Source organism: Rhizobium sp. 1399 (assembly GCF_031455475.1).
Classification (GTDB): Bacteria; Pseudomonadota; Alphaproteobacteria; order Rhizobiales; family Rhizobiaceae; genus Rhizobium.
The window spans coordinates 561588-602303 of the sequence record NZ_JAVDSU010000004.1 but is presented as its reverse complement, the minus strand read 5'-3'; the positions used below and the strand labels follow the sequence as shown (position 1 = coordinate 602303).

General features: G+C 58.1%; 45 protein-coding genes and 5 tRNA genes (1 of these 50 cut by a window edge). 18 read left to right on the top strand and 32 right to left on the bottom strand.

All coding sequences use genetic code 11. The annotated features are described in order from the left end of the window. Window positions 1-168: 168 nt before the first annotated feature. From J2X71_RS17415 to J2X71_RS17395, 5 genes are all read right to left on the bottom strand, one after another. Window positions 169-245, bottom strand: a tRNA-Arg gene (locus J2X71_RS17415). A 50-nt stretch (window positions 246-295) separates the two neighbouring features. After that, window positions 296-601 carry an ETC complex I subunit gene (locus J2X71_RS17410; RefSeq protein ID WP_310383286.1) on the bottom strand — a complete coding sequence of 102 codons (306 nt, stop codon included), beginning with the start codon at window positions 599-601 and terminating at the stop codon, window positions 296-298. Between the two features lie 614 nt (window positions 602-1215). Then, window positions 1216-1292 (bottom strand) — tRNA-Pro (locus J2X71_RS17405). Between the two features lie 83 nt (window positions 1293-1375). Then, window positions 1376-1864 (bottom strand): DUF192 domain-containing protein, encoded by a 489-nt coding sequence (locus J2X71_RS17400; RefSeq protein ID WP_310383284.1) that lies wholly within the window; start codon window positions 1862-1864, stop codon window positions 1376-1378. Then, entirely contained in the window at window positions 1864-2442 is a 579-nt protein-coding gene (locus tag J2X71_RS17395) for a cold-shock protein (protein ID WP_007827433.1), read from the bottom strand. Before J2X71_RS17395 ends, J2X71_RS17400 begins: the two co-directional genes overlap by 1 nt. 194 nt (window positions 2443-2636) lie before the next feature. On the opposite strand from J2X71_RS17395, the gene gloA reads away from it, so the two are divergent. From gloA to J2X71_RS17370, 5 genes are all read left to right on the top strand, one after another. Then, complete coding sequence (gene gloA / locus J2X71_RS17390) at window positions 2637-3077, top strand: lactoylglutathione lyase (protein ID WP_112545722.1); 441 nt, start codon at window positions 2637-2639, stop codon at window positions 3075-3077. 96 nt (window positions 3078-3173) lie between these two features. After that, window positions 3174-4271 (top strand): D-Ala-D-Ala carboxypeptidase family metallohydrolase, encoded by a 1098-nt coding sequence (locus J2X71_RS17385; protein WP_310383281.1) that lies wholly within the window; start codon window positions 3174-3176, stop codon window positions 4269-4271. A gap of 195 nt (window positions 4272-4466) precedes the next feature. Continuing rightward, window positions 4467-4541 (top strand) — tRNA-Glu (locus tag J2X71_RS17380). A gap of 74 nt (window positions 4542-4615) precedes the next feature. Next, a tRNA-Glu gene (locus J2X71_RS17375) sits at window positions 4616-4690 on the top strand. A 232-nt stretch (window positions 4691-4922) separates the two neighbouring features. Continuing rightward, a tRNA-Glu gene (locus J2X71_RS17370) sits at window positions 4923-4997 on the top strand. A 138-nt stretch (window positions 4998-5135) separates the two neighbouring features. Here the strand turns inward: J2X71_RS17370 and J2X71_RS17365 are convergent. From J2X71_RS17365 to J2X71_RS17320, 10 genes are all read right to left on the bottom strand, one after another. Further along, entirely contained in the window at window positions 5136-6194 is a 1059-nt protein-coding gene (locus tag J2X71_RS17365) for a hypothetical protein (protein WP_310383279.1), read from the bottom strand. Window positions 6195-6196: 2 nt separating this feature from the next. Continuing rightward, window positions 6197-7621, bottom strand: coding sequence for a DUF3696 domain-containing protein (locus J2X71_RS17360; RefSeq protein WP_310383277.1), 1425 nt, complete (start codon window positions 7619-7621; stop codon window positions 6197-6199). 359 nt (window positions 7622-7980) lie between these two features. Then, window positions 7981-8868: a Mu-like prophage major head subunit gpT family protein gene (locus J2X71_RS17355; protein ID WP_310383275.1), complete on the bottom strand. Its 888-nt coding sequence runs from the start codon at window positions 8866-8868 to the stop codon at window positions 7981-7983. Window positions 8869-8893: 25 nt separating this feature from the next. Further along, window positions 8894-9895 (bottom strand): phage protease, encoded by a 1002-nt coding sequence (locus J2X71_RS17350; protein WP_310383274.1) that lies wholly within the window; start codon window positions 9893-9895, stop codon window positions 8894-8896. Between the two features lie 85 nt (window positions 9896-9980). Further along, a complete protein-coding gene (locus tag J2X71_RS17345) occupies window positions 9981-10436 on the bottom strand; it encodes a hypothetical protein (protein WP_310383272.1) in 456 nt (151 codons plus the stop codon). Further along, window positions 10433-10891, bottom strand: coding sequence for a hypothetical protein (locus tag J2X71_RS17340; RefSeq protein ID WP_310383270.1), 459 nt, complete (start codon window positions 10889-10891; stop codon window positions 10433-10435). The genes J2X71_RS17345 and J2X71_RS17340 overlap by 4 nt, the downstream gene beginning before the upstream one ends. A gap of 341 nt (window positions 10892-11232) precedes the next feature. Continuing rightward, window positions 11233-11400 carry a hypothetical protein gene (locus J2X71_RS17335; RefSeq protein WP_310383268.1) on the bottom strand — a complete coding sequence of 56 codons (168 nt, stop codon included), beginning with the start codon at window positions 11398-11400 and terminating at the stop codon, window positions 11233-11235. Window positions 11401-11654: 254 nt separating this feature from the next. Beyond that, window positions 11655-12092 (bottom strand): hypothetical protein, encoded by a 438-nt coding sequence (locus tag J2X71_RS17330; protein WP_310383266.1) that lies wholly within the window; start codon window positions 12090-12092, stop codon window positions 11655-11657. A 5-nt stretch (window positions 12093-12097) separates the two neighbouring features. Continuing rightward, window positions 12098-12322 carry a hypothetical protein gene (locus tag J2X71_RS17325; RefSeq protein WP_310383265.1) on the bottom strand — a complete coding sequence of 75 codons (225 nt, stop codon included), beginning with the start codon at window positions 12320-12322 and terminating at the stop codon, window positions 12098-12100. Further along, window positions 12319-12471, bottom strand: coding sequence for a ribbon-helix-helix protein, CopG family (locus J2X71_RS17320; RefSeq protein ID WP_310383263.1), 153 nt, complete (start codon window positions 12469-12471; stop codon window positions 12319-12321). Before J2X71_RS17320 ends, J2X71_RS17325 begins: the two co-directional genes overlap by 4 nt. Before the next feature lie 132 nt (window positions 12472-12603). Here J2X71_RS17320 and J2X71_RS17315 point away from each other — a divergent pair, with 132 nt between their 5' ends. The 3 genes from J2X71_RS17315 (at window position 12604) to J2X71_RS17305 (ending at window position 16086) form a co-directional block, all read left to right on the top strand. Next, entirely contained in the window at window positions 12604-13173 is a 570-nt protein-coding gene (locus tag J2X71_RS17315; protein WP_310383261.1) for a hypothetical protein, read from the top strand. Window positions 13174-13712: 539 nt separating this feature from the next. Continuing rightward, window positions 13713-14093, top strand: a complete 381-nt coding sequence (locus J2X71_RS17310) for a hypothetical protein (RefSeq protein WP_310383259.1) — start codon at window positions 13713-13715, stop codon at window positions 14091-14093. Between the two features lie 823 nt (window positions 14094-14916). Further along, window positions 14917-16086 carry a TMEM43 family protein gene (locus tag J2X71_RS17305; RefSeq protein WP_310383257.1) on the top strand — a complete coding sequence of 390 codons (1170 nt, stop codon included), beginning with the start codon at window positions 14917-14919 and terminating at the stop codon, window positions 16084-16086. A 29-nt stretch (window positions 16087-16115) separates the two neighbouring features. Here J2X71_RS17305 and recJ read toward each other — a convergent pair whose 3' ends face one another. The 4 genes from recJ to J2X71_RS17285 all read right to left on the bottom strand — a co-directional run bounded on the left by recJ (window position 16116) and on the right by J2X71_RS17285 (window position 21608). Beyond that, window positions 16116-17918, bottom strand: coding sequence for a single-stranded-DNA-specific exonuclease RecJ (gene recJ, locus J2X71_RS17300; RefSeq protein WP_310383255.1), 1803 nt, complete (start codon window positions 17916-17918; stop codon window positions 16116-16118). 435 nt (window positions 17919-18353) lie between these two features. After that, entirely contained in the window at window positions 18354-19679 is a 1326-nt protein-coding gene (locus J2X71_RS17295; RefSeq protein ID WP_310383253.1) for a homoserine dehydrogenase, read from the bottom strand. A gap of 64 nt (window positions 19680-19743) precedes the next feature. Then, complete coding sequence (locus J2X71_RS17290; protein WP_007825161.1) at window positions 19744-20961, bottom strand: LL-diaminopimelate aminotransferase; 1218 nt, start codon at window positions 20959-20961, stop codon at window positions 19744-19746. A 224-nt stretch (window positions 20962-21185) separates the two neighbouring features. Beyond that, window positions 21186-21608: a hypothetical protein gene (locus J2X71_RS17285; protein ID WP_113322389.1), complete on the bottom strand. Its 423-nt coding sequence runs from the start codon at window positions 21606-21608 to the stop codon at window positions 21186-21188. A 148-nt stretch (window positions 21609-21756) separates the two neighbouring features. Here J2X71_RS17285 and phaC point away from each other — a divergent pair, with 148 nt between their 5' ends. Further along, window positions 21757-23589, top strand: coding sequence for a class I poly(R)-hydroxyalkanoic acid synthase (gene phaC / locus J2X71_RS17280; protein ID WP_310383250.1), 1833 nt, complete (start codon window positions 21757-21759; stop codon window positions 23587-23589). 292 nt (window positions 23590-23881) lie between these two features. After that, window positions 23882-25225, top strand: coding sequence for a DUF2778 domain-containing protein (locus J2X71_RS17275; RefSeq protein ID WP_310383248.1), 1344 nt, complete (start codon window positions 23882-23884; stop codon window positions 25223-25225). Here J2X71_RS17275 and J2X71_RS17270 read toward each other — a convergent pair. Further along, window positions 25222-26073, bottom strand: a complete 852-nt coding sequence (locus J2X71_RS17270; protein WP_310383246.1) for a LysR substrate-binding domain-containing protein — start codon at window positions 26071-26073, stop codon at window positions 25222-25224. The two genes, J2X71_RS17275 and J2X71_RS17270, sit on opposite strands and share 4 nt — an antisense overlap. 87 nt (window positions 26074-26160) lie before the next feature. Here J2X71_RS17270 and J2X71_RS17265 point away from each other — a divergent pair, with 87 nt between their 5' ends. Both J2X71_RS17265 and J2X71_RS17260 read left to right on the top strand, forming a co-directional pair. Further along, entirely contained in the window at window positions 26161-26862 is a 702-nt protein-coding gene (locus J2X71_RS17265) for a haloacid dehalogenase type II (protein WP_310383244.1), read from the top strand. A gap of 22 nt (window positions 26863-26884) precedes the next feature. Next, complete coding sequence (locus J2X71_RS17260) at window positions 26885-27676, top strand: aldolase (protein ID WP_310383242.1); 792 nt, start codon at window positions 26885-26887, stop codon at window positions 27674-27676. 7 nt (window positions 27677-27683) lie between these two features. On the opposite strand, the gene J2X71_RS17255 is transcribed toward J2X71_RS17260, so the two are convergent. Then, on the bottom strand, window positions 27684-28841 hold the full coding sequence (locus tag J2X71_RS17255) for an aminotransferase class I/II-fold pyridoxal phosphate-dependent enzyme (RefSeq protein ID WP_310383240.1): 1158 nt from the start codon (window positions 28839-28841) through the stop codon (window positions 27684-27686). Between the two features lie 206 nt (window positions 28842-29047). On the opposite strand from J2X71_RS17255, the gene J2X71_RS17250 reads away from it, so the two are divergent. The 5 genes from J2X71_RS17250 (at window position 29048) to aat (ending at window position 32968) form a co-directional block, all read left to right on the top strand. Next, window positions 29048-29806: a DsbA family protein gene (locus J2X71_RS17250; protein ID WP_310383238.1), complete on the top strand. Its 759-nt coding sequence runs from the start codon at window positions 29048-29050 to the stop codon at window positions 29804-29806. A 244-nt stretch (window positions 29807-30050) separates the two neighbouring features. Further along, window positions 30051-30488, top strand: coding sequence for a type II 3-dehydroquinate dehydratase (aroQ, locus tag J2X71_RS17245; RefSeq protein WP_310383236.1), 438 nt, complete (start codon window positions 30051-30053; stop codon window positions 30486-30488). 21 nt (window positions 30489-30509) lie between these two features. After that, window positions 30510-30980, top strand: coding sequence for an acetyl-CoA carboxylase biotin carboxyl carrier protein (gene accB / locus J2X71_RS17240; RefSeq protein ID WP_113322399.1), 471 nt, complete (start codon window positions 30510-30512; stop codon window positions 30978-30980). A 10-nt stretch (window positions 30981-30990) separates the two neighbouring features. After that, window positions 30991-32343, top strand: a complete 1353-nt coding sequence (gene accC, locus J2X71_RS17235; protein WP_310383234.1) for an acetyl-CoA carboxylase biotin carboxylase subunit — start codon at window positions 30991-30993, stop codon at window positions 32341-32343. A 7-nt stretch (window positions 32344-32350) separates the two neighbouring features. After that, window positions 32351-32968, top strand: coding sequence for a leucyl/phenylalanyl-tRNA--protein transferase (aat, locus tag J2X71_RS17230; protein WP_310383232.1), 618 nt, complete (start codon window positions 32351-32353; stop codon window positions 32966-32968). Between the two features lie 26 nt (window positions 32969-32994). On the opposite strand, the gene J2X71_RS17225 is transcribed toward aat, so the two are convergent. From J2X71_RS17225 to J2X71_RS17200, 6 genes are all read right to left on the bottom strand, one after another. Beyond that, window positions 32995-33435 (bottom strand): DUF2155 domain-containing protein, encoded by a 441-nt coding sequence (locus J2X71_RS17225; RefSeq protein WP_037106339.1) that lies wholly within the window; start codon window positions 33433-33435, stop codon window positions 32995-32997. Window positions 33436-33552: 117 nt separating this feature from the next. After that, window positions 33553-33948 carry an NADH:ubiquinone oxidoreductase subunit NDUFA12 gene (locus tag J2X71_RS17220; RefSeq protein ID WP_113322402.1) on the bottom strand — a complete coding sequence of 132 codons (396 nt, stop codon included), beginning with the start codon at window positions 33946-33948 and terminating at the stop codon, window positions 33553-33555. A 102-nt stretch (window positions 33949-34050) separates the two neighbouring features. Next, the gene (locus tag J2X71_RS17215; RefSeq protein ID WP_310383229.1) at window positions 34051-34518 is read right to left on the bottom strand and encodes a GNAT family N-acetyltransferase; all 468 of its coding nucleotides are present in this window, start codon (window positions 34516-34518) and stop codon (window positions 34051-34053) included. Between the two features lies 1 nt (window position 34519). Then, on the bottom strand, window positions 34520-35026 hold the full coding sequence (locus tag J2X71_RS17210; protein ID WP_310383227.1) for a GNAT family N-acetyltransferase: 507 nt from the start codon (window positions 35024-35026) through the stop codon (window positions 34520-34522). A 65-nt stretch (window positions 35027-35091) separates the two neighbouring features. After that, window positions 35092-36597 (bottom strand): Asp-tRNA(Asn)/Glu-tRNA(Gln) amidotransferase subunit GatB, encoded by a 1506-nt coding sequence (gene gatB, locus J2X71_RS17205; RefSeq protein ID WP_310383225.1) that lies wholly within the window; start codon window positions 36595-36597, stop codon window positions 35092-35094. A 77-nt stretch (window positions 36598-36674) separates the two neighbouring features. After that, complete coding sequence (locus J2X71_RS17200) at window positions 36675-37184, bottom strand: GNAT family N-acetyltransferase (RefSeq protein WP_310383223.1); 510 nt, start codon at window positions 37182-37184, stop codon at window positions 36675-36677. 322 nt (window positions 37185-37506) lie between these two features. Between J2X71_RS17200 and J2X71_RS17195 the strand changes: the two genes are divergently transcribed. Continuing rightward, window positions 37507-37764 (top strand): YjhX family toxin, encoded by a 258-nt coding sequence (locus tag J2X71_RS17195; protein ID WP_310383221.1) that lies wholly within the window; start codon window positions 37507-37509, stop codon window positions 37762-37764. A gap of 51 nt (window positions 37765-37815) precedes the next feature. On the opposite strand, the gene J2X71_RS17190 is transcribed toward J2X71_RS17195, so the two are convergent. The 5 genes from J2X71_RS17190 to J2X71_RS17170 all read right to left on the bottom strand — a co-directional run. Then, window positions 37816-38091 carry a hypothetical protein gene (locus J2X71_RS17190; protein WP_310383219.1) on the bottom strand — a complete coding sequence of 92 codons (276 nt, stop codon included), beginning with the start codon at window positions 38089-38091 and terminating at the stop codon, window positions 37816-37818. A gap of 86 nt (window positions 38092-38177) precedes the next feature. Continuing rightward, window positions 38178-38678: a GNAT family N-acetyltransferase gene (locus J2X71_RS17185; protein ID WP_405049721.1), complete on the bottom strand. Its 501-nt coding sequence runs from the start codon at window positions 38676-38678 to the stop codon at window positions 38178-38180. Continuing rightward, window positions 38669-40150, bottom strand: coding sequence for an Asp-tRNA(Asn)/Glu-tRNA(Gln) amidotransferase subunit GatA (gatA, locus tag J2X71_RS17180; RefSeq protein ID WP_310383216.1), 1482 nt, complete (start codon window positions 40148-40150; stop codon window positions 38669-38671). The genes J2X71_RS17185 and gatA overlap by 10 nt, the downstream gene beginning before the upstream one ends. 58 nt (window positions 40151-40208) lie before the next feature. Further along, window positions 40209-40496, bottom strand: coding sequence for an Asp-tRNA(Asn)/Glu-tRNA(Gln) amidotransferase subunit GatC (gene gatC, locus J2X71_RS17175; RefSeq protein WP_310383213.1), 288 nt, complete (start codon window positions 40494-40496; stop codon window positions 40209-40211). Window positions 40497-40621: 125 nt separating this feature from the next. Beyond that, window positions 40622-40716, bottom strand: partial view of a metal-dependent hydrolase gene (locus J2X71_RS17170; protein ID WP_310383211.1) — the end only. The gene runs 610 nt beyond the window's last position; 95 of the gene's 705 nt are visible here — the last part of the coding sequence; its start codon lies off the right edge, out of view; its stop codon occupies window positions 40622-40624.

Genomic DNA, 40716 nt, shown 5'->3' with positions numbered 1-40716 from the left:
AAGTTGATGACGGCATTTGGCTCGTCAGCTTCATGCACTATGATCTGGGATATATCGACCTGGAACAGAGGACTTTGCAAACCATCGACAACCCGCTCGGCACGAGGTTGTCACCCATGTGTTAGGTACGTTCTGTTACCTATGTCTTCGGTATGGACAGATAAAAAGTGGCGACCCCTGCAGGACTCGAACCTGCGACCTGCTGCTTAGAAGGCAGCTGCTCTATCCAGTTGAGCTAAGGGGCCGTCTCGCATGTCGCGATCCCGCGACATATCTGTCTTGAACCGCGTACGGATCAATGCGTCCAGGGCTGGGTGCGGGTATAGCGGAAATTATCCGGATAAGCGACGACCTGACGGATGGGATCCTTCGGAGCAATCACGCGGTATTCGATGCCGCTGCGCTTGGCATAGGCTTCTGCGAGTTCCTGCGTTTCGAAGGTGAGCTTTACCTGCTGGCGCATGTCGCCTGACGAGGTATAGCCCATGATCGGATCGATCTTGCGCGGCTGCTCCTGATCAAATTCCAGCACCCAGAGATGGGTCTTGGCCTTGCCGGACTGCATTGCGGTCTTGGCCGGACGATAGATCTTAGCAGACATGCTGCAGTGCCTCCGATATGCGGGCGGCGCCCGCCTTTCATAAATCAACCCTGATCAGGCTTCGCTTGCATATCCCAATATGGCAGCAAGAAGTGAATTTTGATTATCCGCGAATCCTCGCCTTTTCAAGGGAAAAGCGCCGTTATCACAGCATGCAGGTGAGTGAAACCGATTGCCGCATCGTGCGTTTCTTATACGGAGCGCCTAAGGCGCAGCCCTCTTCGCAGCCGGGTGTGGATAAGCGGGCAATCCTGTTACACAATCCGAAATGTTTCGGATTGTTGCATGTTTTGATCGCTTTCTAATTGTTATAGCCGGCATAGGCGACTAGGGTGCCTACCAACCGTTGTGACACGGGTGAGAGCTATGAGAACCTCTGCAGAATTCCATGCCATCATGATTGGAGCCAGCATCACTGCGTTTTTTTACGCGGCGATCAGCTATGCCCAATATGTCGGCCTGCTTGCTCAGGGCTGAATCACGGCACGCTTAGGCATGCGCTTTGCGACGTGAATGATATTGTCGCATGTTCCCAATGCCAAAATCTGCCGTGCCAAGGCAAGGCAACAACCCCTGGCGCCGATCTCAAATCACTAGGGATATAGGGAAAAACATGGTCGGAGTGGAGAGATTCGAACTCCCGACCCTCTGGTCCCAAACCAGATGCGCTACCAGACTGCGCTACACTCCGAGCCGTTGTTGGCAGCGGGAATACACGCTTCCCCCTGCCCTAGCAACCCCATAAATCCACCTGGGCAGGCAGATTTCACAGACTTACTTCGCCTTTTTCGTTGTCGTGGCGCTGACGATACGATCGCCGGGGCGGATATTAAGCTTGCGGGCGGTGCCGGCGTTTATCTCGACCACATATCGGACCTCACCCATCGAATCGATGATGTCGCGGGAATAGGGCGTGGCATCTTCCTTGATATGGGTGATCACGCCCCTGTCGTCTGCAAAGAGCATGTCGAGAGGCAAGACGGTATTTTCCATCCACATGGTGACACGCCGCGGTACGCCGAAATCGAAGATCATGCCGGCGTCGTCAGCCATCGTCTTGCGGAACATCAGGCCGTAGGCGCGTTGGTCGCCGGTGGCAGCGATCTCTACGGTGAAGTGCAGCATTTTGCCCGCAGCCGTCTGGATGATCAGCGGTTCTCTATCGAAGTGCATGTCCTGCTGTGCAAATGCCGGCAGGGCAATCATGAAAAAAAGCGCCATTAAGGCGCTTCTCATCATCTCAACGGTAAACAGGCTGCGCATCAGTGAGACCGGCCAACCGGGCTCGGAACGTCAGGATGGATCTCGGCAGCCATCAGGCCCTTCTCGCCGTCGCCGAAGCGCACCAGCACCACCTGGCCAGGGCGCAGCTCGGTGAGGCCGAAGCGGCGGAGCGTTTCCATATGCACGAAGATGTCTTCCGTGCCCTCACCGCGCGTCAGGAAGCCGAAGCCCTTGGTGCGGTTGAACCACTTCACCAGGGCGCGCTCGAGGCCACTGGTTGCCGTGACCTGCACATGGGTGCGAACCGGAGGCATCTGCGAGGGATGGATCGCAGTCGATTGATCCATGGAGAGGATCTTGAAGGCTTGGAAGCCGCGTTCGCGGCGCTGGATAAGCGCGACGATGCGGGTGCCCTCAAGAATGGTCTGGTAGCCGTCACGTCTCAGGCAGGTTACGTGCAGCAGCACATCCTGCATGCCATTGTCGGGAACGATGAAGCCAAAGCCCTTGGCCACGTCGAACCATTTCACCACGCCGGTGATTTCAACGAGGTCAACCGGTTCCCCCGACAACTCCTCAAGGTCGGTAAAGCCATTCGATGAAATCCTGTCAGCCATGTCGCCAGCCCCTCAATACGCGTCACACTGTTACGGTTAACTGATTCTTGAAATCAAGATTAACATCTTGGTAACGGATAAGCGCAAGTCCTAGTTTTCGGTTATTCCCAACTGTACATTTTATAGCGATGACTTGCCCGAAACTGGCGTCTGTTACTCCAGATGGGCTAGCCTAAATAGAGAGAGGAAACACAATGCGTTATCTCCACACCATGGTTCGCGTCAAAGACCTCGACGCTTCCCTCCATTTTTACACCACACTCTTCGGACTCGAGGAAATCCGCCGCCATGAGAACGAGAAGGGCCGCTTCACGCTCGTTTTCCTGGCCGCTCGCGATGATCTCGACCGTGCCCGCAGCGAAAAAGCTCCTTGCCTGGAGCTCACTTATAACTGGGACACGGAAGATTATACCGGAGGACGCAATTTCGGTCACCTCGCCTATGAGGTGGATGACATCTACGCGATCTGCCAGAAATTGATGGACAATGGTATTACGATTAACCGCCCCCCGCGTGATGGTAACATGGCCTTCGTACGCTCGCCCGACGGCATCTCGATAGAGATCCTGCAGAAGGGCGAAAAACTGGCCCCGGCCGAACCCTGGCTGTCCATGGGCAATACCGGCGCCTGGTAAGCCAAGCTGCAGGCAAGCTTCACGAGGCATTCTCCGGTTCCATCGTAACGGAAGCGCGCTTTCGGGCGCCTTCCGCATTCACCGGAGATTTCTCGGTTGCCCAGAAACAACAAGCGGATTGCCCCTCCGAGCCGGCAGGCTGTCGGTGCTTTGCTGATCGCCAGCTCTATCCTGGCGCTTTCCGGCTGCGTCTCCGACAAGAAGGCGCTTGATTCGGCCGCCGTCGCCACACCGGCGGTGGAGGGACAGCCGGCGCCGAGGCTTGCAGCAGCAATGCCCGCCGCATCGTCCCCCGCGTCGAAACAGCTCTATCGCGATCCGATGCTGACCAATGTCTCCGGTGTCAATCCGCAGGCAGCAGTGCAGGATCCGAATGCGGCAACGGCCGCGCCGCCCGTCGATCCGTCCATGCAACAGCAGCAGCCGGCCAATATCGGTGGTCTCGTCATGCAGTCGACGCGAATCAATGCGCAGGCGATGAGCATCTTTTCCGATCATCAGCCGCTACCGCAGAACAATTCGACCTCGACGGTCATTCAGCCGCAGGGCGTGAACGCCTACGCACCGCAGAACGCTGGCCCAAGATCGAGCGTGTTCAGCGCGCCGCCCGAGCCACAACAAGGCGAGATGCTGCCGCAGCAATCATCACAGAATACCAGCACGAAGCTTGCACCTGATCAGACCGCCTCGCTTGCCGACGGAAGCATTCCGGGATCGACGATGAATGCGCTCTACAGCGCGCCGAAGCAGAACCTGCTCAGCAGCCTTTCCGGGCTTCTGCAGAAAGCATCGCTGCCCGGCATGACGCGCATCGCGCCAAACGGCCTGCATGTGCAGAACGACAGCGTCCAGGTCGGCTGCTTCAAGCCCGATCTCATGCGGGTCATCAAGACAGTCGAGACTCACTTCGGCAAGCCAGTTGTCGTCACGTCAGGCTACCGCGATCCGCAGCACAACCGTGAAGTCGGGGGCGCTGAGGAATCGATGCATAAGAGCTGCGAAGCCGCCGATATCCAGATCGACGGCATCAGCAAATGGGATATCGCCCAATATATCCGGTCGCTCCCGAACCGCGGCGGCGTCGGCACCTATTGCCACACGGATTCGGTCCATCTGGACACGGGCAATGCCCGCGACTGGAACTGGGGCTGCGGCCGTAAGAGCGCGCCGATTGCTTCGGCAAGGGCGATCTGACCTTCACTCCTCTGAAAGAGTAACGTTGGGGAAGCGGCCGGCACGAGATTTCCGGCGGCCGCTGCAGCTCTTTGATTCGCCTGCAATAATCTTCATTTTCCACAAGCGGAAACGGCTTGTCATTTTTTTGAAAAATTTCGAATTTGCCGCTTGCGGGATCGGAAGTGCCTGACTATAAGGGCGCCACCACAGCACGCGCCCTTCGTCTATCGGTTAGGACGACAGATTTTCATTCTGTAAAGAGGGGTTCGACTCCCCTAGGGCGTGCCACTTCCTCTTCCAATTCGACATTATTCTTATCGCTTGCGGAACGCGTTGTGCTTTCCTATTTGAACTAGAAGCCTGCGCCCTTCGTCTATCGGTTAGGACGACAGATTCTCATTCTGTAAAGAGGGGTTCGACTCCCCTAGGGCGTACCAAAAGCCACCGACCGAAATTTCACGAAGAACTAAATTTGTCCTGTCATATGGTGACCCACCGCTGCAGGCTAACAATTCACGCAGCGACAAGGTCTGGCGAAGACAATCATTCCCGTCCGCTTTCCACTTTTCCACAAGCCCAGAAAAAATCTGCATAATCCGGCGAAAAATTCTCATTTTGCCGCTTGCGGCGCAGAAAGGTGCTGACTATAAGGGCGCCACCACAGAGCACGCGCCCTTCGTCTATCGGTTAGGACGACAGATTTTCATTCTGTAAAGAGGGGTTCGACTCCCCTAGGGCGTGCCACTCTCCTTCATCATTTCCCTGTCTTTTCATAGATGTAGCCGGACGCGAAAAATCGGAATTTTGACACCAGGTTCCGGAATTCCGCTTTTCCTACGCGCGGACCCATCGGCTGCCTGACCGATTATTTTCTGATTGGGCTCAAGTCGCGTTCCGGCGGGGAGCGAAGCCGACCCAAAGCACGAGGGCGAACAGTTCTCCAAAGATATTCCACCACGATTCGCTTTTCACGTATCGGAGGAACCCCTGAAGGCAAGGTGTGTGCTCTAGAAGGTGTCTTATGATATGGCCACCAAAGCCCGTGTAACACGGTCTATTGCCGCCATGAGCAATTTTGCCTTCCCACCACAAGACGACATTTTCTGGAAGCCTCTCGTCAAGAGGTCTGTCACCCAAACCGTTTTTCATGTCGTAGTAATGACTGAATCTCTGCTCCACCGGTACACCTCCGGCAATCTCAGTTTCCTCGATACGTCGCAACGCGTGAAGCTGCGCGGCCTTGTCTAAGGCAAAAGGGAGTTGTTCAAGAATCGAAAATGGCACGAGATTCTCGATTTCACGACACGGCAGGCAAAGCGCCCACGCGAAAGGCCATTGCGCGCGCTCTGCATCCACGCGTGCCCTTTTGACTTCGCTCTTCTCGTCTTGATCGTAGTGGTCGCGGTCGGAATCTACGAGTAGACAAGTGAGGCGCTTCGCATCGATCTGCTGCTTCCAGACCTGATAGGCACTTTGACCTCCGCCGTTTCGAATTTCGAAACCCACAGCTGGCGCCTGCACGTTGTTCTTAACTGCATCAAGGATGGCTTGATAAAGCTTTCCATCATATTGAGAGTCTTCGACAATCAACTGTGCACGTTCAGTAAGATCGAAGGTTGCCGCATCAAGTAGTCCGACAACGATTCGGTTTCCGTCAGAGACCGGACCACTTTTATGTGCAATTTCAATCGAGACTCTGACCAGCGCCTTATTTCTGAGGCCGCCCGCTTGAGTGAAGTCATGACGGATTCGCGAGAGCGTCGCGCGTTCCTTGCTGTTTAAGTCCAAATTGTCGGCTAGCCAGTCACACTCCGCCCGTGGGATGATTAGAAGATGATGTCCTCGCCGATGGGCTCTCAGTAGTTCGCAAACTAGATCAGTGAGTTTGCTTTGATCTGCCGAGGCGAAGTCATGCGCAGTAGCTAGAAGATCGAAAATCATTGTTAAACGCTGGGCTCAAAGAAGCCGTAAGGCCAGTTAGTCAACGTGCCCTCGTCGTCGAAATGAGCAAGTCGCACATTGGTGAGGCGTTCGGCTGGATCATCCCCACCTTCAAAAATTAGAATCTGGACATCTTCAGGCTCTATCTGCCCTAGGGCGACCAACTCCCCCAACCTGTTAACGAGAGCCTCGCTGTGGGTTTCGATAATGAACTGCACTGGGCTGGGGGCATTCGCACCCTTGTTACCTCGCTCAGCCACGATGGCGTCGGCGATGAGCGCCTGGTGTGCAGGGTGCAGATGCAGTTCCGGTTGCTCAATCACAAGAATCGACCCCTGGCCTCTCCGCGTCTGTGACGTTCTCCCACCTACGCCCGTTGATGCCCACCAGATTTGCCCCAGGACCGGCAGTATCTGGGAGATGCCATACCCATTGTCCACAATGTTCGTCGTGTAGTTTCCGACTTTGAGATTGATGCTGATGTGCCCGGAGCGCTGTTCGACTTCGACGCCGTATCCGAAGCGGTCTGCAACCCACGTCGAAAAATCTTCGCGTAACTCATCGTTGAGTGAGTTCAAGAACATTGGAAAGTTTTTGCCATCAGGGTCGATCTCAGAGACCGCAAGATCCTGATATCTGTAGTAGCGCTCGCTTCTCGCGCGCATTGGGCCGATATAAAGTGTCGTTGAGAGGATTGATCTCAATTCAGTGAATACTGCTGGAACAATCCTGATGAACCTATACACCTGGTGAAGCTCAAACAGCCGCTGCCTTAGTCGAAAGGTGTCCTTACCGCGTATGTCTTCAATGATACGCTTCAGGCCCTTTGCGTTCATCCTAGACGCTAGATTCTGCAAAGAAGCATCGGATAGGTCACTCAACTCCAAGAAGATGTAAGCGAACATTTCCAGTTGTTGTTCACCCATACGCTTGTTGACATGCGGGATTACGAGGTTCCTAAAATTCGATCGAAACAGGATCGTTTCGTCGAAAAAGTAGCCGTCTTTATCATTGCCTGCGAGACGTATCGACATCTCCGGCAGGAAAGAGCCGGGCTTGAAGTTCACGACTGCCTCAGAGAGTACGGAACTCACATCCGTTTCGTTGAACTGTAACTTAGTTAGATCGCCTTCGGCGTCGAGATGCACATCGAACCGGCTTTCGCCCTTATCATAAGTGAAAGACAGGTGGTTGAGCGAAACCTTTCCCTCTTCCTCAGCTATGGTGAGTTTCACATCTACCGGATGTCGTACCCGCCGTCGCGGCTGGAAGCGCTCTTGCGGCGAAAACCCTCGGCCAGAAATGTAGCCGTCCACACCAAACGATAGGGATATTGTCTTGGCGCGCCCGTCAGAAATAACTGAGTGAAAATCGCCGAAATCAACTAAGTCTCCGTACCAGAGGATTGGAGAGCTAGTTCGCGTCATCAATGACTGCCTAAGTAGCGGAAACGTTCGAAGGAACGTGCTTTTGCCACTACTGTTTTTACCTACAAGTAAAGTGATTGGTCTAATTTCGATCGGCGGCACGTGCCGCAAACGCCGCATATTCTCTAAGCCGAAACGAAACATCAGTCGCGAGATCCCACAAAACAACGCGACCATAGGTCGAAGTGATAATTGTTTCTAGCGCCATGTTATTCGTTCCCTGTGGATGCGTTAAATTTTTCGTCACCACAGTTAATGGGATGGGCCTCTTTTCCCACTATTTGTTGCGCTAAATAGCCGACCGTTTCTAGGCTGGAAGTAAGGTGGGCGGTCTATTCACCCACCCCCCCCCGTAGGAATCACTGAACCCACTGCGTCACAAGCACTTCAACCGAATCGAACCACGGGTTGGACTGGCCGTTTTCGAGAAGCGGCGTTTTGATCAGTCGGATTGCGGTGCCTTCCAGCGCTGGAGAGACGACCAAAAGCGTCGGCTTCACGCCGAGCGGTCGCCCGCTGTCTCCCTTTTGGGTCTGAAGCGCGGTGCGCGCGGCTTCGTAGTGCGCCGCATCGAGTGTCTGACGTGAGCCCCAAGCAAGCTGCCAAAGACCGAAACCCGCCGCGCCGCGACTGTCGACGCCGTAGATGTATTCCTTGCGGAAGAACACGTTGTCGTCGCGCGCATCATCCTTGGAGACGAAATCCGGCTTGCGGCGCTCCTGATAAATGAGCGGCTTGAACGCGCGGCTCGTGTCCAGCAGAAACCAGCCTGGTCCGGTGCCGCCATCGGTATTCGCGACGGAAACTTGGTTTTCAGTACCGACCGGATGATCGGTATCGAAGAAATACTGGCCGTCATAGCACTTTTCGGAAAAACCCTTCATCAGAAGCGAGAATGTCAGTTCGTCCGGCAGCTCCGCCGACGACTTGCCCATTTCTTCCATCAAAGGCGAGAAGATGCCGTAAGTGTCATCTTCGATATCGTTGCGACTGACGGAAACGGTGCTTTCGAAGTCCTTGTTGGCAATCGTCATCCCATTGGCAGCAAGCCCCTGAATGGCGCGATCTCCGATCCATTCGCGCATCTTGGGGAACTGCCCGAGCCACGCATAGGTTTCCTGTCTCGTGGTCGAAGGGACCTTCATTGCCACTTTGTCCCACGCGGTCGGCGCGGACTGGAAACCTTTGGCGAAAGCAGCCTTGTAGCCGGTGAAAAGATTATCGAGATTGCCGCGATTGATAAGCATTGTGAAGCTCTGGGATTGGCGGCGCTTAAGCGCGCGCATTGGTGAAGTCTTCGGGCGAAATGCCCATGTTCGTGCAGATCGCCAGCTCTTCATCCGAGAGGCGGGCGTTTGAACGTTCGCCCGGTGGCGTGGCGCTGGCATGCGATGAGGTCGTGATGTGCGACAGGTGCGGCCCGACGCGTTCCACGAAGGCGTCGTACTGCGGCTTGTTGACGGTGCACATCGAGACCGCCCAATCCTTGAGGAATGGCGCGAGCAGACCACTGCGGATATGCGCCGCGACATGCTCTTCCGCCGCCTTCTGGCCGATGCCCTGGCGGAGCTTGTTGCCTTCAGCAACGACACGCTCGAAATCGCCGATGGGAACGAATTTCGTCGGATCGGGATTTGCCGTGTTGATCGAGAGGGCGGGGTCGCCAGTCAGCCCGGCAAGATCGCCTGCGAGAGTCGCAAGCTCCCCGAACTTAGCGAGGATGTCGGGCTGACTGGCGGTTTCCGGCAGCCCGAGCAGCTTGGCAGCGGCGCTGAGCTTAGCGTTGAGGTTTTCGGGATCCATGGAAGTCTCCGCGCGATTGAGCGCCGTGAGTTGATCGAGGTTCGGGGAGTTCGTGAGGGCCGCGTTTTGCAGCGCCAGGACAACGCCATCCTTGGTGTGGGTGAAGACCGGCGAGATGTACCGGTATTCCTTTTTATCGATGTGGGCGGCGGCCTTGTCGGTCCATTCGACCAAGCCCCAGATGCCGTCTCCGCGCACTTCGAGCCCGACGATCCAACCGGCTGCGGGCGCTGGCTGTCCGTTCGCTTTGCTGTTGAACGATTGGTGCTCGTAGTCGATGACGATTTTGCGCTTACCGGTTTTCTGCCGGCTCGCCTGCATAACGGCCACGGGATCGTCCAGCCGGTAAGGCCCTCGCCCATCGACGCCCGAAAACGTTCCGGCAGGGATCAAATGCACCCACTTGGTGCGATCGCCGGCGTCTTCAGTCATGAGTGCCAGAATTGGCGCGTGAGAAGCGTCCGCAATCATGATGGCCTCACGGACCGGATTTCATGCCAGATGCGTCCAGCGGGCTTCAAAACGGCTTCAAATTTCCAACGGATAAAGCACGGGCTCACGCGGCGACCGCCTTTCCCCGCCTGTGCGCGTACAAGCGCCGCAGTTCACTTGTTCGGCGCCCGTTCAATATTCGGCGAACCGTCTCGTCCGACACCTTAAGTTTTCGAGCGATTTTTAGCTTCGAAAAGCCTTGACTGTGGAAGTAGCGGCACAAGAACTCCCGGCAGATGGGGATTTTTATGTGCCCGGCTCCGATTGTGCCGCCTAGCTGCCGAGCTTTGTCCGCCCCGACCAGATCAACAAGATCTCCACCTTGGCGCAAAATGCTGTGGGGGCGTGGCAGATAAAGCGGCGTACCGCCCCATTCGAGAAGAAGGCTCACCGCCAGTTCAACCCCGAGAACATCGAAGAATGGAGAGACCAATTCTGGGACTTCGGCCTTGTGGGTTTTGCCATCAACATCCCACCGGATTGTCACCTTGGTCTCATCTTGGGCCGGGCGGTTTTTCACGCCGCTTCCTCCCCGCCCGCAGCTTCGACGAACCACGTTGCGTACTCTTTCATACGCCGAGCGTCTTTTAGTCTGCGGGCGAACTTCTTCTCTTTCGAGGACAGTTGGCGACGCACGGTCTCGTCGGCCACACGCAATCGGCGGCCTGTTTCTACGATGCTTACTCCGCGCGAAGCGTAGAGAGGAATGAGAAATTCATTTGCCAGCGGGACGCGTCCAATCTGCCCCTTTCCAAATTCCCTGAACATGTTCGACGCCGTCTCGGGACCGAACATATTGTAGACCGCGTTGGTAGATGCTGTTTCCCGAGAGACGTAGAACGGCCCGCCTCCGAATTTCAGGAAAAACTCTGCTGCGTTGTCGACGCCAAGCGCACTGATATAGCGTCCTATCTCCTCGGAGGGGCGATAGGTGCGTTCTTTGCCGTGCCTGTCTATCCACGTGATTTTGGTCATGTGGACATTGATAAATCCCACACCGTCGGCGGGCAGTCCCGGCTATGCGAGAATTGACTTTTTCAGGGTTTTGTGGGCTGAAAACGCAATGATTTGAGAGGGTTCGGCTTTCCCCAGAGAAGCGCGGCGGGGCCTCGCTGGAACCCCGCATGTCGGCACCGCCGAAACGGTCCTACGGCCGCGAGATTTTCACCGTGTCACGCGCCAGAAGATTTTAGCGCGCGCTGGGGCTCCGGCTAGAACCGCACCTGTGGGGGCTAAGCGAAAACATTTCGCTTTGAGCAATTGATAGCAAAGGATCAAACTGAGCCTTTGCTCAAAACGACAACTTGTCGCTTTGCTCAATGCGGTTTTACTTCGTCCGCCGCTTCTTGGATCAGCGAGATAAAGCGGCGTTTGTGATCGTCGTCGAGTTCCTGCCACAGATCCAGGAGCTTCAAATATCTCAGACGCTCGTCTGTGATCGCCTCCGCCTCGTCATCACCGGTGTCAGTTTTCTTCGAGCTCACTCGCCCCTCTCCTCGCCAATAGCGCAAGCTTTGCGCAATTCCGCAAACGTCTAGATAATGGATCAACTTGATCCAATTTCCGACTGGCAAGGGAATTCCGCCAAGCTGTCGCAATTAATTGGGCCAACTTGGCCCAATTTTCCTGACCGAAGAAATTGGGCAAAGTTTACCCAATTATCAAAGGTGCAACATGCACCTTTGATTATAGTGCCAAGCTGGCACCATTTCGAAATCGTGCAAACTTTGCACCATTCTCATAGTGCAAACTTTGCACCATGCCTGTCGGTCCGCTCCGCATAAAACGCCTTTGCGGTCGCTGCCATCCGCACATAGGCCTCGAAGAAAACTGGGTTCGCCATCCGTTTTTCTACCGCCTGGACCGCGAGATGGATTGAGCGACGCTGCCTCCCCTGCATTCGCGTCACCTTACGGCGAGCCACATTCAAATCAACGGCCATGATTCGAACGGCAAGTTGCCGCGCGAACTGCGCGTCCTTGTAAGCGCGGGGCGGCTTGCGGATCTCGCTTATTGACAGCCAGGAGAAGACAGCGCTCACCGCCTCATAAGCGCACTGCGCCAACAAAAGGCCCCTATCCTCGCAGTCGTAGAGGTTGCGCCCGTTTCGGCGCGACCGCGTTGCCTTCAGCAACTTTCGATGACGCTCCTCGCGTTTTGCAGTGCGCTGGTTCAACCGCCTCACGGCGCGCTGTCCTCTCCAGTTGAATAGCCGTCTGAATAGGCGCCGTCCAAGAGGTCGTAAATTATGCCTCGAACAGTCATGTAGGCACTATCCGCCTTGCCGATCTGCGTTTCGGTGGCGAGCTCCTGCCGGAGTTGCATGATCGCGGCCATAGCCGCCTCAGTGCGCGCGGTGACCGTCTGATGGCTCTTTTTCGTGGGCTGTTTGCCTTTGCTGTTCATTTCGGCAAGTAGCCTTTTTCCTTCAGATGCGACTTTAGCAGCCGCTCGACGTATGAGGCGATCGAGCGCTCTTCCTGCTCAGCCGCTTTCTCAAGTGCTTTCTTGACTTCCTCGTCAATGCGGATGGATAGCGCTGCTGTTTTTGCCATGTGTGCCGTTGTGTGTAGTTGCAATACAATTCGACTTGTGTTTATGATACACACAGTTGCACACAAAGCAACAGCCCGCGCCAGTGTTCGAGCACTGGCACGGGCCTAACCGCAGGCAAAGGAGTTGACCCCATGCCCGAAGCTGTAGCCAGCAATAGCATACCCGCGTCCGAAGGTCAGCCAGAGGAGTTGACCGCCCTTCTCAATCTCACAGCTACCATGGCTTTCGCTCTGGTTGACCGCATGATCACGGCGCGGCTCGCTGGCACCAAGCCGGAAACCGCCGCGCCATCTGGAAAAGTCACCATATGGCCCGACTTATTCCAGCGCATCGGCAAGATCGTCGATGATGTCTATGCCGATCATCGCCTTTCCGTGCCAGAACCCGGAAACGCCAATCCCACGTCGCAATATTTTCACATGGTCATTCGCAAGCTGGAAGGCTCGCGCGACCCTTTCGAAGCCGGTAGCCTCTTGCCGTGGATCGAAATGAAAATCCGCGCCGACGCCGCGAAGCTCGCAGCGCAGCCGATTGAGGCGAACGAAGATGGTTCGCTGCGCGACCGGATCATTGCCGACAACATCGCCGCTGGCATCTCGTCCGCCGATATCGCCCAGGCGATGAACATCAAGCGTTCTACCGTCGAACGCATAATCGGAAGGCTGGAAGGGAGAGATCGAGACAGCCGGAAAGCCGGCTGAAAACTCGAACCACATAGCAGGGGCGCGGCTTCATCCGCGCCCTTCTTCTTGTCTACATTCCGCCGTCGTTTCGGCGCTGACAGCCCGCCAGAATTGCCGCACGTTTCATCGCATCGACAAGCCCGATGGAGGTGAATATGTGTCCGCGTCCCACCGCCCGCGAAATGCGTGAGTTGCTCGCTTACTCCAACGTCACGCCGGTATGGCTGCTGTACTATTGGCGGCTTTTGCGAGGCCGAGCAGCTGGAGATTACGCTGCCGCTTTCCGCCTTTTGCCAGATCATCTGCCGCAGGGAATGCGCCCCCCTACGATCCCTGAATGCGCGCTCGTGTTGGCTGATCATGGCTTAGCCTAATACGAAAACTCGGGTTGACCGCAGTCGGCCCAAAGCGGATCTCCACCAGTATTACCATGGCTACAACCGGTTGTATTAATCATATTGTACACCATTTCTAACCCATAATACATCATGGGCGCACTTGACTTATGGTAGTATTCCTCAAAGATATATCGCGTTGATTGGATCTGGGAGGAAGCAATGCCACACTGTTTTGTAATTATTACCAATGGAACTCCCGCAGATTGGGGCGTCACCATTGCTGGAGCTTCAGTAGACTTTCGCCATCACGACGGAACGACTGAGAATGATACCAACAACAATGCAAATTTGTCTTCTGGGCAAAGTACGACCTTGCGAAGCCAGAATAATTGTGTCGTTCATCAGCACGTTGTGCTGCGAGTTTTAGTTGATGGTGATACACAACTTTTTGACCGACAGTACGAAACGCCGGCGGGTAGGTGCGCTACCGAAAATAGAGTCGTCCTCGGTCCGGCTGCCAATATTACCAGCCGAACTCCGGGCCAGAAAATAGAAGAGTTTCTCCAAGTCAGCAGCGCGGAGAAGGACGACGACAGATAAATACCTTGCGCGACATAGTCGATGAGGCAGCGCACTCACGAGAACTGCCTTCGGAACACTCGCTTCGTGCTTGGGAGTTGTCTCATCGGCAAGTCCGCAATGGCGCATCGCGGACATTGCAAAACGGCCGGACCGTGGAAATCTTTCCGGTCCCCGAAAGCAAGCCATCCGTTTGATTTCTTTGCTCGTTAGAGAATGAGAAAAGATTTCCGCGTTCATGTGGGAATCTTTTTTGATGGGAACGGCCAAAAGCGACACGGGCGCGGTCGCTAATTGCGTCGCGAACAACCTCTCGAAGCCTTGTTTTGTATGCTTGAAGGGTACTTGAAGGCGTTTAGAAGTTTTCTCGAAAGCATTTTGAGGCCAACATCCGGTTCAGGCAGGTTTTTCGACTAACCCGCCCTTTTTGCAATTCGAACTGTCAAAGAAAACTCACGCGGTTTCCCGCTCGACCCCAGTTAAGCGCCTGATTTTGTGCGTCTTCGCGGATATTCCCGGATAATCCCAGAGATTCCCACATTTTCCGGATACTTGTGTCAGACAACAATAGAGTTCCGTTCGCGGATCCAACTGTGCTTGTCGCGCGAGTTGATGGGGCAAATGCAATGACATCACGCATCATACGCTGCCGTCTGCAGAACGAAGCTCGGCTCGTGAACTCGCTCCGCAATCTTCGGAAAACTCATTCTTTTCAACGATATGATCAGCCCAAAAATGGTTTTCGGTATTTACCGGGGATTAGCGGGCGGCGTCTAAGATCATCAAGGCATTTCTGCTGACACGGCACTCCAACATACTCCTGAGCGACAAGGGATTTTCGGATATGAGCCATACGGAAACGACCTATACCTCGTGGTTTGAGCGCATCAAAAGCGCGCTGATCGGCGCATTGGTCGGCCTTGTTCTGCTTATCGGATGTATCTGGCTGCTGATATGGAACGAAGGACGTGCGATCCAGACCTATCGCGCTCTGTCCGAAGGCGCGTCACAGGTGATTTCGGTCGATCGTGCGGCTATCGATTCGGCCAATGAAGGCAAGCTGGTCCATATCAGTGGCGCGGTGAAATCCGATCAGATCCCGCAGGATAGCCAATTCGGCGTCATCGCCGATGGGGCCGTCGGCCTTTCCCGTAGCGTCGCGATGTATCAGTGGGTGGAAAAGAGCGAGAGCCAGACCAAAAAGACATTGGGTGGCGGCGAAGAAACGACGACGACCTATTCCTACACCAAGGAATGGCGCTCGGACATCGTCGATTCGAGCCGCTTCAAGCAATCTGATGATCATCAAAATCCAACCAGCATGCCTGACGGCGCCACCTTCACGGCAAAAACGGCGCATGTCGGCGCCTTCTCGGTACCAGGCAAGGATGTGGCGGGGATCGGCGACTATTCGCGACTCGCGCTCACCGACAGCGACGTGCAGCGCATAGCGGTGCAGGTTGGCGCCAGCCGGCCGGCAAAGCGCAATTCCGAGGGTGCCTATATCGGTCTGAACGAAAACCTGCCCGACGTCGGCGATCTCAGGATCACCTACCAGAGAATCGACGTGGAAACGGCAAGCATCGTCGGCAAGCAGAGTCACAGCGCGCTCGTTCCCTACGAGACGACCAACCACCGCGATATTTTCCTTACCGCTGATGGCGATGTGGATGCCGGCCAGATGTTCAAAACGGCAGAGAGCGAAAACAGCATTATCACCTGGCTTGTGCGCGCCTGCGGCCTCATCGGCTTGTTCGTCAGTTTCAAGCTGATGTTCGCGCTCCTGCCCATCCTCGCCGACCTGATTCCGTTTCTCGGCTCGGTCATCGGCTTCGGCACGAGCATCGTGGCCTGCGTGTTGACACTGCTCGTCGGCCCTGTTGTCATCGCCATAGGCTGGTTCGCCTACAGGCCGCTGTTGTCCGTCGGACTCATTGCGGGCGGCATATTGCTTGCCGTGATCGTCACTCGCCTTCGCAGAAAAGCACCGCTTTCTCAGCCGCAGCCGGCCTGATCTCTTTCCAAGCCTAGCCCTTCAGCCAGTCACTTGGCCGGTGCGCCGTCGCTGATACGCAGCTGGATTCTGCGCGAGCCCTGATAGTGTTCGGCACCGAGCGAGCCTGCGACATGCAGGTTGGCGCCGCGAGAGTTGAGAAGCAGGTTGCCGAGCGGGGTCTCGGCAGCCCTGAAGGCTATGCCGTCGAGGCGCGCACCGTCCATGGCTTCCAGCGTCACCTTCACATGCCGCTCGCCGACCAGGCGGGAATCACGCACACGATGCGCCGGTATGGCAAAGACCGGCTGGGAATGTCCCGAGCCATAAGGCCCCGCCGTTTCCAGACGGTCGATAAGCTCGATCGTTGCGCCGCTTGCAGCGATAGCACCATCGATCTTCAGCGTTTCATTGGCAACAAGAGCCGATACCGTCTTCTGTGCTTTCTCGATGAAGAAGGCTCTCAGCAGGCCAAGCTTGCCGCGCTCGACGGTCAAGCCGGCAGCCATGGCGTGACCACCGCCTTTCACAAGCAGTCCCTCGTCGACCGCTGCACGCACCATCCTGCCCATGTCGAAGCCGTTGATCGAACGCCCCGAACCGGTGCCCCTGCCTGAGGGATCGAAGGCGATGGCGAAGGCGGGTCGCTTGAACCTCTCCTTCAGGCGCGCGGCAATGAGGCCGACAATACCGGGGTGCCATTTCTCATGCGCGGTGACGATAACGGAAGCCCCCTCGCCGTCTCCATACTCGGCCAGCGCTTCGGCCTCGGCCTCCTGCAGCATGATCGCTTCCATGGCTTGCCGCTCGCGGTTGAGCTCGTCCAGCCGCTGAGCGATGGCTTCGGCTTCTACGGCATCGTCCAGCGTCAGCAGGCGGCTTCCCAGCGCAGCATCACCGATTCGCCCGCCGGCATTGATGCGCGGGCCGATCAGGAAGCCGAAATGATAGGGCGTAACAGGACCTGCCAGGCCCGCCTTGCGGAATAGTGCCGCAAGACCGGCATTGCTCTGGTGGCGCGCCGCGACCAACCCCTTGACCACATAGGCGCGGTTGAGGCCCTTGAGGGGCACGACATCGCAGACGGTCGCGAGCGCCACTATATCCAGCCACTGCAGGAGATCGATCGCGAGAATGCGCTTGTCTCCAGCCTCGCGCAGCAGGCGCAGCGTTGCAACCAGCACCATGAAGACGACACCGGCCGCACAAAGATGCCCTAGGCCGGAAAGATCGTCTTCGCGGTTTGGGTTGACGAGGGAGTGGCAAGGCGGCAGCTCGTGTGTCACCTGGTGGTGATCGATGACGACGACATCGATGTTGCGGTCCGCGGCAGCCGCCAGCGCCTCATGACTGGTGGAGCCGCAATCGACCGTGACGATGAGGCTAGCGCCGTTGTCGATCAACTGATTGATGGCCGTCGGGTTAGGCCCGTAACCTTCGAAGATGCGATCGGGAATATAGATATGCGCCTTGACGCCGAAATGGGTCAGGAAGCGATACATGAGCGCGGAGGAGGCTGCACCATCGACATCGTAGTCACCGAAGATCGCGACGGGCTCGCCGTCACGGATCGCAGCGGCAAGGCGCTTGGCGGCCTTCTCGCAGTCCGTCAGCTTGTAGGGGTCTGGCATGAGGCTGCGGATGGTGGGATCGAGGAATTCGACTGCCTCATCCACCGTCACGCCGCGGCCGGCAAGCACACGTGCGATCAGATCCGGCAGGCCGTGCATCTGCGACATGGCGAGCGCGCGGTTCTGCCCCGCCTGATCGAGGCGTGAAACCCAGCGATTGTCGAGAACCGATTTTTCGACGCCCAGGAAGGCACGCGGTACCGGATCGACCTGATCTGCCATGCCAAACTCCGCTTTCATCATCTGCCCTTTTTACAGATGCAGGGCAGATAGCAAAGCGGTGATTTCAAGCCTGTGGATTACCAGAAAATTGCCCAGATAACCAAGCCGATAACAAGCAGCAGGACGAAGAGGATCGAAAGCAGGATCAGGAGCGTGGCCCAATTCCGCCCTCGCGGCGCCTCCCGCTCGAAGGCAGCTCCAGGCGCCGTAGGGTCAGATTTCTGCAAGCCCGCCTGAGGGTTTTCGATCTCCGTCCGAACATGATCATGCGTATGCTCGATATTCCTCAACCCGCGACTCCAACGGCTCCCAGGTTGATTATATCTATATCTACATATCTGTTAATATAAATTCGGCGAAATGCTTTGATTAATAACAGAAAACCCGTCCGAGCGACCTCGGACGGGTTGAACCGCTCCAAATTGGAACAAAGCGTCAGGATTCTTCCTTGGGACGCTCGATGCGGATCACCTGCGGCTCGCCGACGAGGTAGCCTTCTTCCTTGATCGCCGCGACCGCCTTGCGCACCGAATCCTCCATGGTCGCATGGGTGACAAGGATGATCGTCTGGTGGTGCGAGGGCGCCAGATGCTGCTTGGAACGCTGGACGATCGATTCCAGCGAAATTTGGTTTTCCGCCATGCGCGTGGCGACGCTGGCAAAAACGCCGGTGCGGTCGAGAACGGTCAGGCGGATGAAATAGCCGCCCTCATGGCTCTGGATCTGCGCCTTGCGGTAAGTCTCAAGCGACTTGGCAGGATGGCCGAGAACGGGAACGCGCTGGGCGCCCGGCTGGCTCTTGGCGATGTCGGCGATATCGCCGAGCACCGAAGAGGCCGTGGCGTTGCCGCCGGCGCCGGGGCCGACCATCAGCAATTCGCCGAGGATATCGGATTCGATTGCGACCGCATTGGTAACGCCATCGACCTGGGCGATGACGGAATCGACCGGCACCATGGTCGGATGCACGCGCTGTTCGATGCCGGTATCCGTGCGTTGGGCGACGCCGAGCAGCTTGATGCGGTAGCCAAGGTCGGCTGCGGCGTGGATATCGTCGATCGAGATATTGGTGATGCCTTCGAGATAGATATCGTCGGCGGCGATCCTGTTGCCAAAGGCAAGCGTCGTCAGGATCGAAAGCTTGTGGGCGGTGTCATTGCCTTCGATGTCGAAAGCCGGATCGGCTTCGGCATAACCGAGGCGCTGAGCTTCCTTCAGGCAATCGGCAAAGGACAGGCCTTCCTTCTCCATCTTGGTGAGGATGTAGTTGCAGGTGCCGTTCATGATGCCGTAGACGCGCGAGATCGTGTTGCCTGTCAGGGATTCACGCAGCGCCTTGATGACAGGGATGCCGCCGGCAACGGCCGCTTCGAAGTTCAGGAGCGAGCCCTTCTCCTCCGCAATCGTCGCAAGCTCGACGCCGTGATAGGCAAGCAGCGCCTTGTTGGCGGTCACCACATGGAGACCACGGGAAAGAGCGGCGCGAACAGCGGTATTTGCAGCCCCTTCAGCACCGCCGATCAGCTCGACGAACACGTCGATATCGGCCTTTTCGGCCAGTTCTTCCGGGCGTTCGTACCAGGTGATGCCGGTCAGATCGATGCCACGGTCCTTCGAGCGATCACGCGCCGAAACTGCCGTAATCGTAATCGGTCGTCCGCAGGTGACTGCAAGTTCATTGCTTTTCTGCCTGATGATGCGAACAAGCGAGGCACCAACGGTGCCCAAGCCCGCAATGCCGATTTTGAGGGCATCTGCCATGGATCGATCCTGAAATGTCTAGTGAGAGACAGCCGCAAATCTGCGGCTGTCTTCGAGGTTGGAATTAACGGTGGGCGTTGAGCGAGATGACGTTGTGCATCGTCTCGTCCGCCGTCGACATGAACTTCTTGATGTTGCGCGCAGCCTGCCGGATGCGGTGTTCGTTCTCGACAAGCGCCAAACGGACGTAGTCGTCGCCCTGTTCGCCGAAGCCGATGCCCGGGGCAACGGCAACATCGGCCTTCTCGACCAGAAGCTTCGAGAATTCCAGCGAGCCGAGATGACGGAACTTTTCCGGGATCTTCGCCCAGGCGAACATGGTGGCAGCCGGCGGCGGCACTTCGAAGCCGGCCTTGCCGAAGCTTTCGACCATGACGTCGCGGCGGCGCTTGTAGACGTTGCGTACCTCCGCAATGTCGGAGCCGTCGCCATTCAGGGCATGGGTTGCGGCAACCTGGATCGGCGTGAAGGCGCCGTAATCGAGGTAGGACTTGACACGCGTCAGCGCCGCGATCAGCCGCTCATTGCCGACCGCAAAGCCCATACGCCAGCCCGGCATGGAAAAGGTCTTGGACATGGAGGTGAATTCGACCGTCACATCCATTGCTCCCGGAACCTGCAGAACCGACGGTGGCGGCTCGCCATCGAAATAGATTTCCGAATAGGCAAGGTCCGACAGCACGATGATGTCATGCTTCTTGGCGAAGGCGATGACATCTTTGTAGAAGTCGAGCGTCGCCACGAAGGCCGTCGGGTTCGACGGGTAATTCAGGATCAGCGCCAGCGGCTTCGGGATCGAGTGGCGAACGGCGCGTTCCAGCGGCGGGAAGAAGCTCTCGTCCGGCTCGACCGACATGGAGCGGATCACACCGCCGGCCATCAGGAAGCCGAAGGCATGGATCGGATAGGTCGGGTTCGGGCAGAGGATGACGTCACCCGGCGCGGTGATGGCCTGCGCCATGTTGGCGAAGCCTTCCTTGGAGCCGAGGGTGGCGACCACTTGCGTGTCCGGGTTCAGCTTCACGCCGAATCGACGGGCGTAATAGGCAGCCTGCGCGCGGCGCAGACCGGGAATGCCCTTTGAAGACGAATAGCGATGGGTGCGCGGGTCCTGAACGACCTCGCAGAGCTTGTCGACGATCGCCTGAGGGGTCGGAAGATCAGGGTTTCCCATGCCGAGATCGATGATATCGGCCCCGCCCGCTCGCGCGCTCGCTTTCAAACGGTTGACCTGTTCGAAAACGTAAGGCGGCAAACGCCGGACTTTGTGAAACTCTTCCATCTCTTTCCCCATGGAAATGCGGCCAACGTGACCGCTGTCGAAGCTCGTTCCGTCTCCCGGCATCTGCGATACGAGCTTCAGACTCGCAGCGCCGTATTCCTCTTCAACTTAACTGCGCGGCAAATCTTTGACGGAGAAGCCGCGCACGAAGCGCATTATCGGGAAAATTGCGTCTTCCGATCCATCCGGAAGGCTTTGCGTCCAAATCGCCTTAAAGGCAAGGCTTATTTGGTGATTTCGGAGAGCGTCGCGGCCCCGTGGTCGGCGGCAAGCGCGCGCATCTCGGCGACGCGACGCTGGTACTCCGCTTCCGAGATTGCGCCCGACTGCCGCTTGGCGGTCAGGGCCGTCAGCTGGTGCTGAAGCTCGGCCGCCTGTTCGTCGCTCATCTGCACATTGGCGGCCGTCAGCGGCGCACCGAACGACGGATAGCCGTCCGGGCTTTTGGTAAGGCCGCCTTCAACGGGTTCGCCCTTGGAGGCCGGCATCACGACTGCCGTCGGCGCTGCCATGCGCTGGGCAAAAGCCTTCTTCTCCTCAGCGGTCTTGTTGCATCCGGCAAGCGCAATGGCCATGGCCGCGGCCGCCGCGCAGATTGCTGCGGTGCGGGTGAAGGTCGCGATATGCCCAATGCCTGTCGTCGTCATGCCTGATGATCCAATCCTGCCTGCTTCGACTGTTAAATTCGTCGCAGCGACAAAGCAATAGCATGAGAGCAGGCGCGCGGAACTTGTTTTCTTCATCGCCGCAGATGTACAACGAATGAACAGTGGATGCTGCCGCCGGAGGAAGTGCGTGACCGACAGCAAGCGGGAGAATGGTGCAAAGGTGGATTTCGACGCCAAGGATCTCGATCCCTATCTCCTGAAGGATCCCGAGGCCATGGCGATGAACTTCGCCCGTGCGCTCGAAAACCTGGGCACGGCAGCTTCGGCGTGGCTCGGCCCGCGTGAGCGCGGCGAAATCTCCGACACGGTCGTCGAACCCGTCACCGATATGGTGAAGACGCTCTCCAAGGTGACGGAATACTGGATTTCTGATCCGCGCCGAACCTTCGAGGCGCAGACACAGCTGATGAGCTCGTTCTTCGGCATATGGATGAACTCCATGCAGAGGATGCAGGGCAGCCCGCTGGGAGCGGAACCGATCGCACGGGTGGATAAGCGTTTCGCCGACGAAGACTGGCAGAAGAATCCCTTCTTCGAATTTTTAAAGCAGGTCTATTTCGTGACCGCCGACTGGGCCGAAAAGCTGGTTGCCGAGACCGAAGGGCTGGACGAGCACACCAAGCACAAGGCCGGCTTCTATGTGAAGCAGATTACGGCAGCGCTCTCGCCCACCAATTTTGTGGTCACCAATCCGCAGGTCTACCGTGAGACGATCGCAACGAGCGGCGAAAACCTCGTGCGCGGCATGAGGATGCTGACCGAGGATATCATTGCCGGTCGCGGCGAACTGCGCATGCGCCAGACCGACATGACCAAATTCGCCGTCGGCCGCGACATGGCGCTGACACCGGGCAAGGTGATCGCCCAGAACGAAATCTGCCAAATCATCCAATACGAGCCATCGACGGAAACCGTGCTCAAGCGGCCACTGCTGATTTGCCCGCCGTGGATCAACAAATTCTACATCCTCGATCTCAACCCGCAGAAATCCTTCATCAAGTGGTGCGTGGACCAGGGACATACGGTCTTCGTCATCTCCTGGGTCAACCCGGATAGCCGCCATGCGCTGAAGGACTGGACGGCTTACGCAAGGGAAGGCGTCGATTTCGCACTGGAAACGGTCGAGAAGGCAACCGGCGAGAAGGAAGTCAACGCCATCGGCTATTGCGTCGGCGGCACGCTGCTTGCCGCAACCCTTGCCCTGCACGCCAAGGAAAAGAACAAGCGCATCAAGAGTGCAACGCTCTTCACCACCCAGGTCGATTTTACCCATGCCGGCGACCTGAAGGTCTTTGTCGACGAGGAGCAGCTTCAGGCGCTGGAAGCGCATATGCAGGCGCTCGGCTATCTCGACGGCTCGCGCATGTCGACAGCCTTCAACATGCTCAGGGCGAGCGAGCTCATCTGGCCCTATTTCGTCAACAACTACCTGAAGGGCCAGGAGCCCCTGCCCTTCGACCTGCTGTTCTGGAATGCCGATTCGACCCGCATGGCTGCGGCCAATCATGCCTTCTACCTGCGCAACTGCTATCTCAGGAATGCGCTGACCAAGGATGAGATGGTCCTCGACGGCAAGACCTTGTCGCTGAAGGACATCAAGATACCCATCTATAATCTCGCGACCCGCGAGGATCACATCGCGCCGGCAAATTCCGTCTTCCTCGGCAGCCAATTCTTCGGCGGCAAGGTGCAGTTCGTCGTCGCTGGCTCAGGCCATATTGCCGGCGTCGTCAATCCACCGGACAAGCATAAGTATCAGTTCTGGACCGGCGGCCCCGCCAAGGGCGACTATGATGCATGGCTTGCCAAGGCAAAGGAGACGAGGGGTTCCTGGTGGCCGCACTGGCATGCGTGGATCGAGGCGCAAACCGGCGAGCGTGTGGCTGCCCGCAAGGCGGGTGGAGCAGCACTCAATGCGATCGAGGAAGCTCCCGGCAGCTATGTGATGGCGCGCAGCTGAAAACAGAAAAATTTCCCGCCGCCTGCCCGCCCTCACCGAGCGGCGACATACCGATCGCGGCAAGCCTTTGAAAAATAGCTTTTTCTAAAATAATACGTCTCTTTTCGCGACAATCGAAGCAGAACTCCACGTCCGTAAACCAATTGGAAACCATAGTTCGTCATCCTTAAGAAACGGTCGCTTGTCGCGAATGGGCCAAAATTCGGCCTTTTTGGGCAGTTAGCGGCTCCGACAAAGATCAGTAAGTCAGTGCTGCCGGCCTGTGTAGCGCGTTTTGGAAGACGAGTAGAGTATGGCGTTTGCGGTAGGGACGTTCAATAACGTCGCCCCTTTTGGCGGATCCGCTGTTCGTTCGGGCAGATCCCGTGGTTTACTCACCGGCATCGCAATAGCCGGACTTTTGACCTCCACGTGGCTTATCGGCACGGTTGCAACAATGCAATCCGTATCGATGCCCTTCTCCTCACCGAAGGAGATCGCTTCGGTCACAGCAGCACCAAGGCCAACGCCTGTTGCCGTCACGCATGAGCGGCTTATCCATGTCAACAAGGCTTCGCGGCTTGCAGCATTCGATGCCAAGCCGGTCATGCCGTTGACGGCTCAGATTATCCAGTCTCACGCGGAGAAGACCTCGGCGGCATCGAGCGCAAAGCTCGCGTTCGCCAAGACCAATCGCCTCCCCGTTGCCGTCGCGGAACTTCAGCCGGTGGCCGTCTCCGACAATCCGCGCTTCAACAAGGAAGACACCGTCAAGGCGGTGGCAGCGGTCGTTCAAACCGCCGCCGCCACGCCTGCCGAGGATGACGCCGACCGGATCATCATCCCGTCGAAGGACGCAGTCGCTGCAGCCGAAATGCCGGCTATGCTCGCTCTAGCCGACGCTGGCCCACGCGTCATGCCCGCTCCCGTCGAACTGCCGCCGGCGATCCCCGCTGCTCTCGCCGCCAACAAGCCGGCCGAGATGGAGGTTGCCGAAGCAGACGATGGTGCGCGGCCTTTCGATCTGGTTCTCACCCCAGATGAGGATTCCGTACCGCTGCCGATGGCGCGGCCCGATGGCCTCGTCGGCAAGCCGGCGCCTGTCTCCAAGGGTTCGCAGCGTACTGCCGAGCCTGTGCTTGCCTATGCCAAGCCGAACTCGCCGATCGAAGATGACGAAGACGATGCGGTGCCGCGCTATGACAAGCCGGTCTTTACGCCGCGCTTGCGCGCTGGTGTGGCGATCTACGACATTGAAAACGCTACCGTCTACCTGCCGAACGGCGAGCGGCTGGAGGCCCATTCCGGTCTCGGCAAGATGCGCGACAACCCGCGTTATATTGATCAGAAAATGCGCGGACCGACGCCGCCGCACACCTATAACCTAACGATGCGCGAAGCCCTGTTCCATGGCGTGGCGGCCATTCGCCTGACGCCGGTGCAGGGTTCGGACGCCATTTTCAACCGTGTCGGTCTGTTGGCGCATACTTATATGCTCGGCAGGAACGGCGATTCCAACGGCTGCGTTTCCTTTAGGGATTACAAGCGCTTCCTGGCTGCCTACAAGCGTGGAGACATCCGGCAGCTCGTCGTCGTGCCGCGGATGAACAACAAGCCGGCCTCGACACTCGCCTCGCTCTTCTCCTCGCGCACCTAAAGATTGGCCGCGAGGAAATCGGCGAGCGACCGGCTCTCCGCCGTGAGGCGCATCTTTCCCCTGACGAGTGCGAGTTCGGATGCCGGCTGCAGATCGAACCCGTCTGCTGCTCCAAGCTGGCGATGTTCAGGCAGGACGGCATCCGACGGCAGCAGGCTGATGCCGAGGCCTGAGGCGACCGCCGCCTGAACGCCCATCAAACCCTGGCTCGTATAGGCGATGCGCCAGCGCCATCCGCTGCGCTCGATGAAGCGGATCGCCCGTTCACGGTAGATGCAGCCGACAGGAAAAACAGCAAGCGGGACCGGCTCATTCCTCACCGACCGGCGCGTGCTCTCGACCCAGATCAGTTCCTCCTTCCAACTCGCCAGACAGGCACCATCACCGGGTTCCCGCTTGATCAGTGCCAGATCGATTTCACCCGTATCGAGAAGGCGGCGAAGCTCGACGCTCCAGCCGCTGACGGTGTCGAGCCTAATATGCGGTGAGGCAGCGGAAAAACCGGAGAGAAGATCGATGAGCCTGCGACCGGCAAAATCCTCGGGAACGCCGAGCCTGACGGTCTTGGGCGCAGCGGGCTTGCGCATGACGTCCATTGCCTCTTCTGCCGTCGCCAACAGACGTCGGGCATAACTCAAGAGAATTTCGCCCTCCTCCGTCGTCTGGATACCACCCGTCGATTTGTCGCGCAGAAGCAGGGTGTGGCCGATATTGGCCTCGAGCTTCTTGATCTGCTGGCTGACGGTGGACTGGGTCAGGTGAACACGCTCAGCCGCCCGCGTGAAGCCGCCGGCATCGACGACCGCTGCGAAGGTCCGGAGAAGATCAAGGTCAAAGGCGAAGCTCATTCGATTTTCCACTGTCTATAATTATAATATTTAATTTCTCAATGACTCCGTTCTTTGTCAACATGAGGCAAATCATGGAGATGAGAGATGACCCTTCCCGGAAACCGACCAACCTGGCTGACCTTCGATTGCTATGGCACCTTCATCCAATGGGATGAAGGCCTGCTTGCTGCCATGGACGCGATCCTGTCAGCCAAAGGTCGCGATATCGACCAGGCCGCCTTCATTGCTGCCTATGACCGCTACGAGCATGAACTGGAACAACAAAAGCCGCACCGATCCTTCAGCCAAGTCACGGCTCGCGCATTGGAACTGGCCATGAAGGAGTTCGGCTTGCCCTTCAACACCGCCGATGCCGATCTGTTGACATGCTCTATCGGCCGGATGCCGCCATTCCCGGAAGTGGTAGAAACGCTCGGCAAGCTGAAAGCCGCCGGTTTCCGGCTTGCCATTATTTCCAATACGGACGACGCGATCATTGCCGGCAATGTCGCGCAGCTCGGCGGTTTCGTCGACCGGGTGATCACCGCGGAGCAGGCGGAAGCCTATAAGCCCTCGCCGCAAATCTTCCGGCACGCCTGGAAAACGCTCGGCATCGGCATGGATGATCTCGTACATATCTGCGCCAGCCCGCATCTTGACCTTGCCGCCGCGCGAGAACTCGGTTTTCGTGCGATCTGGGTTGATCGTGGCACGGGACGGAAACCGCTCAGCGACTACCGCCCCAACGAAATCGTGCCGACGCTCGACAAGGTACCCGGTCTTTTTGCCGCAAACGGCTGGATGTAATTGACACGATAGGAGACAAGACATGGCCCATGAACTGAACCTGGCGAAGGCACAGCCGGCGATATTGCGCAATCTGCCGCTCGATGCCGACGAGATCTGGCAGGCGCGTGTCGATCTCGCAGCGTGCCTTCGAATGGCGGCGCGGCTCGGGCTCGAGGAAGGCATCTGCAACCATTTCTCGGCAGTCGTGCCCGGCCATCCCGATCTCTTTCTCGTCAACAGGCTCGGCTGGGCCTTTCAGGAGGCAACGGCTTCATCGCTGCTGATCTGCGATTTTGAAGGCAACGTCATTGACGGCGACGGCGTGCCTGAAGCAACCGCCTTCTTCATCCATGCCCGCCTGCACAAGATGTCGCCGCGCGTCGGTGCGGCCTTCCACACGCATATGCCGAATGCGACAGCGCTCAGCATGGTCGAGGGCGATCCCTTCATCTGGGCTGGACAGACGTCACTGAAGTTCTATGGCCGCGTCGCCGTCGACGAGAACTATAATGGACTGGCGCTCGATGAACGTGAGGGCGACAGGATCGCCGCCGTGCTCGGCGACAAGGACATCCTGTTCATGAAGAACCATGGCGTCATGGTCTGCGCGCCAAACATCGCCGAAGCCTGGGACGATCTCTACTATCTGGAGCGCGCCGCAGAGGTTCAACTCAAGGCGATGAGCACCGGACGCCGGCTGGTGCCGGTATCAGAAGAGATTGCTGAACAGGCGGCAAAGCAGATGCGTGAAGGCGATCCGGAAAGTGCCCGCCTGCATCTTGAAAGCGTCAGGCGCGTTCTCGACCGGCAGGCGCCCGAATATCGGACCTAGGCCTCGCCTATTTCAGCCATACGCCGATGCGCTCTACCGCTTCGGCGATCTCGGCTTCTGAACCGGCATAGGACATGCGGAGCGTACGCGGTCCTTCCACCGGATCGAAATCGAGGCCGGGTGTCGCGGCGACATTGATTTCCGCCAGCATGCGGCGCGCGAAATCCATGCTGTCATTGGTGAAGCGCGATACGTCGACATAGGCGTAGAAGGCGCCATCCATGGGCGACGCCGGTGCAAGGCCGATCTTCGGCAGCCGATCGAGCAGCAGTTCGCGATTTGCGGCATAACTTGCCTTGACGCGATCCAGCTCCTCGCTGGCGCCGAGCGCTGCTGTGGCTGCGATCTGCGAAAGCTCCGGAGGCGAAATATAGAGGCTCTGGGCGACGCGCTCGATCGGGCGCACCAGCCGCTCAGGCAGCACCATCCAGCCGATGCGCCAGCCGGTCATGCAATAATATTTGGAGAAGGAGTTGATGACGATCGCCTCGTCCGTCAGCTCCAGCGCGCTCGTCTCTTCGCCTGCGAAGGTGAGGCCGTGATAAATCTCGTCGGAGATGAAGGCGATGTCATTGGCATCGCAATAGGCGGCAAGCGCCTTCAGGCCTTCGCGGCCGGTCACCGTGCCGGTCGGATTTGCAGGGCTTGCAAGCAGCACGCCCTTCAGCTTCACGCCCTTTTCCTTCTGGATCGCTTCGAGGCTTTCGGGCGTCAGCGTGAAATGCGTTTCTGATGTGACGGGCACTTCGACCACATTGAGGCCGAGGGCACCGAGGATGTTGCGATAGGCAGGATAGCCCGGCCGGGCAATGGCAACCGCATCGCCGGCATCAAAAAGCGACAGGAAGGCGAGATTGAAGGCCGCCGACGAGCCGGTTGTGATGGCAATGCGGACGGGATCGATCTCAAGGCCGTGGCGATCGCGATAGTGCCAGGCGAGCGCATGTTTCAGCAGCGTTGTGCCGAGCGCATCCGTATAGCCGATCCGCCCCTCGGCAAGCGCTGTGCGGGCGGCCTCAAGGGCTGCCTGGGGTGCGGGATGCGAGGGCTGGCCGACAGCCATGGAAATGACGGGGTGACCGCCTGCCCGTCTCTTCGTCGCTTCGGCCAAAACATCCATGGCGTGGAATGGTTCGACTTGGCTGCGTTTCGATATGGAAAACACGATCACTTCCTGCCTGGCTTCAGATAAAGGCCAGACAATTGCCGCAATAATCGGCTCATCACAATCCCGCGAGGGCTTGGATCGGAGGAAAATTCCTGTTTGATGGCGGCCCGACGCGCCGTAATTTGATGCGGACGCATCCAAGCCCATTAACCCGGCGATGGTATTTTTCGTTCGAAAACCCATCAGCCGACGACGAGGATACCATGGCCTTCTTCTCCAAAACGCTCACCGCGCTGGCGCTTGCAGCCTCCATCGCCCTTCCGGCTCAGGCATTTGCATTCGACGACCAGCAGAAGAGGGAACTGGGTGAATTCATCAAGCAGTATCTGATCGAAAATCCGGAGATCATGCTCGAGGTGCAGGATGCGCTGCAGAAAAAGCAGCAGATGGCCCAGCAGGTGAAGGCGACCATGGCCATCGAGAACAATACCGACGGCATCTTCGATTCCAAGAATGACGTGACACTCGGCAACCCGAAGGGCGATGTCACCGTCGTCGAGTTCTTCGACTATAACTGCACCTATTGCCGTCACGCCCTGCCCGACATGCAGGCGCTCCTGAAGAAGGACAAGAATGTCCGCTTCGTGCTGAAGGAGTTCCCGATTCTCGGACCGGATTCGGTCGCGGCACATCGCGTGGCAGATGCCTTCCGCCGGCTTGCGCCTGAAAAGTACAGCGATTTCCACGTCGCGCTACTCGGCAGCGACGGCCGCGCCTCCGAGGATACCGCAATCCAGGTCGCCTCCTCTCTCGGCGTCAGCGAAGACAAGATTCGCGCGGAGATGAAAAAGAGCCCGAACGATGACATCGTGCAGGCGACCTATCAGCTCGCCGCCAATCTCGGCATCAGCGGTACACCGTCCTATGTGATCGGCAACGAAATGGTGCCCGGCGCCGTCGGCATCGACGATCTTGAAGCCAAGGTGAAGAACATGCGGGCCTGCGGCAAGACGAGCTGCTGAACCCGCGCTCATCAAATCGCCTAAATCGAAGCGTTTCAGCCATGTGGACAAACATGGCGCGACGTCCCTTGCCGATTCTGTAAGGGCTTTCAATAAGCCCGCGTGGAGTCTATAGGTGGCGCTCGCGCATTCCCGTGCCTTTGCTGCCGATAGGCTGGCACAGGACGCGATGAATACAGTGAACCGCGTAGCGGTCGCTTGATCCCGAGAGGATCAAGAGCCGGTGCGCCAAACGGAACATTCGATGACGCAAACGATTTTTGTCCTGAACGGGCCCAACCTGAATATGCTGGGCAAGCGAGAACCTGGCATCTATGGCGGCAAGACGCTCAAGGACATAGAGGCGGACTGCAAGGCTGTGGGCCGCGAACTCGGCTTCGACATCGATTTCCGCCAAAGCAATCACGAAGGCACGCTGGTGGACTGGTTCCACGAAGCGGATGAAAAGGCCATCGGCGTTGCCATCAATGCAGGCGCCTATACGCATACGTCGGTCGCGCTGCATGATGCGATCCGTGCCATTTCCATTCCCGTCATCGAGCTCCACATATCCAACGTGCACGCGCGGGAAGAATTCCGCCACAAGTCGATGATCGCACCCGCATGCAAGGGCGTGATCTGCGGCTTCGGGCCTCATAGCTACATCCTGGCGCTGCACGCGCTGAAGAACATCACGGCATAAGAAGAAGACAGGGCAACACTCATGGCTGAAAAGAAATCCGGTATCGATCAGGCACTGATCCGCGATCTCGCCAACATCCTCAAGGACACGGATCTGACCGAGATCGAAGTCGAACAGGAAGATCTGCGTATCCGCGTTTCGCGCGCAGGCACGCCCCAGTACATCCAGGCACCGATCGCAGGTCCTGCTTATGCGGCGCCTGCAGCGATCGCAGCAGCCCCGGCCGCCGCCGCTCCGGTAGCAGCCGGCCGTAACCCGGCCAATACGGTGAACGCACCAATGGTCGGCACGGTCTATATGGCTCCGGCACCGGGCGCGCGCGCGTTCATCGAAGTTGGCGCCACCGTCAAGGAAGGCCAGACGCTCCTCATCATCGAAGCGATGAAGACGATGAACCAGATCCCCTCACCGAAATCCGGCAAGGTCACGGAAATCCTTGTCGAAGACGGTTCGCCCGTCGAATACGGCCAGCTGCTCGTCGTCGTCGAATAAGGCTTTGCCAATGATTTCGAAGATCCTCATAGCCAATCGTGGCGAGATCGCCCTTCGCGTGCTGCGCGCCTGCAAGGAGCTCGGCATTGCAAGTGTTGCCGTGCATTCGACGGCCGATGCCGACGCCATGCATGTGCGCCTTGCCGATGAGAGTGTGTGCATCGGCCCGCCGCCGTCGCGCGAAAGCTATCTCAATATTCATCAGATCGTCGCAGCCTGCGAAATCACCGGCGCTGACGCCGTGCATCCGGGTTATGGCTTCCTGTCGGAAAATGCCAAGTTCGCCGATATTCTCGAAGCGCACGGCATTACCTTTATCGGCCCGACGGCGGAACATATCCGCATCATGGGCGACAAGATCACCGCCAAGACCACGGCCCAGGAACTCGGCATCCCGGTCGTTCCCGGCTCCGATGGCGAAGTGAAGACCGAAGAGGATGCACTGAAGACGGCAGCCGAAATCGGCTATCCGGTACTGATCAAGGCAACGGCCGGCGGCGGCGGACGCGGCATGAAGGTTGCCAAGACCGAGGCCGACCTGATCGAGGCATGGTCGACGGCCCGCACCGAAGCGGCCGCTGCCTTCGGCAATGACGCCGTCTACATGGAAAAGTATCTCGAAAAGCCGCGCCACATCGAAATCCAGGTGTTCGGCGACGGCGAAGGCAATGCGGTCCATCTCGGCGAACGCGACTGCTCGCTGCAGCGCCGTCACCAGAAGGTCTGGGAAGAAGCCAACTCGCCTGCCCTCAATGTCGAGCAGCGCATGAAGATTGGCCAGATCTGCGCAGACGCCATGATGAAGCTGAAATATCGCGGCGCCGGCACGATCGAATTCCTCTACGAAAACGGCGAGTTCTATTTCATCGAAATGAACACCCGTCTGCAGGTGGAACATCCGGTCACCGAGGCCATCACCGGCATCGACCTCGTGCATGAACAGATCCGCGTTGCCTCCGGCGGCGGGCTCTCGGTCACGCAGGATGAAGTACACTTCCACGGCCACGCCATCGAATGCCGCATCAATGCCGAGGACGCACGCACCTTCGTGCCCTCGCCCGGCACGATTACGCATTTCCATGCACCGGGTGGACTTGGTGTGCGCATCGATTCCGGCGCCTATCAGGGCTACAAGATCCCGCCCTATTACGACAGCCTCATCGGCAAGCTGATCGTGCATGGCCGGACACGCGTCGAATGCATGATGCGCCTGCGCCGTGCGCTCGATGAATTTGTCGTTGACGGAATCAAGACGACGCTGCCACTGTTCCAGGATCTCGTTTCTAACCAGGATATCGCCAATGGCGATTATGATATCCATTGGCTGGAAAAGTATCTCGCCAACAGCAAGCCGGCAGCGTAGGACAGGAATGGCAGGAGCGCGCAGGAAGTCACCAGGTATTACCCCGGAAATCCTCCTGCGCGCCTATTCGATCGGCCTCTTTCCCATGGCCGAATCCGCCGACGACCCGGAAATTTTCTGGGTCGAACCCGATGTCCGCGGTGTCCTTCCGCTGGGCGATCGTTTTCACGTTTCCAAAAGCCTTCGAAAGACGATCAAGCAGAGGCCCTTCGACATCCGCTTCAACAGCGATTTCGATGCCGTGATCACCGCTTGCGCGCAGGAAACATCCGACCGCCCAAGTACCTGGATCAACGAGACCATCAGGACACTCTATTCCGCCCTGCACCGCATGGGCCACGCCCATTCCGTCGAAGCCTGGGATGGTGATGAATTGGTCGGCGGGCTCTACGGCGTGTCGCTTGGCTCCGCCTTCTTCGGGGAAAGCATGTTCTCGCGGCGCACCGATGCTTCGAAAATCTGTCTCGTGCATCTAGTCGAGCATTTGCGCCAGAAACATTTCACCCTGCTCGACACGCAATTCACGACTGAGCATCTGAAGACATTCGGTGCCATTGACGTGCCTAAAGCGGACTATGCGCTACTGCTCGCCGCCGCAATGGAATCGCCGCATCTCGCGTTCTAGGGAACGATTATTCCGTCAGAAAAAGCTTATTTCGCGCCGGCGCTGTCCGGAGGCGGGACGTCGGAGTTCTGCTTGCAGTCTTTTAACCAGACGTCATAGATCGGATGCTCGACGGCGTTGAGGCCGGGGCTGTCGGCAAACATCCAGCCGGTGAAGATGCGGCGGATCTTGCGGTCGAGCGTGATCTCGTCGACTTCGACGAAACCATCGATCTTCTGGGCTTCCGACTGATCGCGCGAATAACAGGCCTTCGGCGTCACCTGCAGGGCGCCGAACTGGACCGTTTCGTTGACATAGACGTCGAAAGTGGTGATACGGCCGGTGATCTTGTCGAGGCCGGAGAAGACGGCGACCGGATTGTCGATGCGGGCAGCCTGTGCCTGATTGGAAAGAAGCCCGGCGGAAAGCGCCAATAGCGATACAGCTCCCGCAGCCGGCAGGACCGTGTTTCGCAGGGAAAGCTTCATATCTACCCGTCTCCAGCACATATCAGGTTCATGGCCGCAGCGATTGCGGCCAACCTGCGGGTAAAGGTCAATTGTGGCCAAAGCGCGGGGCAGAACCCGCCATCAGATGCTTGACGCTCAGTTGCCCGGCGTCCAGGCGTCGTAGTCACCGGTCACGCGCGGACGTTCGCCGGCAACCGAGAGCGAGCCCGGCGGACGGTAAGCCTGCGGCGAACCGGTCGGGTTGGCGCGGTGCGGCTTCTGCCATTCCTTAGCGACGTAGGTTTCCTTGGACGGAGGAACATCGGTGCGGTGATGCATCCAGCCGTGCCAGCCCGGAGGAATGGCGGAAGCTTCGGCGTAACCCTTGTAAATCACCCAGCGCTTCGGCAGGCCGTAGGAGGAAAGACCGCCTTCGTAATAGACATTGCCCAACTCGTCTTCACCAACGCGCTTGAAGCCGCGAAGGGCGAAGAGCGTGCCGAAAGTGTAATTGTTCCACCAGGTGAAGGTGTGCAACAGGAACTTGATCATGTCTTTTCCTCGTGGCCGCAGGACGCGGACGAAAGCAGATAGGCTTTTTCGCTTATGCCGCCGCCAAGCCGAATTGTCCAGTGATTCCCGCCGAAACTACGGTCATTTCAGAGCCATCTTGAAACCGAGATGCGATGGCTTGAAGCCCAGTCTTTCGTAGAAACGATGGGCATCCTTGCGTACCGCATTCGATGTCAGTTGGACGAGCCGTACGCCGCGACCTTTCGCCTCGGCAATGGCAAATTCGATCATCCGCGCACCGATGCCCTGCCCGCGCATATCGGAGCGCGTCTGCACCGCCTCAATGATCATGGCGGATGAGCCGCGTGCATTGAGCGAGGTGGTGATCATCGTCTGAAAGGTGCCGACGACGTCAGCGTCCCGTTCGGCAACATACAGCGTCTGGTTGGGAGACGCAGCGATCCCCGCAAAGGCGCGGGCGTACTCCGGATAGGCCTCCGGATCACTCGTATCCCCATGGCCGCCGAGCTGATCGGCAGCAAACATGGCAATCAAAGCCGGCAGATCGGCTTCACGTGCTTCGCGGATGATAATGTCGCCGGATGCCATATCAGTGGAGCTCGAGCGCTTTCTCGAAAACCAGCGTCGGAACGCCGGACTGGCCGGGGCCACTGTTCTCATTGCGTCCGGCTTCGACGAAACCGAGCCGGGTGTAGAAATGGATGGCTTCGTGGTTCTGAACCTCGACTTCCAGCCGCATGATTTCCGCATCCGGAAAACAGGTCTCAAGCTCCGCGAAGATATCGCGGCCGATGCCCTGGCGCTGCAGATCCGGCTTTACATAGAGGAGATGCAGCATGACAGTCTTCGTCATCTCGGATGACATGGCCGCATAGCCCATGCCGCCAATATTCCGACCGTCATCGGCAACGAGGAATTCGGCATTCTTCTTCGTCAGCCGCGCCTTCAGCGCAGCCGGCGAAAAGAGATGAGCGATCAGTTCTTTGACCTTCGCAACGCCATGGCTTGCATCATAGGCCGCATGGAAACTCTCGACCAGCAGGGCGCGGACATTCTCCAGATCGCGCTCGCCAGCCGTTCGGACGAAATAAACCAAGACCTTCTCCTCACGGTATCGGTCTTCCGAACACCGCTCCACGCTGTTTGGCCGAGGCCGTTGGCTTATTCTTCCTCGATGCTGAGCTTGGCCTTGACGAGGGCCTGAACAGCCTGCGGATTGGCTTTGCCGCCGGTCGCCTTCATGACCTGACCGACAAACCAGCCGGCAAGCGTCGGCTTTGCCTTGACCTTGGCGACCTGGTCCGGATTGGCGACGATGATCTCATCGACAGCCTTCTCGATCGCGCCGGTATCCGTCACCTGCTTCAGGCCGCGGGTTTCGACGATCTCGGCGGGATCGCCGCCTTCGTTGAGGATGATTTCGAAAACATCCTTGGCGATCTTGCCGGAGATGGTCTCGGCCTTGATGAGGTCGATGATGGCGCCGAGCTGGGTCGGAGAAACCGGCGTTTCCTCGATATCCTTGCCGGTGCGGTTGAGCGCGCCGAGCAGATCGTTGATGACCCAATTGGCGGCGGCCTTGCCGTCACGACCTTCGGCAACGGCTTCGAAATAATCGGCGATCGCCTTTTCCGAGACGAGCACGGAGGCATCGTAGATAGAGAGACCGAGCTCGCGGACGAAACGCTCTTTCTTGTCGTCGGGCAGTTCCGGCAGATACCGAGCAAGATCACTGACAAAGGCGTCGTCGAATTCGAGCGGCAGCAGATCCGGATCGGGGAAATAGCGATAGTCATGCGCATCTTCCTTGGTGCGCATGGACCGCGTCTCGCCCTTGTTCGGGTCGAAGAGACGGGTTTCCTGATCGATGGTGCCGCCATCCTCCAGGATACCGATCTGGCGGCGGGCTTCGTATTCGATCGCCTGGCCGATGAAGCGGATGGAGTTGACGTTCTTGATTTCGCAACGCGTGCCGAAGGGTTCGCCCGGTCGGCGCACGGAGACGTTGACGTCGGCGCGCATGGAGCCTTCGTCCATGTTGCCGTCGCAGGTGCCGAGGTAGCGCACAATGGAACGCAGCTTCGTCATATAGGCCTTGGCCTCGTCAGAGGTGCGCATATCCGGCTTGGAGACGATTTCCATCAGCGCAACGCCGGAACGATTCAGATCCACGTAGGACATGGTCGGATGCTGGTCGTGCATCGACTTGCCGGCATCCTGTTCCAGGTGCAAGCGCTCGATGCCGATCTCGATGTCCTCGAACTGGCCCTGACGGTCCGGGCCGAGGGAGATGACGATCTTGCCTTCGCCGACGATCGGGTCCTTGTACTGCGAGATCTGATAGCCCTGCGGCAGGTCCGGATAGAAATAGTTCTTGCGGTCGAAGACCGAACGCTTGTTGATCTCGGCCTTCAGGCCGAGACCGGTGCGCACCGCCTGCTTGACGCATTCCTCGTTGATGACGGGCAGCATGCCGGGCATGGCCGCATCGACGAGCGAGACGTTCGAATTCTGCGGCTTGCCGAATTCCGTCGAAGCGCCGGAGAAAAGCTTGGAATTGGAAAGCACCTGGGCATGGACTTCCAAGCCGATGATGACTTCCCAATCGCCGGTGGCGCCGGGGATATAACGTTTCGGATCAGGCGTGCGAACGTCGACAATGGTCATGAGATGCTCTTCGAAGGCTGTTCTTTTCAACAGGTGAGGTAAAGGAAATGGCCTGCCGGTGCAAGGCTTTCGGCAGCCTAGAAACCCGGGCCGTAGCCTTCCGGCTCCTGCGGGCCGAGATGCTTGCTGAGACCGACTGATGGCACGTCGCGGTCGAGCTTCGGATTATAAGCGACCGAAAGCCAGTGGATCGCGTAGCCGTGCTTCTGGAAGAAGGAGATCGCCTCCGTATTTCCAGAATGGGTCTGCATCGCCGCCTCCTCGAAGCCCTGCTCGAAAATATCAGACTCGATATGCTCCAGAAGCGCGGTGCCGAGGCCCTGACGATTGAAGCTCGGATCGATCCAGAAGTCAGAGATGGTCTCGTCCAGTCCTTCGCGCGCGGCCCAGCCGGCAACCTGCCCGTTCTGTTCGACGACAGTGATGGTGAGCCAGTTATTATCCACGAACGTTCGGAAGGCGGTGCGGGCTCCATCCGTCATGGCGTCCGATTCGCCGATCAATGCCATCGCTCTTTGCCAGGCTCGCAAGCCGATTTCGCTCAAGAGCGCCGTGTCGCCTTCGCGGGCATTGCGAATGTGGATCAATGGCACCTCCGCGTTACTACAGAGTAGTAGACCATTGAGTCGGGCAATTTTCCAGTCCCTGCAATGAGATGAAGAAGCGAAAGCAAAACTATCGGCGGCTTTTTTGTTCCGCTGCGGCTGCTTGACCGGATTGTGGTTGCTGATAAAAAGCCCGTCAGAGGTGTTTTATGTCTAACCTGCCTGAGACCCGGTAAAGGCCCTGCCCGCAAGCACAGCCTCGCGCGCATGGGCCCGAAAAACGAAGCCGCGGCGTATCGGCTAAACCCGAACGCCAGATCGTTTTCGTGCGCCTTCCTGAAGGCGCGTTTCCGGATCAACAGCAATGGACATCTCGCGCGCAGAACAGCGCATCCTGCACCTTATGGCCCAGGGCGGCCGTATCGAAATCACCCGAGACGACAATAAAAAGATCGAAACGGTAAGTTGCTTCACCCGCGACGGCTGGGTCTATCCCGGCTTCGGCATGGAGCTTTTCCGCAAGCTGAAACGGCTGAAGGCAATCAAATCTTCCGCCGGTCAGCCCTACCGGATCACCGAAAGAGGACTGAAGCTCGTCAGATCGCAGCTCGATAACAGATAGGTCTGACAAAGCCTGGCCGTGCGGCGCCGTCGTCGTGCGGCCAGGAACGTTTCAGAGCTTTTCAGAAAGCTCCGGGCGCATTGCCGCCCATTCTTCGGCAATCGTGCCTGCTCCAATCCTCTTGCCGGCGCGGCGATACCAATAACCGGCGTTCCAATCGTCGCCTTCGACGCGGTGGCAAAGGGCATGGCCCCAGTCGAAAACCTGTTCACCCTCGTGGTTCTGGCAGATTTCGTGAACCGCCTCCCACTCTGCGCCCAATTTAAAGCCACTGGCGGCGAGGCGGTCAAAGGCCCCGATCAACCGCGCAAGATCCTGTTTCGGCATGAGGCCCTCCTCGCAAAGACCTCCCTCTATAACAGGCGCCGCCTCGAAATCCGAGACGGCGCCTGCCTTTCTTCAGGCTTGTCGCGCTAGTCCTCGGCTAATTGCTTCTGCAAATGTACCTTTTCGAGCGGGACGCCCATGCTCTTTGCAAACTCGATACCGTGCCAGATGATCTTGAAACCGCAGCGCTCGTAAAGCCGGATCGCACCGCTGTTCTTAGCATGCGTATCGACCCGCACCGTTTCCAGGCCCTCGCCTTTCATCAGCTCGCAGAGATGAAGCAGCAGCGCATTGCCAATGCCTGTGCCCTGATGATCGGGATGCACCCACAGGTCGGAAATATAGTTTGGCGTATTCTCCCGTGCGCCCCAGCCGACGATTCCTCCGTCAAGCTCTGCAACGAAGATCTCGCCCGTCGTCTCATCCGGAAAAATCGCGAATTCCTGCTTCACCCGGTCGATGACAGCGGGATCCCGATAGCTGTCTTCAAAGGCACTACTTCCCGCCCATGCGGCAAAACCAACAACGCCGACCATTTTGTGGTCGGCGTCTGCAATCTTTCGTATCGTTAGACCGGTTACCACCACTTGGCCGGCGTGAACTTGCCGGCGGCCTGCTCGATGACATGGGCGGTCTTGAAGAGGGTTTCCTCGTCGAAGGCCTTGCCGATGAGCTGCAGGCCGAGCGGCAGGCCCTTGTGGTCGAGGCCGGCGGGAACGGCGATGCCCGGCAAGCCGGCCATGTTGACCGTCACCGTGAAGATGTCGTTCAGGTACATTTTGACCGGATCGGCGGCGAGGTTCTCGTCTGCAACGCCGAAGGCGGACGACGGGGTGGCCGGCGTCAGGATGGCGTCGACGCCGGCATCGAAGGCCAGTTCGAAGTCGCGCTTGATGAGCGTGCGGACCTTCTGGGCGCGCAGGTAGTAGGCATCGTAGTAGCCGGCCGACAGCACATAGGTGCCGATCATGATGCGGCGCTTGACCTCCTGGCCGAAGCCGGCAGCGCGCGTCTTTTCGTACATATCGACGATATCCTTGCCGTCGACGCGCAGGCCGTAGCGTACGCCATCATAACGGGCGAGGTTCGAAGAGGCTTCGGCGGGTGCCACGATGTAATAGGCCGGCAGGGCGTATTTGGTATGGGGCAGCGAGATGTTGACGATCTCCGCACCTGCATCCTTCAGCCAGGCGATGCCCTGCTGCCAGATGGCTTCGATCTCGTCGGGCATGCCATCAACGCGATATTCGTTCGGAATGCCGATCTTCATGCCCTTCAGCGACTGGCCGATGGCGGCTTCGTAGTCCGGCACCGGCAGGTCGACGGAAGTGGTGTCCTTGGCATCGACGCTTGCCATCGACTTCAGCAGGATCGCGGCATCGCGGACGTCGCGGGCGATCGGGCCGGCCTGATCGAGCGAAGAGGCAAAGGCAACCGTGCCCCAACGCGAGCAGCGACCGTAGGTCGGCTTGATGCCAACCGTGCCGGTGAAGGCTGCAGGCTGGCGGATCGAGCCGCCGGTGTCGGTCGCGGTAGCACCAGCGCAGAGATGCGCGGCAACGGCTGAAGCCGAACCGCCAGACGAGCCGCCCGGAACGAGCTGCTGGTTGGACCCAGCGGCGCGCCACGGGTTGATGACCGCGCCATAATGCGAGGTCTCGTTGGAAGAGCCCATCGCGAACTCGTCCATGTTCAGCTTGCCGAGCATGACGGCGCCGTCATCCCAGAGGTTCTGGGTCACAGTCGATTCATAGCGCGGCTCGAAACCATCGAGAATATGGCTGCAGGCCTGGGTGTGCACGCCGACGGTCGCAAACAGGTCCTTGATGCCGAGCGGAATACCTTCGAGATCGCCCGCCTTGCCGGCAGCGATGCGTTCGTCGGAATTCTTCGCCATGACTCGTGCGAGATCCGGCGTGACCTTGATATAGGCATTGAGCTGGCCATTGGCCGCATCGATCGCCGAGATATAGGCCTCGGTCAGTTCGGTCGCGGTGATTTCCTTGGCGCGCAGCTTCTGGCGGGCTTCGGCAATGGTCAGGCTGGTGAGTTCGCTCATCGTGTTTTCGCTTCAGATCTGGAAATGGCAACAGGGTCGGAAAGAGGCGGTCAAAGCCTTATTCGACGACTTTCGGCACCAGGAAGAAATTGTGGTCGGTGATCGGCGCATTGGCAACGATATCGGCGGCCTTATTGCCATCATTGACGACATCGGTGCGCTTCTTCATGTCCATCGGCGTCACCGAAGTCATGGCCTCGACGCCCTCGACATTCACTTCGGAAAGCTGCTCGACGAAGCCGAGGATACCATTCAATTCGCCGACCATGCGATTTGCCTCCTCTTCCGAGACGGCAATACGGGCAAGGCGCGCAACGCGCTTAACGGTGGCGAGATCGACGGACATGGCATTCTCCGGATAGGAATTTTCCTATCGCTATAAAGACCATGTCCGTCCTGTGCAACGGGTTTGCCTTTTCGGCAATGCAGAATTCCTACCCTCAAACCCACCGGGATTTGAGGGCTTATGCATCAGAGCGACAGGCTTTCGCCAGGCTTCGGCGCCTTCACTTGCGTCTTCGAGGCTTCCATGCCGGCAATGAATTTTTCCGGCGTCTGGTCGATGA

Bases quoted from the DNA above. Each gene is read 5' to 3' on its own strand.
- J2X71_RS17410 (WP_310383286.1), bottom strand. From the start codon at position 601: ATGTCTGCTAAGATCTATCGTCCGGCCAAGACCGCAATGCAGTCCGGC.
- J2X71_RS17400 (WP_310383284.1), bottom strand. From the start codon at position 1,864: ATGCGCAGCCTGTTTACCGTTGAGATGATGAGAAGCGCCTTAATGGCG.
- J2X71_RS17395 (WP_007827433.1), bottom strand. From the start codon at position 2,442: ATGGCTGACAGGATTTCATCGAATGGCTTTACCGACCTTGAGGAGTTG.
- gloA (WP_112545722.1), top strand. From the start codon at position 2,637: ATGCGTTATCTCCACACCATGGTTCGCGTCAAAGACCTCGACGCTTCC.
- J2X71_RS17365 (WP_310383279.1), bottom strand. From the start codon at position 6,194: ATGATTTTCGATCTTCTAGCTACTGCGCATGACTTCGCCTCGGCAGAT.
- J2X71_RS17360 (WP_310383277.1), bottom strand. From the start codon at position 7,621: ATGACGCGAACTAGCTCTCCAATCCTCTGGTACGGAGACTTAGTTGAT.
- J2X71_RS17355 (WP_310383275.1), bottom strand. From the start codon at position 8,868: ATGCTTATCAATCGCGGCAATCTCGATAATCTTTTCACCGGCTACAAG.
- J2X71_RS17350 (WP_310383274.1), bottom strand. From the start codon at position 9,895: ATGATTGCGGACGCTTCTCACGCGCCAATTCTGGCACTCATGACTGAA.
- J2X71_RS17340 (WP_310383270.1), bottom strand. From the start codon at position 10,891: ATGACCAAAATCACGTGGATAGACAGGCACGGCAAAGAACGCACCTAT.
- J2X71_RS17325 (WP_310383265.1), bottom strand. From the start codon at position 12,322: ATGAACAGCAAAGGCAAACAGCCCACGAAAAAGAGCCATCAGACGGTC.
- J2X71_RS17320 (WP_310383263.1), bottom strand. From the start codon at position 12,471: ATGGCAAAAACAGCAGCGCTATCCATCCGCATTGACGAGGAAGTCAAG.
- J2X71_RS17315 (WP_310383261.1), top strand. From the start codon at position 12,604: ATGCCCGAAGCTGTAGCCAGCAATAGCATACCCGCGTCCGAAGGTCAG.
- J2X71_RS17310 (WP_310383259.1), top strand. From the start codon at position 13,713: ATGCCACACTGTTTTGTAATTATTACCAATGGAACTCCCGCAGATTGG.
- J2X71_RS17305 (WP_310383257.1), top strand. From the start codon at position 14,917: ATGAGCCATACGGAAACGACCTATACCTCGTGGTTTGAGCGCATCAAA.
- recJ (WP_310383255.1), bottom strand. From the start codon at position 17,918: ATGGCAGATCAGGTCGATCCGGTACCGCGTGCCTTCCTGGGCGTCGAA.
- J2X71_RS17295 (WP_310383253.1), bottom strand. From the start codon at position 19,679: ATGGCAGATGCCCTCAAAATCGGCATTGCGGGCTTGGGCACCGTTGGT.
- J2X71_RS17290 (WP_007825161.1), bottom strand. From the start codon at position 20,961: ATGGAAGAGTTTCACAAAGTCCGGCGTTTGCCGCCTTACGTTTTCGAA.
- J2X71_RS17285 (WP_113322389.1), bottom strand. From the start codon at position 21,608: ATGACGACGACAGGCATTGGGCATATCGCGACCTTCACCCGCACCGCA.
- J2X71_RS17275 (WP_310383248.1), top strand. From the start codon at position 23,882: ATGGCGTTTGCGGTAGGGACGTTCAATAACGTCGCCCCTTTTGGCGGA.
- J2X71_RS17270 (WP_310383246.1), bottom strand. From the start codon at position 26,073: ATGAGCTTCGCCTTTGACCTTGATCTTCTCCGGACCTTCGCAGCGGTC.
- J2X71_RS17265 (WP_310383244.1), top strand. From the start codon at position 26,161: ATGACCCTTCCCGGAAACCGACCAACCTGGCTGACCTTCGATTGCTAT.
- J2X71_RS17260 (WP_310383242.1), top strand. From the start codon at position 26,885: ATGGCCCATGAACTGAACCTGGCGAAGGCACAGCCGGCGATATTGCGC.
- J2X71_RS17250 (WP_310383238.1), top strand. From the start codon at position 29,048: ATGGCCTTCTTCTCCAAAACGCTCACCGCGCTGGCGCTTGCAGCCTCC.
- aroQ (WP_310383236.1), top strand. From the start codon at position 30,051: ATGACGCAAACGATTTTTGTCCTGAACGGGCCCAACCTGAATATGCTG.
- accB (WP_113322399.1), top strand. From the start codon at position 30,510: ATGGCTGAAAAGAAATCCGGTATCGATCAGGCACTGATCCGCGATCTC.
- accC (WP_310383234.1), top strand. From the start codon at position 30,991: ATGATTTCGAAGATCCTCATAGCCAATCGTGGCGAGATCGCCCTTCGC.
- aat (WP_310383232.1), top strand. From the start codon at position 32,351: ATGGCAGGAGCGCGCAGGAAGTCACCAGGTATTACCCCGGAAATCCTC.
- J2X71_RS17225 (WP_037106339.1), bottom strand. From the start codon at position 33,435: ATGAAGCTTTCCCTGCGAAACACGGTCCTGCCGGCTGCGGGAGCTGTA.
- J2X71_RS17220 (WP_113322402.1), bottom strand. From the start codon at position 33,948: ATGATCAAGTTCCTGTTGCACACCTTCACCTGGTGGAACAATTACACT.
- J2X71_RS17215 (WP_310383229.1), bottom strand. From the start codon at position 34,518: ATGGCATCCGGCGACATTATCATCCGCGAAGCACGTGAAGCCGATCTG.
- gatB (WP_310383225.1), bottom strand. From the start codon at position 36,597: ATGACCATTGTCGACGTTCGCACGCCTGATCCGAAACGTTATATCCCC.
- J2X71_RS17195 (WP_310383221.1), top strand. From the start codon at position 37,507: ATGGACATCTCGCGCGCAGAACAGCGCATCCTGCACCTTATGGCCCAG.
- J2X71_RS17190 (WP_310383219.1), bottom strand. From the start codon at position 38,091: ATGCCGAAACAGGATCTTGCGCGGTTGATCGGGGCCTTTGACCGCCTC.
- gatA (WP_310383216.1), bottom strand. From the start codon at position 40,150: ATGAGCGAACTCACCAGCCTGACCATTGCCGAAGCCCGCCAGAAGCTG.
- gatC (WP_310383213.1), bottom strand. From the start codon at position 40,496: ATGTCCGTCGATCTCGCCACCGTTAAGCGCGTTGCGCGCCTTGCCCGT.